Here is a 53,030-nt window from a genome sequence, read left to right as displayed (position 1 = left end):
TCGAGGCGCAGGGCATGGTGGTGGACGAGTTCACCCCGCGCCGCTGCCTGATGGGGCGCTACGACATCGTCCACCTGCACCATCCGGAGAAGTTCGTCACCCGCAGCCTGGGCGCCCGCGATCTCGCCCGCTTCGGTGCCTTCTTCTCCGTCCTGCGGGCGCAGCGGGCGAAGGGGGCGCGGATCGTCTGGACCGCCCATAACGAAGGGCCGCACGAACCCGGCCATCCCCTGCTGGAGCGTCTGTACTGGCGTCTGCTGCTGCCCCTGCTGGACGGGGTGATCTATCTTTCCGAGTCCTCCCGGGCGCAGCTTGTCCGCTCGAAGCCCCGGCTCTCCCGCATCCCCGGCTTCGTCATCCCGCACGGCGACTTCCGCACCGCCTACGCCAACGGGATCGACCGCGCCACGGCCCGGCAGCGGCTGGGCTATACCGGGACGGAGCGGGTGCTGGCCTTCGTCGGCAACATCCGCGCCTACAAGAACGTGGCCGCCCTGGCCCGCGCCTTCGCCGATCTGCCCGACCCGGACCTGCGCCTGCTGATCGCCGGCCACGTCCACACCGCCGAGCTGGCGGCGGAGATCGGCATGGTGGCGGCGCGCGATCCGCGCATCCGGCTGATCGACGCCTTCGTGGACGGCGACGACATGCAGCTCTACCTCAACGCCGCCGATCTGGTGGTGCTGCCCTTCCGGCGCATCCTGAACTCCGGCTCCGCGATTCTCGCCCTGTCCTTCGACCGGCCGGTGCTGGTGCCCGATCTGGGCAGCCTGCGGGAGCTTCAGGGGCTGGTCGGGGCGGACTGGGTGCAGCTTTTCCGGGGCGAGATCTCGCCCGACATCCTCCGTCACGCCCTGGGCCGGTTTCTGTCCCAGCCCCGGCCACCGCGGGCGCCGTTGGAATCCTTGGCCTGGGAGCGGATAGGGGAACAGACTGCCGCAGCCTACAGAGCCGTGCTCTGACAGCGGATGTCCCCGGTCGTGACCGGGAGAGCATGGAAAAGGTCACAGCATAGACCGTTTTGTGTGCCGATGATTATTACGGGAACAGGCGCGGAAACTGCTTTTGTGTGCGGTTTCCGCTTGGCCTGACCCGGATGGATTTACGTTTCATTAACCAAGACCCCGGAGTTTGCCCCGGCGGTCGGCGCCTTTCCTGCGACGCATGGCGTCGGGACAGGGTCCGACCGCGGCACTCCCGGGGTTCTCCGGCCTCTCCGGCCGGGGCGCGCCGGCTCCCCCGCGATAACGGATCAGGACCGACGCAATGGCAACGCAGGTTTCCATCACCGATTTCGGCGCCCGCGGCGACGGGCGCAGCGACAACAAGGTCGCCATCCAGAAGGCGCTCGACCACGCCAAGGCCACCGGCCAGACGGTCTACGTCCCCGAGGGGACCTTCCTGCACAAGGGCATGCTGCACGCCGACGGCGTGGATCTGGTGGGGGCCGGCGCCAGGTCCGTCCTGAAGGCGGTCGGCGCCTCCTCCAGCTTCGACGACCAGACGGTGCGCCTGTCCGGCAGCGGCGGTTCCATCCGCAACCTGACCCTGGACAGCGACGCCACTGCCCGCGGCTATACCGGCGACAGCACGAAGATCTGGGTCACCGGCGCCCGCGACTGGGTGATCGACAACGTCACCATCAACAATTCCTTCGGGGCCGGCATCCTGGTCGGCTACGGCGCCTCGGACGGGCGCATCAGCAACAACACGGTGCGCAGCACCAATGCCGACTCCATCCACATCTCCCAGGCGTCCCACGACATCGTGGTCAGCGGGAACCGGGTGTCGGGCGGCGGCGACGACGGCATCGCCGTGGTCAGCTACATGAGGAACGGCGCGCCGGTGCGCGACATCACGATCACCGGCAACACCGTCACGGACAATCTCTGGGGCCGCAACATCACCGTGGTGGGCGGCGAGAACGTGACCATCCGGGACAACCATGTCGAGGGCAACAAGGCCGGGCGGGCCGGGATCTATCTCGCCTCCGAACCCGCCTACGACACCTTCGGCGTCAGGAACGTCACGGTCGAGAAGAACCACGTCGAGAATGTCGGCGGCTGGAACACCGGCCAGGGCGCCATCACCCTGTTCAGCGGCACCGGCCGGATGCTGGAGGACATCGTCATCCGCGGCAACGGGATCGTGGACGCGGTGAAGGACGGCATCCTGCTGCGCGGCCGCGCCATCGACGATGTGCGGCTGGAGAACAACCTGATCGAAAGCCCCGGCAACAAGCCGGTCGTCATCCTGGACCGGACCGGCGACGTCGTTCAGAGCGGCAATGTCGGCAGCCGCGGCGCCTGGAAGGGCAGCGCCGGCCCCCAGGACAGCGGTCCCCTCGACAGCAGCCCGGCAACCGGCGTGCCCGCGCCCGACGTCAGGCCGGTGGTTCCGGTGCGGGACAAGGCTCCCGACCCGACGCACGGGGGGGACCCGGCGGACGGGGGCGGCGCCACGGTCAAGGTCTACGCCGCCGGCAACAGCTACAAGGGCGATGCCGAATTCCGCCTGCTGGCGGACGGGAAGCAGGTCGGTGAGGTGCAGGACGTCACCACCCAGCGCGGCACGGGCTGGCAGGTCTTCACCTTCGATCTGGCGGACGGCGATCTGGGGGATGGCGATCTGGCGGATGGCGGCCTGCCGGACCGGCTCTCCATCGAGTACGCCAACGACCTCTACGGGGGGCCGGGAAAGGACCGCAACCTGGAGATCGACCGGATCGAGATCGACGGCACCATGATCGATCCGGGCCGGGCCGGCCAGATGTTCGGCAACGGCATCCTGCATGTCGATCTGGAGGCGATCGGGCTGGTCGGGGTGGACGCCGCCGCCTAGGCGGGGCGGGCAGGGGGCGCGGGCAGGGGGCGCGGGTAGGGGGCGGGCAGGGTGGGTAGCCCCTCCGGCTCCGGGGCGGCCCTGGTGGCCGACCCCGGGAACCCGCCTTGCTGCACCCGCGTTCCGACCTCCGGTGACCGTTCCCCGCGGGCGGTGCCCGTTCCCCGCGGGTGCTGCCCGTTGCCAGCGAGCCCGAGAGATGCAGGCGCCCACATTTCCTACGGCAGGCCGCAACAGCCCGGCCGGTATCCTGCTGCCCGGCGTTGCCGGCCGGCCCGTGGCGAACGTCGGCAACCCGGCCTATGCCGTGGCCGCGTTCCTGATGCTCACCCTGCTGCCCTACCTGGTCCCCATGGAATACATGGAGATCGTCAAGATGGTGGGGCCGCTGGAGCATCTGCTGACCTGCCTCGTTCTGGCCGGCCTGCTGCTCGGCGCCTATGCGCTCTATGCCGCGCTGCTGGACCCGCGCTTCGATCCGCGGCCGGAACGGCTGGAGGCGCCTTTCCGCGACACGCTCTACCTGTTCACGCGCATCCTGATCTGGGTCGCGGTCGTCGCCAATATCGGCATCCTGGCCTGGTGCATCCCGCACTACAGCGGCTCGATCTTCTCCATGAAGGCGGCGATGGCGGATCTGGGCGGGGTGAACATCCTCAGCCAGTCCTACCTCTTCGCCATCGGCCCGTTCCTCTATCTCTCGCTGGCCCGGCAGCGGCCGTACCGGCGCGAGCTGCTCTGGCTGGCGGTGGTGCTGGCCGTGCGCGCCTTCCTGCTGGCCGAACGGCTGGCGCTGATGGAGTTCGCGGTGGTGGCGCTGGTCAGCCTGGCCGTGCTGCGGCAGATGCTGATTCCCCTGACCCGGCTGGTGCTGATCGGGGTCGCCGTGCCGGTCCTGTTCGTCACGGCGGAGATCTTCCGCAGCTTCTACGCCAAATTCGTCCGCGACACGGGCTGGGGACACCTGGATCTGGGCTTCATCCTGCAATGGAACCTGGAGCGTCTGGCGCTCTACTACACGGACGTGACGAACAAGTTCTATTTCATGCTGAAGGAGCAGTATTTCTACACGACGGAGTTCTATCTCCGCGGCCTGCGCAGCATCGGCGCGCGCTTCGGTCTCGCGGAGGAGGAGGCCCCGAGCCAGATCAACATCCTGATCGAGCAGTATGATGTCGGCAACGAGGAGATGACCAATCCCGGCGGGCTGGCCGTGCTGATGTCGGATTTCGGCTGGTGGGGGACGGGCGTGCTGGCGCTGCTGGTGACGCTGCTGTTCCTGACGCATCTGCGGGCCAGCCGCGGGCATCTGGTCTCGCTGGCGGTCTATCCGGTGCTGTTTCTGACGGTGGTGGAGCTGCCGCGCTTCGTCTACCTCTATTCCTCGCGCTGCATCACCCCGTTCGTGCTGTTCCTGCTCGCCTGGATCGGCGCGCGCCTGATCTCCCAGGGCGCCCGGTTCCAGCCCGCAGCGCCCGCCCCTGCGGCGCCCGGCAGCCTGGGCGCCTAGCGCGTCCGCCCGCCCCTCCGACGGGGGCACCCCGGGACCGCCCGCGCCGGTGCCGCGGCCCGGCAGTCCGATGCCCACACCGATGTCCACGAGGATGGCCGCATGCCGCGCTATGTCCTGATCGACGGTTTCCGGGGCTTCTTCCTGGTCTTCATGCTGATCAACCACCTGAACGGCACGATCCCGCTGCCGTTCGCGGCGGTGAACCACGCCAAGCTGGGCTTCGTGGAGGACGCGCAGGGCTTCGTGCTGCTGTCCGGCGTCGTCTCCGGCCTGTTCTATGGCGGGCTGGCCCTGAAGAAGGGCGATGCCCTGATGCGCGCGCGCATCCATGACCGGGTGCTGACGATCCTGCGCTACCATGCCTGGGTGCTGCTGGCCGTCGCCGTGCTGATCCTGGCGACGGGCAGCGCCGCCTGGGAGGCGATGGCGCCCTTGTTCTACCGCGACTTCGACGTGGCGGTGGCGTCGGCCGGGACCCTGCTCTACCAGCCGACCTTCATGGACATCCTGCCGATGTACATGATCTATCTGGCCCTGACCCCGGCCATGATCGCCCTGATGCGGTCCGGGCGGACTCCGGAGCTGCTGGCCGGCAGCGTGCTGCTCTGGATGCTGGCGCAGACCGGCCTGCCGGGGGCGCTGGCCTCCCTGGCCGAAGCGGCCGTCCGGCAGGCGGTGCCGGCCTTCGAGATCCGCTGGGGTTTCGATCCGCTGGGCTGGCAGGTGCTGTTCGTGTTCGGCGTCTGGGTCGGGTTCGGCATGAGTTCGGGCCGGATCGACCCGGCGGCCTGGGTGCGGACCCACTGCCGCGGCCTGTTCCTGCTGCTGACCGGGGGGGCGCTGTTCTTCCTGGCCGTCAAGCTGGTGTTCAAGCTGGAGCTGCTGGGACCGGGCTTCAGCGAGGCCTTCGGCGGCAGCTTCGTCCGCTTCCACTTCAGCGTCCTGCATGTGGTGAACTTCCTGGTCTATCTCGGCCTCGTGCTCTGGCTGCTGATCCTGGGGCCGGAGTCGCCCTGGGCGCCGGTGCGGGTCCTGGCCCGGCTGATGGACCGCTTCTTCCGCCTGCCCTGGCTGGTGTTCCTGGGGCAGCACTCGCTCCAGGTCTACGCCTGGCATGTGCTGGTCGTGTATCTGGCGGCCTGGCTGGTCACCTGGACGGGAGACCCCGGCCCCGTCGTCGCCAGCGGGATCGGTCTCGTGGCGCTGGCGTCGCTGACGCTGCCGGCCTGGCTGCACGCCCGCTCGCGCCCACCGAAGCGCCCGGCGCCGGCCGCCACGACCGCGCCCAAGGCGTCACCCAAGTCGGCTCCCATGGGGGCATCTCCCGGGGGGGCGTCTCCCGTGGGGGCGGCCCCGGTCTCCGCGGGCATGGTGCCGGACGGGGGGCTGGGGGAAGGGCGCTGAGGGGCGGGGGCTATTCCGCCACCGCCTCCACGCTCGACTCGCGGGAGTCGATGCGGACCGCCCCCTGGCGGACATTGCGCACCACGTTGCCGCTGCCGGTCACGCGCCGCGCCCGGCTGGAGACGTACAGCCCGTCATGGCCGGACCCGTCCAGCAGGTTGCCGGACAGCACCACCTGCTCGATGGCGTTGGACAGGGTGCCGCCCGCCTTCAGCGGCTGCGCACCCCGGCCGCCGCCGACGAACAGGCCGGCATGGCTGGCCTTGCGGGCGACGTCGCGCAGCACGTTGCCGCTGACCACCACCCAGGACGGGGCGAAGGTGTCGTAGCTGCTTTCCTGGTGCAGATAGATGCCGGCGGCGGCGCTGCCGTGGATCAGGTTGCCGGTGATGGCGACGTGCCGGGCCCCCAGGCAGGTGATGCCCCGGGCCGCCCCGTTGCGGCCGATATTGTCCGCGATCACCATATGCTCGACCGGGGCGCCGTTGCTGGCATAGCCGACCAGCGCGAACAGGTCGTCGCCGTTGTCGTAGGAACGGCAGCCCAGGATCTGGCCGTAGCGGCTGGCCGCGGTGACATGGAAGCCGTCGGCCAGGCAGCCGTGGACGGTGCTGTGGGTGATGCGGAAGCCCACCGTCTCCTGCACGAAGATGCCGGCGGCGGCGGTGCGGGTGACGCGCACCCGGTCCAGCTCCGCCTCCTCCGCCCGCAGCAGCCGGAAGCCCGCGGCATCGCCGGCGGAGGACCGCCGCGTCGCCCGGCCGTCCAGCAGCAGGTCGCGCACTGCGGGGAAGCGACCGCGCAGACGCACCGCGCTCTCGCGCGGGTCCAGCGCCAGCAGGCGGGTGCCGGCACTGCCGCGCAGGACCGTCCCGCTGCCTACCGTCAGCGCGCCGCGGTAGGGCCAGTCGCCGGGCGGCAGCACCACCTCGCCCCCGCCGGCGGCGGCGACCTCGTCCAGGGCCTTCTGGATCTGCGGGGCGCAGTCGTCCGCGATCCCCGGTTGCAGCACGCGGAGCCTGGGCATGGCGACGGCCGGCTCAGGCGGCGCGGCGGCGGCGCAGCGCCCCGGTGTGCCACTGCCAGGCCGTCTCGACGATGGCGTCCAGACTGTCGAAGCGGGGCTGCCAGCCCAGCAGTTCGCGCGCCCGCCGGCCGTCGGCCACCAGCACCGGCGGGTCGCCGGCCCGGCGCGGGGCGGTCACGGACGGCACCGGCCGGCCGGCCGCGCGGGCGACAGCACGCAGCAGTTCGGCCACCGACGTGCCGCTGCCGGTGCCGAGATTCACCTGAGTGCCCGCGCCGCCGCGCTCCAGATGCTCCAGCGCCAGCAGGTGCGCCTGCGCCAGATCCATGACATGAACATAGTCCCGCACGGCGGTGCCGTCGGGGGTGGGATAGTCGGTGCCGAAGATGCGGAACTCCCGCCGTTCGCCCAGCACCGCCTGGATCGCCAGCGGGATGGCGTGCGTCTCCGGCTCGTGATCCTCCCCGATCTCGCCCTCAGGGTCGGCGCCGGCGGCGTTGAAGTAGCGCAGCGCCACGCTGCGCAGGCGGGGGGCGGCGGCCGCCAGCAGCTCCTCCACCCGCAGCTTCGTCTCGCCGTAGGGGTTGATCGGGCGGAGCGGATGGTCCTCCGCGATCGGGGTCCGCAGCGGTGTGCCGTAGACGGCGGCCGTGCTGGAGAAGACCAGCCGGTCCACGCCGGCGGCCGTGGCGGCCTCCACCAGCGTGCGGCTGCCGCCGACATTGACGTGGTGGTAGAGCGCCGGTTTCTCCACGCTCTCCCCGACATAGGTCAGGGCCGCGAAGTGGATCACGGCGGACGGCTGCCACGCGGCGAAGGCCTCGTCCAGGCGGGCGCGGTCGGTCAGGTCGCCGACGACCAGCGGCCCCCAGCGCACCGCCGCCCGCTGCCCGCGGCTGAGATTGTCGTAGACGACGGGGCGGTAGCCCGACGCGGCCAACAGCTTGCAGGTGTGGCTGCCGACATAGCCGGCGCCACCGGTCACCAGGACGGTCCGCATCTCAGTAGGCTCCCTCCTTGGTCAGCACCACCCGGACCGTCTTCAGAAGGATCGTGATGTCGTGCCAGAGCGACCAGTTCTTGACGTACCAGGCGTCGAGCTTCACGCGTCGGCCGTAGCCGCTGTCGTTGCGGCCGGACACCTGCCACAGGCCGGTCAGGCCGGGGCGCGCCTCCAGGTAGTAACGGATGTCGTCGCCATACCGCTCCATCTCCTTCTCGATGATGGGGCGGGGGCCGACCAGGCTCATCTCGCCGCGCACCACGTTGATGAGCTGGGGCAGCTCGTCCAGCGAGGTGCGGCGCAGGAAGCGGCCCACCGGGGTGATCCGCGGATCGTTGCGCAGCTTGAAGTCGCGTTCCCATTCGGCGCGCGCCTCGGGGTCCGTCTCCAGCACCCGGCGCAGCACCTCGTCGGCGTTGACGATCATGGTGCGGAATTTCAGGCAGCCGAACCGGGTGTCGTTCATGCCCACGCGGCGGTGCGCGAACAGGGCCGGCCCGCCGTCGCGCCTGATCAGCGCCGCCACGCCCAGCATGAAGGGGGCGAGCACGACCAGCAGGGCCGAGGCCACCGTCACGTCGAACAGGCGCTTCATCACCCGCATCAGCGGTTCGGCCAGATTGTTCTGGCCGGTCAGCATCACGACGTCGTGGCTGAAGAAGCTCTCCGAGCGCAGGCCCAGGACGCTCATGCCGAAGATCGAGGGGATCACGGCGAAGTTCACCCGCCGCCGGGTCAGGTCCGCGATGACCGGCTCGGTCCGCGGGATGTCGGCGGCGTCGGGCGCGACGACGACGAAACGGGCGCCGAAGCGGCGGTAGGCGCTCCAGACGGCGGCCGTCGTGCTGCGGTCGTCGCCGGCCGCCCCGCCCAGCGCCACGCTGCCGACGACGACGTAGCCCAGGTGCCGTTCGGAGGCGAGCGCGTCCTGCGCCGCCCGCGCCGTCGGGCCGGAGCCGACCAGCAGGGTCGGGCACTGCCACGTCCCCAGGGCGGTCAGCATCGCCTTCACCCCGTGCCGCGCCATCACCAGGAACAGCGCCACCATGGCCCAGTTCGTGCCCAGCCAGACGCGGGAGAACTGCTGCTTGAAGGCGTACTGGCTGAAGCCGTCCAGGAGGCCGGCCAGGGCGACGGCCAGCACGATCTGCTTCAGCTCGGTCCAGAACGGGATGCGGCGGTTGTAATGGCCCTGCACGGCCAGCCACAGCATCAGGCCCGCGACGAAGACCGCATAGTGGATGATCCGGCGCACCACCAGGTCGCCGTCCACCATCGGCGGCGGCCCCGGTTCCAGCAGATCGGACAGCCAGTAGCCCAGGAAGCCGGACACGGCGAAGGCCGCGACGGCGGCCAGCGCGTCGCCCAGCACCAAGAGGGTGGAGTTGCGGACCATGGCTCCGGCCGACACCGGACCGGCGGTCGAGAACCCGGTTTGAATCGACATCGTGGGCCTGCGTTCAGGTTTCGCGGCCGGCGGCGGCCGGCCGGCGCGGTCGCCGCCCGGACCCCGTCCGATGCCGCACCGCAGTACCGGCACCAAACACGGGGGCGCGACCCTTTGTTCACAGGCGCATGAATCGGCTATGCTTCTGGGGGAGGGCGATACAGAAAATCATCGCGTTTGTTGCCCCGATGTCACGCAAAGACCTCGGAACTTCAAATAATAGACCCGCAAAAAAGGATAATCATCGGGCGTTCTGTATCTGTCCGGCCGTATGCAAGGTTCTCCTGTCCTCATCCGTCCGGGGAGGGGCGGGCCGTGACCTGGATGCGACAAGTAAAAGGCGCATTCTTTCCACCAAGAAAGGGGTAGAAGCGCCGGGGGGCATATCTCCCCGATCCGGGCACCGTAGCGTGCCGGGGGGCATATTTCTGCTATCAGAGGGGGCGGGGCGCCGCCGTGGGCGGGCCGGGGCGTGTGCCGGCGAACACCAGAGCCGCCGTTCTGTTCCGTCGGCGGTCCGGACCGGTCCGGCCGGCGGCCGGGCGGATGCGCCTGCGAAAAAGGGGCGGGTGTCCGGTGGACGCCCGCCCCTGGTCCGACGTGCCGCGGATCAGCCGCGCGGCGCGTGCTTGTTCAGGATGCGTTGCAGCGTGCGGCGGTGCATCTTCAGCCGGCGCGCGGTTTCCGACACGTTGCGCTCGCACTGTTCGAAGACCCGCTGGATGTGCTCCCAGCGCACGCGGTCGGCGGACATCGGGTTTTCCGGCGGCGGCGGCAGGGGGCCTTCCGCCAGCAGCGCAGCCTCCACCGCATCGGCGTCGGCCGGCTTCGGGAGGTAGTCAACCGCCCCGGCCTTCACCGCCGCCACGGCGGTGGCGATGTTGCCGTAGCCGGTCAGCATGACGATGCGCGCCTCGGGGCGGGCATCGCGCAGGGCCTTGACCACCTCCAGGCCGGACCCGTCCCCCAGGCGCAGATCGACGACCGCGAAGCGGGGCGCCGCCTCGTGCGCCATCTCGACGCCCATCGCAACGCTGTCCACCGCGACCACGTCGAAGCCCCGGCGCTCCATCGCGCGGGCCAGACGGGTGCGGAAGGGAGCATCGTCATCGACGATCAGAAGGCTACGGGAAGCGTCCCCGGTAAAGGTCAGCTTCTCCTGTTCCTGTGGCTGTGTCGGCACGTCGGTGCTCATCAAACCCTTCGCTCCGGATTGACCATTCCTCAGCAGACATCCTCGGACGGATGCATGCAGCCTTGTTTGTTATAAAACAAAATTGGGCTTCTTCCAGCGTGCGGCAACCTTTGCCCCGCCTTGTCTGCCATTCCCGTATGACACGACTGCGCCCGACTTTTCCAGAAGAGTTTGCGCGATGAAGACACCAAGCCCCATGTTCCCGCCGGTCTGGCGGGCGGTCGAGGTGCGGCCGGAGACATAGGGCTCGCCCAGCCGGCTCAGCAGGCCGGGCGGGAATCCGGGGCCGTCGTCCGCCACCGTGATCTGGACGCCCGGCGGGGTCCAGTCGATCGTCACCCGCACCGTGGTGCGGGCGAACTGCATGGCGTTCTGGAGAATGTTGCCCAGGCCGTGGATGACCTCGGGGATGTCGCGGACGCCGGGCGCCCCCTCCTCCGGTTCGTTCTCCGTCTCGATCACCAGGGCAATGCCCGGCTTGCGGTAGGGAGAGGCGATGGTCTCCACCAGCGCGGCCAGGGGCAGCGGCGCGAAGGTGTCGCCGGCGGCCTCGTCGGGGTGGCGCGCCAGCTCGGCCAGGATGTCCCGGCAGCGGGCGACCTGGCTCTGGAGCAGTTGCAGGTCCTCGGCCTGCGGGCTGTCGGCGGGGATGTCGCGCGCCAGTTCCTTCGCCACCACGGCGATGGTGCCCAGCGGGCTGCCCAGCTCGTGCGCGGCGGCGGCGGCCAGCGCGCCCACGGCGGAGATGCGCTGCGCCCGCGCCAGCGCGGCCTCGCTGGCCGTCAGCGCGTCGGACAGGCTGCGCAGCCGCTCCGCCACCTGGAACAGGTAGGTGCCGATGAAGGCGGCGGACAGCACCAGCGCCGACCAGATACCCAGGCGGTAGAGCGGCGGCAGCATCACCCCTTCGTCCCCCGGCCAGGGCAGCGGCAGGGCATGCAGCGACAGCCCGGTGAAGCAGGCGATCGTCAGCCCGGTCAGCCCGACCACCGCCGGCAGGCTCAGCGTGCTGGCCGCCACCAGCAGCGGCGCCAGCATCAGCACGGCGAAGGGATTCTCCAGCCCGCCCGTCAGGAACAGCAGCAGCGTGAGCTGCAACATGTCGTAGGCGAGATAGAGCCAGGCGTCCCGGTTGTGCAGGAAGGGCTGATGTGCCAGCCGCTGCGCGGCATAGATGTTCAGCAGGACCGAGGCCGCCACCGCGGCCAGGGCGTGCGCCATCGGCAGCTCGAACCCGAGCAGGTAGCCGAGCGTCATCAGCGTGACGAGCTGACCCGCCACGGCGACCCAGCGGATCATGATCAGGGTGCGGGCGTGGACACGCCCGCCGGGGGCGGGCGCCGCATCCTGCGGCAGGTAGGGGGAGAAGGCCAGTGTGGGCATCGTGATATTGGGTCGCGTCGGTCTAGGCAGGGGGCACCCATAGGGCCATATCCGTTCCCATGTCGCAATCGACCAGATCAATCTCCGGCGATCCGCCCGCCAGCATCCGTGTCGAGGGCCTGACCAAGCGGTTCGGGTCGGTCGTCGCCGTGGACTCGATCAGCTTCGAGGTTCCGGCCGGCCGGACGGTGGCGCTGCTGGGCGGCAACGGGGCCGGCAAGACGACGACCCTGTCGGTCCTGCTGGGGCTGCTGCTGCCGACCGCAGGCCGGGTGGAGGTGCTGGGCCGCGACATGCTGCGCGAACGCTACCGCGTGCTGCCGCGCATGAACTTCTCCAGCCCCTATGTGGACCTGCCGCACCGGCTGACGGTCGAGGAGAACCTGACCGTCTACGCCCATCTCTACGGCCTGACCGGCTACCGCCGCCGCATCCACGAACTGGCGGAGGAGCTGGACCTGAGCCGGCTGCTCAACCGCTCCTCCGGCGGGCTGTCGGCCGGGCAGAAGACGCGCGTGGCTCTGGCCAAGGCGCTGCTGAACGAGCCGGAGGTGCTGCTGCTGGACGAGCCGACGGCCAGCCTGGACCCCGACACGGCGGACTGGATCCGCACCTATCTGGAGCGGTTCCGCGCCCGCACCGGCGCCACCATCCTGCTCGCCTCGCACAACATGGCCGAGGTGGAGCGGCTCTGCGACGGGGTGCTGATGATGAAGGGCGGGCGCATCGTGGACCGCGGCGCCCCGGCCGAGCTGCTGGCCCGCTATGGCCGCGCCACGCTGGACGAGGTGTTCCTGGACATCGCCCGCGACCGCCGCGCCGCGGCCGAATAGCGGACGGGCGCCGCCGCGGCCCGGCAAGGCGCTTGCCTTCGCCGCGGCGCTTCTCTACCTGAGGCGCATGGACGCCCGTTCCGCCCCCGCCGACCTTCCCACCGATCCGGTCCCCGCCTATGTCCGGCCGCCCGTGGCCCCCTCTCCGGCCCGGCGGATCGGTGCGGTGGTGCTGCGCCACTGGTATCTGCTGCGCGGTTCCTGGCCACGGGCGCTGGAACTGGCCTACTGGCCGACGGTGCAGCTCCTGCTCTGGGGGTTTCTCTCCCGCTTCCTCGCCACCAACAGCTCCTGGGTCGCGCAGGCCGCGGGCGTGCTGATCGCCGCGGTGCTGCTCTGGGACGTGCTGGTGCGCAGCCAGATGGGCATGTCCATCTCCTTCCTGGAGGAGATGTGGAGCCGCAACCTGGGCAACCTGTTCGTCAGCCCGCTGCGGCCGGGGGAATGGGTGGTGTCCCTGATCGCCATGGCGCTGATCCGCACCCTGATCGGGCTCAGCATCCCGGTGGCGATCGCCATTCCGCTGTTCGACTTCAACCTGATCGCCAGCCTGGGGCTGCCGCTGCTGCCCTTCTTCGCCAACCTGATGCTGATGGGGGTTTCGGTCGGGCTGGTCACCAGCGGCCTGATCCTGCGCCACGGCATGGGGGCGGAAAGTCTGGCCTGGATGGCGGTGTTCATTCTGGCGCCGCTGTCGGCCGTCTATTATCCCGTCACCGCCCTGCCGGAATGGCTGCAACCGCTGTCGCTGGCGCTGCCCTCCACTCATGTGTTCGAAGGCATGCGGGCCACGCTGTTCGACCAGCCGTTCTCCTGGGGGCATCTGGGGGCGGCCGTCGGCCTCAACCTTCTCTACGGTCTGGCCGCCGCGTTCTACTTCCTCGGCGCCTTCCGCAACGCGCGGACGCGGGGGGCGCTGTTGCAGACGGGGGAGTGAGGCCGCTTCACGGTGTCCATCACCGCCAGTCCACTGTTGGCTGCCGGGGGTGTGTTTCCTACAATCGCCCGGCTGCCGTCCGCGAACTGTCCAGAGAGCGCCCGTGCCGTCCAGCCCGCACCGCAAGTTCGCCGTCCAGAAGCCGAAGGGCAAGAAGTGGGAGACGCTCGCCCTGGTGGACGGGCTGGAGCAGGGCCGTGCCGAGTTCCGGCAGGCGGTGGCGCAGCACGGTGGCGGCTATGTCCGGCTGATCCAGGTGGACTTCAAGACCGAGGACGTGCTCTCCGACTATGACTGGCACCTGATCGAGCTGCACGACCCCTTCAAGGGCAAGGGGCCGACCCGTCCCACCCTGGTCGCCGGCAAGGAACGGCGGCAGCCCGCCCCCGAGGCCGCGGCGACCGTCAGGCCGGCGCGGCCCGGTGCGGGACCGGCGGCCCGAGGCCAGGGCGCCCGCGCCCGCGGCCTGGGGTCCGCGGGGATGGGGGGCGCGGGGAACGGCGGCCTGGGGAACGGCGGTATGGGGCATGGCGGATCGGGCCTGGGCGGGCCAGCTGCGGCACAGCAGCGCCGCGCGGACGAGAAGGTGCCCGTGCCGGTGCCGACCTATCTCGCGCTGGCCGCCTTCGGCGCCGTCGCCGGCCTGCTCTGGCTGCTCTGGTTCGGCTGACCCCGGCTGATCCCGGCTGATCCCCTGCGGCCCGGCTCAGCCCGCCGCGCGCTGCCGCGGGGCGGGGGCGGCCATGGTTTCCGTCATCTCCGCCAGTGCCCCCAGCTCTCCCGGCTCGCGCCCGGCCGCGGTCAGGCTGCGGGCGATCAGGCCGCCCATCCGCCCGCGGAACAGGTCGGCATGGAAGCCGCGGGCGTGCAGTGCGATCTCCTCCGTGGAGAAGCGGCGCTCCGTCGCCTCGAACCGTTCCACCGCCCCGTTGATGGCGTCCACGGTCTGCTCGCGGAAGAACAGGCCGGTGCGCCCGTCCACCACCGTCTCCAGGGTGCCGCCGCGGCCGTAGGCCAGCACCGGCTTGCCCGACGCCATCGCCTCCACCGGGACGATGCCGAAATCCTCCTCGCCGGGGAAGACCAGGGCACGGCAGCGGGCATAGTGGCTGCGCAGGCTGTCGAAGGGCTGCGGCCCCAGCACCCGCACGTTCGGCCGCGCCATGCGGCGCAGCGTGTCGAGCTGCTCGCCCGCGCCGATCACCACCAGCGGCCGGCCGCTGCGGTTGAACGCCTCCACCGCCAGATCGGCGCGCTTGTAGCCGACAAGCTGGCCGGCCACGAGATAGAAGCCGTCATGGTCCCGCGTCGGGGTGAAGTCGTCCACCTCCACCGGCGGGAACACCACCTCGGACCCGCGGCCGTAGTAGCGGCGGATGCGGCGGGCGACATTGCCCGAATTGGCCGCGAAGGCGTCCACCCGCGCCGCCGTCACCGTGTCCCACCAGCGCAGATAGTGCGCCACCGGCACCAGCGCCGCTCCGGCCAGCCGGCCCAGCCCGCCGCGGTAGTCGTGGTACATGTTCCAGACATAGCGCATGGGCGAGTGGCAGTAGCAGACATGCACGGCGTCCGGATCGGTCACCACGCCCTTGGCCGGGCCGCTCTCGCTGCTGATGACCAGGTCGTAGCCGCGCAGGTCCAGATGCTCCAGCGCCAGCGGCATCAGCGGCAGGTACTTCTGATAGTGCCGGCGGGCGCCGGGCAGGCGGTCGATGAAGCTGGTGACGATGCGGTGGCGCTTCAGCGTCGGCGACAGCACGGCCGGATCGACGACATGGGTGAAGATGTCCGCCTGCGGGAACAGGTGGCAGAGCTGCTCCAGCACCTTTTCGCCGCCGCGCATGGCGACCAGCCAGTAATGGATGATGGCGACCTTCATGGGCCGGAGACCTCGTCGAGAATGGAGAGGAGACGGCCGGCGCTGACATCCCAGCCGAAGGCCGCGGCCCGCCGCCGGCCGCGCTCGGCCAGCGCCGCGCGCAGGGCCGGGTCGCCGGCCAGCCGGGCGACGGCGCGGGCGATGTCGGCCGGGTCGGCCGGATCGACATAGAGGGCGGCGTCGCCGCACACCTCCGGCAAGGAGGCGGCGCGGGCCGCCACCACGGGGCAGCCGGCGATCATCGCCTCCAAGGGCGGCAGCCCGAACCCCTCGTAGAAGCTGGGGAAGACAAGGCAGAGGGCACCCTGGTAGAGCGCCTTCAGCTCGGCGTCGGAGACGGGGCCCAGCTCGCGCACGCCCGCGTCCGGCAGGCCGCCGGCGTCGGCGAAGATGCGCGGGTCGCGGTGCCCGGCGGTGACCAGCAGCGGCCGCGGCTCCGGCAGCAGCGCCAGCGCCTTCGCCACCGCGGCCGTGTTCTTCGCCTTGGCCCGGCTGCCCAGGGCGAAGACGTAGCCGCCCGCCGCCAGCCCGTGCCGCGCCAGCGCGCCGGGATCGGCGTCCAGCCCGGCGAAATGGTCGGCGGCGTTGTGGACGACGGACAGCCGCCCCGGGTCCACCCCGGCATGGCGTGCCAGCTCCCCGGCGGAGAAGGCGCTGACCGTGACGACCTTCAGCGCACGCCGGCCCAGCACCGCCCAGAGCGCCCGATACCAGGCGCGGAACTGCCAGGAATAGCTCTCCGGCACGGCATAGACGCCGGCATCGTGGATCGCCACCACCTGCCGCGGATGCAGCAGCGGCCCCGTATTGCCCAGGTTCAGCAGCAGCGCACCGCGGGCGGCGCGGGGCAGGTCGATCTGCTCCCAGGCGTGGCCGCGGCGGCTGCCCGTCCGGCGCACGGCGATGTGGCGGCAGGGATCGGGCTCCTGCCCGTCGGGGGGCAGCAGGATCTCCGCCGGCCAGGGGTCGCCGGCGGCGGCGCGGGCGGCCAGCCGCGCGTCCAGCGCCCGCACCAGCTCGCGCGCGTAGCGCTGCACGCCGGTCAGGCGCTGCGCCAGGAAGCGGCCGTTGATGGCCAGCGGCGGCCGCGGGGCCGCGGCCGGCCGGGTCCGGGGCAGGGGCATCGTCATCGGCCGTATCCGGCGGCGGCGGGCCAGGGGGCCTCCTGTCCGGTTTCCGGGACGGGCGCGTCGTCGGCGGGGGCATCGTCGGGACCGGCGATCCGGCGCGCCAGCGCGTCCCAGCCGGCGATGCCGGCGCGGGAGATGCCGGCGCGGTCCACCTTGGCGGCGGCCAAAAGGGCATGGCGGATGGAGGCGCGGTCGCCCGGCCGGTAGCCGACGACATGCGGCCGGTCGGGCCGGGTGGCGAAGTCCGGCGCCACCGCCGGCAGCCGGCACCAGGTGTACTGCATCAGCTTCAGCGAGCTGTCGGCCAGGGTCTCCGCCCCCTCGCGGTAGGTGTAGGGGGCCAGCCCGATGTCGGCGTGGACGATGTAGGGGATGGTCTCGCGGAACGGCATCTCGCCGTACCAGCGGATGTTCGGCCGGTCGCCCGTGCGCGGCACCCGGCCGATGACGTGGAAGGTCCAGTGCGGGAACTGCTCCGCCGCCACGGCCACCAGCTCCGGGTCGTAGAAGGAATGCCCGACGGAGACGGCGTGCAGCCCGCCGCCGCGCAGCCCGCCGCCGGTTCCGCCCCCGCGCAGCGCGCGGTAGGGGTCGGGGCAGGGCGCGTCGAAGGCGGCGGCGTCGATCCCGTGCGGGTGCAGCCGTGCCGTGCCCAGGGCGGCGAACCGCTCGACGGAATAGCGCGAGGGCGCGGAGATCAGGTCGAACAGCGGCGCCACCCGCTCCTCCGCCGCGATCACGGCCCGGTGCTGGCCCAGGTTGCGGATGTCGTCCGACACCCGGTAGACCAGCCGCGCGCGCGGGTTCAGGCGGCGGATGCGCTCCACCAGCAGCAGCGCGCCCGTGCTCTCCACCACCACCAGGTCGGCGCGGCGCAGCGCCTGCTCCAGCCCCGGCATCGGCAGCCGCGCCCAGAGCGCCGCCAGCGGCAGGGTCAGCCGGTCCGCCAGCGGGTGGCGCAGGTGGAAGACATGGTAGGGCGTGTACCAGACATGGCTGGTCAGCCCCGGCCGCACCGGCACGGGCCGGTTCGCCTCCGCCCGCACCGGATACTCGAAGCGCGGATCGCCGCGCAGGCGGGAGATCGGGCTGATCTGGGTGGTGGCGAAGGTCACGTCCCAGCCCTGCGCGACCAGCGCGTCCGCCAGGAAATGGAAGTTCGCCCGCCGGCGCGAGGCGTAGTAGTGGCCCGACAGCAGCACGGCGCGGCGCGGCGCGGGCGTTTCCGCCTGCCCGCGCGGACCGCTGCCGGGGGGCAGGTCGGCAGGAAGCTGCCTGTCGGGCATCGGCCTGTCGGGCATCGGGTCGTCGGGACTGCGCACGTCGTCTTCTCCGGAGAACCGCGGGGGCGCCGGTCCGGGACCGGGCGCCGCCGTCGTCAACGCCCCCCGGACCGGATCGTTCACGGCGGGGTGCGGCTACTCCGAAAGCAGTGGATTGCAACGGATGGGACCCTCCCCGTGTTGCCCTTTCCCGGGGTGCGTACCCATGTGTTGGAAGCCCCCTGTGTCGAAGGCCGGTGTCCCAGGCCGTTCACAGCCCAGGCCGTTCACAGCAAGGAGAGCCTGAACGTGCGAGACCGAACCGCTTCCACCCCCCGCCCCTCCGCTCCGGGCCGGTCGCTCCGGCGCCGGCTAGCCAAGGCCATCGACCGGATCGTGGAGGGGGTGCTCGACGGCATCGCCGGGCTGGCGCAGCCCGCCCCGGTGCCGGTTCCCGTCCGCGTGCGGCCGGACCGCCGGCGCCGCTGACGTCCCGTCGGCGCCGGCAGTCCGTCCTGACCATCCGCCTTGGCCATCCGCCTTGGCCGGACGCCGACAGGCGCAAAGCCGGGGGACCGGAGTACCCCTCAGGGTCGCGGTCTTCCCTGCATGCGCCCCCGCCGACGGTGGAGCCTTCTCCCGCGGCCCGCGTTAGCGCTCTCGTGCCCGGCCCCCCTTGGACCCGGGCCGCCACCCTTGTGGACAGCGCGAGCGAGCCGAGATGGCATCCGAAGACGTCATTCCCTTCCGCGAGGCGACGCAGCGGGACCGCGAGCTTCGCTCGCAACGCCTGACGCGCCTGCTGACCGAACAGCAGGCGGTCTCCCTGCGCGACCAGTTCCTGAAGCTGAAGCGGCGCAAGTGGCTGGTGCTGGGCACCATGCTGGTCGTGACGCTGCTGACCGTGCTGCTGGTGGAGCAGATCACGCCCACCTACACCGCCACCTCGACCGTCATGATCGAGCCGCGGCAGCAGCGCACCCTGGACGTGGAGGCCGTCGTCTCCGGCCTGCCGCCGGACGTGGAGACGATCCAGGGCGAGATCGCCATCATCACGTCGCGCGGGCTGGCGCAGAAGGTGATCGACAAGCTCGACCTCGCCCGGCTGCCGGAGTTCAACCCGACGCTGGCCGCGGAGATGGGGCTGGACGGCGGGCCGCTCGACGGGTTGACGGACGGTCTGCGCGGCATCGTCGGCTGGGTTGGCGGCCTGTTCGGGGCCGAGCCGGCACGCCGGGGCCCCGACGATCCCGAGGCGGAACTACGCACCCGCGTCGTCAACCGCTTCCTGGACCGGCTCAGCGCCGCCCCGCGCGGGCGCAGCCGCGTCATCCAGATCGCCTTCACCTCCACCGACCGGCAGTTGGCTGCCAGTGTCGCCAACACGGTCGCCGACCTCTACATCCTGGAGCAGCTTGAGGCGAAGTACGAGGCGACGCAGCGGGCGACGGACTGGCTCAGCGCCCGGCTCACCGACCTGCGCGCCCGGACCGAGGCGGCGGAGCGCGCCGTGGAGGAGTACCGCGCCCGCGCCGGGCTTCTCCAGGGGGAGAACACGACGACCCTGGCGACGCAGGAGCTGTCCCGCCTGAACACCGAGCTGGTGATCCTGCGCAGCGCCACGGTGGAGGCCGAGGCGCGGTTGCGCGCGGCGGAGCGGGCGCAGGGCACGACGGATGCGTCCTCCCTGCCCATGACAGTGTTGCAGAGCCCGCTGATCCAGTCCCTCCAGTCGCAGCAGATCGAACTGAACCGCCGCTACGCCGACCTGTCCGAGACCTTCGGCGAGCGCCACCCGCAGATCATCAACATCAAGGCCGAGATGGCCGAACTGGCGACCCGGATCCGTGGCGAGGTGAACAAGATCATCGGCGGCCTGCGCAACGAGGTCGCCATCGCGCGCGAGCGCCAGTCGGTGGTGGAGAAGGAGCTGGAGCAGATGAAGACCGCCGCCGGCGAGCGCGGCACCTCGCTGGTGCAGCTCCGCTCGCTGGAGGAGGAGGCGGCCAGCAACCGGCTGCTGCTGAACACGTTGATGGAGCGGTTCAACGAGACGACGCTGCAACAGGATCTCCAGCAGGCCGATGTCCGCCTGATCTCGCCCGCCCCGGTGCCGCAGGCCCCGTCCGCCCCGAACAAGCCGCTGCTGGTGGGGCTGGCGCTGTTCTTCTCCCTGGTGCTGGGCGTCGTGCTGGCCTTCATCGCCGAACAGCTCGACCAGGGCTTCCGCTCGTCCGAGCAGCTTGCCGCCGCGACCGGCCTGCCGGCGCTGGGCATGCTGCCCGTGATCGGCCGGCGGCAGCGCGCCGGCATCGCCCCGGCCGACTTCTTCCTGCGCAAGCCCCGCTCCGCCTTCGGCGAGGCGGTGTCCAGCGCCGTCGCCAGCCTGTTCCTGGGGGGCACCGGCGACCGCCGGCCGCGCACGGTGATGGTGACATCGGCCCTGCCCAACGAGGGCAAGAGCACGACCTCCATCAATCTGGCGCGGGCGGTGGCGCAGAGCGGGCTGCGCACGCTGCTGATCGACGCCGACCTGCGGCGGCCGACCCTGCACACCCAGCTCGGCCTGACGCTCCAGCCGGGGCTGGTGGAGTATCTCCAGGACAAGGCGACCTTCGAGGAGATCATCCAGCGCGACCCGCGCAGTTCGCTGGACGTCATCCCGGCCGGCGGGCATGTCGCCAATCCGGTCCACTTCCTGGCCGCGGACCGGACACGCACCTTCCTCCAGGGCCTGACCAAGTACTACGACTTCGTCGTGGTGGACAGCTCGCCCGTCATGGTGGTGTCGGACAGCCGTATCCTGGCCCGGTATGTGGATGAGACGGTCTTCGTCGTCCGCTGGGCCCGCACCCGGCGCGAGCATGTGCTGCACGCGCTGCGCCAGTTGCTGGAGGCGGGCGGCGAACTGGGCGGCGTGCTGCTGACCATGGTCAACACCCGGCGCCACGCCGACTACAGCTTCGGCGACAGCGGCCAGTACCATCTCGGCCCGCGCTACTACGAGCGGTAGGGCCGAGGGGGCCGCGTCGGGGCCGGGATCAGCCCTCGGGGAAGTTGCGCGCCCGTACGGGGGCCAGGGCGGACAGGGCCTCGGCCCGCTCGCAGGCGGCGATCACCCGGGGCGCCACCGCCCGGATGCGGTCGCGCCCCGGCCGCCAGCGGCTGAGCGTGGCGGCGTAGAGGTCCAGCAGGGTGGGGCCTGCCCCCAGCAGCCAGGGAGACGGATCCAGCGCCTGCTCCAGGGTGCGCCAGCAGGACAGGATGCGCTCCACCGTGGCGGCGCGCAGCTCCCGCTGCGCCCGCTCACCCCCGACCCAGCGGTCGGGAAAGTCGCCCACCGTGTACATCGGGTAGACGGCTCCGGCCAGGAACAGCAGCCAGCGCAGGAAGGGCGCCCGGGCCGGGTCGCCCGGCGCCGGCGCCAGCCCGGGGTGGCGGTCCGCCAGCCAGAGCAGGATGGCCGCGCTTTCCGTCAGCACGCTGCCGTCCTCCAGCAGCAGGGCCGGCACCTGCCCCATCGGGTTCACCGCGCGCAGCCGCGCCACCTCGGCCGTGTCGCCGCCGGGGTCGGTCTGGATGTACTCATAGGCTTCCCCGGCCAGGGTGAAGGCGGCCTCGATCGCCGCCGAACCGCAGCCCGGGCATCCGTACAGGGTCAGCATCCTCCACCCCCCAAGGTCGTGGCGCCGCGGGATTCTCCGTCCGGGGTCTTCCGTCGGCGCCGGCTCCAGGGAACCGCGGAACGCCATCGGGGGCAAGCGGCCCCTCCCGCGGTCAGCCCCGGCGGCGGCCCGGACGGGGGCCGGGTTTCAGTCCCGCCGGGCCTTCTCCGTTCCCGCCTTGCCGGCTGGAACCGTGCTGCCGGGAACAGAGTCGGCGGTCGTGCCGAGGCCGGCGCCGGGTTCGGTCGTGCGGCCGCTGGCGGCGCCGCCCACGCCATAATCCAGGCCGCCGGCCCGGTTGCCGTCGATGCGGCCGTCGCGCACCTGCTTTTCCAGGCCGCCGGGGTCCGGGGTATCGCCGAGAGTCTTCGTGTTGCCGGGTCGCTTCGCGTCGCCGGGGGGCTTCTCGTCGCCGGGGCTCTCGGCCATGGTGTCGGTCTCCTGCCGGGGGGCTGGGCTGGGATGGGGTCCGGCAGCGGCAACAGGGGGGCGGGCGCCGGAGTTCCGCCGCCGGCGCCCCATCGGGGGGCTCCTGCGCGAGAGGGTGCCCTCCGTCCGCGAGAACGGTGCATGCGAAGCGTCCCGGCGGGATTAATGCCGCCGGGCGGCAGGGAACCCTTTCGCCCGTCCGCCCGTTCGCTTCCCGACGCCCGGGCCGCGACGCGCGGGTTCCCTTGCCGCCAGCCGTCCCTCGGGACGCCTCATCGGGACGCCATGCAGAACCAGACCGCCCCCCTGTCCGCCCCCCGCATCACCGCGATCGTCTGCACCCACAACCGTGCCTGGCATCTGGCCCGCGCGCTGGACAGTCTGCGTGCCCAGACCCTGGCGCCCGCGGCGTTCGAGGTCGTGGTCGTGGACAACGGCTCGACCGATGACACGCGCGCTGTCATCGCCCGCGGCATCGCCGGGGCGCCCACCATGCGCAGCGTGTTCGAGCCGGTGCTGGGCCTCTCCCGCGCCCGCAACACGGGCTGGCAGGAAGCACGGGCGCCGCTCATCGCCTATCTGGACGACGACGCCGTGGCCGGGCCGGACTGGCTGGAACGGCTGCTGGAGGCGTTCGCCGATCCCCGCACCGGCGTCGTCGGCGGCCGAGTCCTGGGCGACTGGGAGGTGCCGCGGCCGTCCTGGCTGGCGCGGCAGCTCCTGCCCAGCCTGACGGTGATCGACTGGGGCGAGCGGCCCTTCACGGTGCGGCCGCCCTGCTTCGTGGCCGGTGCCAACATCGCCTTCCGCCGGGAGCATCTGGAGCGGCTGGGCGGCTTCTCCGAGCATCTGGGGCGCAAGGGCGGCCTGCTGCTCTCGGCGGAGGAGCGGGAGATGACCCGGCGGATCGAGGCGCTGGGCTTCGAGACGCGCTACGAGCCGGCCGCCTGCGTGCGCCACTGGGTCGGGCGCGAACGTCTGACCCAGTCCTGGTTCCTGGAGCGCGCCCACTGGCAGGGCGTCTCCGAGGCGCTGGCGGAGATGGACGGCCGCCCCCTGCCGCCGGCCGAGCGCGAGGCCCGCGCCCGGCGGCGCCTGTTCGCCCGGCAGGTGCTGAAGAACCGGCTGCTGGCGCTGCTGGGCAACCGCAGCCAGCCGCGCCTGTTCGTGGCGCATGTCGATGTCGCCCGCGCCCGCGCCTATGCCGAGACGCTGCGCCGCGGCGCCGCCCCGGCGGAGACGGTGGCCCCGGAGCCCGCCCCGGCCCTGGGCCGCTGAGCCGGCGTTCCCGGCCAGGGACGGACGCCGGGGGGATGGCCGCCGGTCGGGACCGCCGGCCGGGATCGCCGTCCATCTGGCGCCGTCGCCCGCGCGCGGGTAGAAAGGCGGCCATGAGCGACCTGACCGCCCTGATCGATGCCCTGCCCGGCGCCCGCGTGCTGGTGGTGGGGGACGTCATGCTGGACCTGTTCACCCATGGCAGCGTCGAGCGCATCTCCCCCGAGGCGCCGATCCCCGTGCTGCGGGTGGAGCGGGAGACCGCCATGCTGGGCGGGGCCGGCAACGTGGCCTGCAACCTCGCCGCCCTGGGGGCGCAGGTCCGCCTGCTCTCCGTCGTGGGGGAGGATGCGGCCGGCGCGCAGGTCCGCGCCCTGGCGGCGGAGCGGCTGGGCGGGGCCGACGGGCTGCTGTCCGATCCCGGTCGCTGCACCACGCGCAAGACCCGCTTCCTGGCCGGCAGCCAGCAGCTCCTGCGCGCCGACAGCGAGACGGCGGCGCCGCTGGCGCCCGCGCTGGCGGATACGCTTGTCGCCTGCGCCGTGGCCGCGCTGGACAGCGCCGCCGTGCTCGTCCTGTCCGACTACGGCAAGGGCGTGCTGACCGCGGACGTGACGGCGCGCCTGCTGGAAGCGGCCAGGGTGGCCGGGCGGCCGGTGCTGGTCGATCCCAAGGGCAGCGACTTCGCCCGCTACCGCGGGGCCGCGGCGGTGACGCCGAACCGCAAGGAACTGGCCCAGGCCAGCGGCCTGCCGGTCGATACGGACGCGGAGGTGGAGCATGCCTGCGCCCGCCTGATCGCCGCGGCCGGGATCGGCGCCGTCGTCGCCACCCGCAGCGAGGAGGGCATGTCCGTCGTCCGCGCCGGCGCCCAAGGTCCCCAGGCGACGCACCTGAAGGCCGAGGCGCGGGAGGTGTTCGACGTCTCCGGCGCCGGCGACACGGTGGTGGCGACGCTGGCCGCGGCCCTGGCCACGGGGGCGGACCTGACGGACGCAGCCCGGCTCGCCAACCTTGCCGCCGGGATCGTCGTCGGCAAGGTCGGCACCGCCGTCGTCCGCCCGGACGAGCTGCGGGCCGCCCTGCACCGGCAGGACTGGGAGGCGGGGGAGGCCAAGTGCCTCGGCCTCGACGCCGCGCAGGAGCGGGTCGCCCGCTGGCGCCGCAAGGGCTGGACGGTGGGCTTCACGAACGGCTGCTTCGACCTGCTGCACCCCGGCCATGTCTCGCTGCTGGCGCAGGCACGGGCCGCCTGCGACCGGCTGGTGGTGGGGCTGAACAGCGACGCCTCCGTCCGCCGGCTGAAGGGGGAGACGCGGCCGGTCCAGGGGGAGACGGCGCGGGCCACGGTGCTGGCTTCGCTGGCCGACGTGGACCTGGTGGTGATCTTCGAGGAGGACACGCCCCTGCGCCTGATCGAGGCGCTGCGGCCCGACGTGCTGGTCAAGGGCGCCGACTACACGGTGGAGACGGTGGTCGGCGCCGGGCTGGTGCAGTCCTACGGCGGCCGCGTCCTGCTGGCCGATCTGGTGGAAGGCCAGAGCACCACCCGCATGGTCGGCCGCATGCGCTGCTGACGCCGGCGGCCCGGACCGGGAGTTCCCGTCCGCTACAGGACCCGGCCCGGGTCCTCCAGCCGGTGCAGCCGGGCGGCGGCGGCCTGGGCCGCGCGCAGGGTGACGGCCTTGCGCCGGGCGGCGGCCAGCTTCAGCACCGGCGCCTCGCGCAGCACCTCCGCCCCGAAGGCGTCCGCCACCATCAGGCCGCAGCCGTCGGGGATCAGCTCCTGCGGGAAGTCTGCGGCGACGGCGAAATAGAAACAGTCGCAGAACTCCCGGTAGTCCGGCCATTTGTGGTCGGCGCGGAAATCGGCGACGCAGCTCTTGACCTCCACGATCAGCACGCCGCCATCCTCGGCCAGCCCGAACACGTCGGCACGGCGGCCGTTCGCCAGCGGGAACTCCACCAGCGTGGCGATGCCGCGGTCCGCCAGCGCCCGGCGCACCCCGCGGGTGATCGCCGCGGCGGCCTCGGACGGGGGACGCGGCAGGGCGGGCAGCGCGCCCGTCATGATGCATGGTCCGTCATGGTACGGATCATGAACGAAGCCGCCGCGCCTGCCAAGGGCGGCGGACGGGAGGGGCGGCGCCTTGCCGGAAAAGCAAAGGCCCCACCGTGGGGGTGGGGCCTGTAAATCGACGCCGTGCCGGACTTGCAATCGCCCAGGCACGGCCGCCCCTGGAGGGGTCTTAGATGCGGATGGCCCATGGAAGCCGTGGCTTGAAGCCGATGGCCCGTGGGCTCAGAGCCGCTGACCACCTGAATCTGTGCTAGCGCAGGTGCCTTGTCAATCCACCCAACCCGAGGGCGCTGAGCACACAGCCTCTCACCTTGCGCATGTCGTCCTCGGGGATCGGCGCGGTCCTGTAGAGGCGTCGCCCTCTCTCGTCCTTCCCGATCCGTGGAAAATCCAGCCGGTGGAAGCCAACGGCATAGATCATATCTCCCTTTACCCAACGAAGCTGGTCTCCCCAGGGTTCCGGCAGGGGCGGATCAAGCCTGATCTGGCAATGGTAGGGCATCCTCGGGCGGGGATCTTCCATGCTCAGCGCCACGACAGTGCAAAGGCCCGCACGGACACTGATCTTTGGGCTGACGACGATCACGGGCCGGCGCTTCACCATTTCGGGTTCCTTGAACCCCTGGTCGAAGTCGCAGAGGAGAACAGTGCCGACAGGAGGGTGATCTTGAATAGGCACCGCAGCTCTGAGATGTTTCTGGGCGGACCGAGACCCGAAGAGAATAGGTCAGGAGCAATGATTCGCGCCAGGGGCATTTTTCTCTGTACTGTAACAGCTTATGGTATTGTGGGCGGCATGGCAGGCTGGCCTGGAAGGCTGATACTCCCTGAACAAGGGGACGTGCTGTCCGGGCGTCCTGACGGGGGCGGTCGATGCTCACCGTGATCGACGCGTTGGAGGCGCCGCATCCCCTGGCCGGCAACGGGGCCGTCTGGCGGGTGGTGACGGACGGGGTGATGGGCGGCATCTCCCGCGCCGTGCTGGCGCGCGAGACGGTGGCCGGCCGTCCCGCCCTGCGCCTGCGCGGCGAGGTGCGGCTGGAGAATGACGGCGGCTTCGTGCAGATGGCGCTGGACCTCGCCCCGGACGGCGGGCCGGTGGATGCAGGACGCTTCGCCGGGCTGGAGCTGGACGTGCTGGGCAACGGCGAAGGCTACGGCCTGCACCTGCGCACGACGGATCTCCTGCGGCCCTGGCAGTCCTACCGCCAGGGCTTCGCCGCGCCGCCGGCCTGGACCACCGTCCGCCTGCCCTTCGCCGGGTTCACGCCGCACCGGACGGACGTGCCGCTCGACCTGCGCCGGCTCCGCCGGGTCGGGCTGGTCGCCATCGGCCGGGCCTTCGCCGCCGATCTGTCGCTGGGGCGGCTGGCCTTCTACGGCCCGGCCTGACGCCCTGCGCGCCGACCGGCGGCGGCAGGCTCAGAGCGGCGGGACGCCGGCGCTGCGCTGCCAGCTTTCCGCCAGTTCCATCAGGCGGTGGGTCTGCGCCCGCTGGCGGCGCTGCGACAGCCAGAAGGCGCCCCACATCACGGCCAGCAGGACGAGCCAGAACAGGCCGAGCTGGCGCCAGTTGCCGCCGGCGATGGTCAGCACCAGCAGGAACAGCGTCACCGCGACCGAGATGACGATGTAGGCGATCCGGGTCCGCATGAAGGCCGCCTCGTCGCTGGAGGCGAAATCCTCCGCCAGGGTCTGAAGCTCACGGCCGGCCTGCTGCCGCGCCAGGGTAACCGGGTCCATGCTCGCTCCCTCTCAAATCCGGGTGAGCCCAGCCTGCCCCAGCCAGCGCGCGGAATCGAGCCCCCATGCTGTCCTGCCCCCGTGGCGTCCCTCTTACGGCGTCTTTCCTGCGTCCGTCAGGCCGAGCCGGCCGGCGGCATGGAGGCGAAATCGTCGTCCCGGTCGCCCAGCAGGCGGCCGAGCGCCGCCACGGTCATGGCCAGCGCCGCCTCGTCGTCGTGGCCCATCCGCTTCAGGTTCTCATAGACGCCCTGGGCCAGGAGCTGGGCCAGCCGTTCGCGGTCGTCCTGGCTCAGCGAGGCGAACAGCGCCTCGCTGCCCGCCCGGGCGCGGCCCGGCCGGCTCCGGCGCTCCGCCAGCACCCGGTCGATCGCCTGCTCCAGGTCCGCGATGCGGTACCAGAGGTTCTTCTGCATGCTCTCCTCGCGGCGCTGCACGCCAGGAGAGCTAGACCGCACGCGCCCTGCGTCAAATGCCGCCGCCCGTCGCGCGGGGAAACGCCGCTGCACCGCACCGCGCGACGGACCATGCGCGCCCTTCGCATTTGCCCGGTCAGGTCCTATGATGCCCCGGGGCCGCTCCGGCCCGGCCGCACACCGACCAGCGATGCTTTCCGTCGAAATCTCGATCGTCGTCCTGCTGATTCTCCTGAACGGCTTCTTCGCCATGTCCGAACTGGCCGTCGTCTCCGCCCGACGGGGCCGCCTGCAACAGATGGCCGAGGATGGCAGCCACGCCGCCCGCACCGCGCTGGCCTTGCAGGAGGACCCGTCCCGGTTCCTCTCCGCGGTGCAGATCGGCATCACCCTGATCGGCATCCTGAACGGCGCCGTCGGCAGCGCCACCCTGGGCGACCGGCTGGGCCGGGTGCTGGAGACGGTGCCCGCCGTGGCCGGCTACGGCGCGCTGCTGGGCACGGCCATCGTCGTCGTCATCATCACCTATCTGTCGCTGATCGCGGGCGAGCTGGTGCCCAAGCGGATCGCGCTGAACAATGCCGAGCGCATCGCCGCCTTCGCCGCCCCGGTGATGTCGGGCCTGTCGCGCGCCACGGCGCCGTTCGTCTGGCTGCTGGGCGCCTCGACCGAGGCGATGCTGAAGCTGCTGCGCATCCCGGACAGGCCGGACTCCACGGTGACGGAGGAGGAGGTCAAGAGCCTGATCGCCGAGGGCACCGCCAGCGGCGTGTTCGAGCCGGAGGAGAAGCGGATGATCGAGGGCGTGCTGCGCCTTTCGGACCGCACCGTCCGCTCGATCATGACGCCGCGGCTGGACGTGGACTGGCTGGACGTGGACGCCGATCCCGACAGCCTGCGCCGCGACATCCAGGAGGCGGGCCATTCCCGCTACGTCGTCTGCCGCGGCGACCTGGACGACGTGGTGGGCGTCGTCCATATCCGCGACCTGCTGGAGGCGCAGTTCGCCGGCCGGCCGCTCGACCTGCGTGCCGCCACCCGCGACGCCCTGGTGGTGCATGACGGCACCGAGGTCATGCGCCTGCTGGAGCTGTTCAAGAAGACCGGGCAGCAGATCGCCGTGGCGGTGGACGAGTACGGCTCCGTCGAGGGCGTCGCCACCCTGACCGACGTGATGGAGGCCATCGCCGGCGACCTGCCCGAGGCGGGCGAGGAGGGCGAGGAGGCCGACGTCGTCCGCCGCGCCGACGGCTCCTACCTGATCGACGGCATGCTGGCCGTGGAGGAGGTGGAGAGCCTGCTCTCCCTGCGCAGCCTGCGCGACGAGGACGGCGAGTACCACACCATCGCCGGCTTCGTGCTGTTCAAGCTGGGCCACATCCCCAAGGCCGGCGAAGGGTTCAGCCATGACGGCTGGCGCTTCGAGGTGGTGGACATGGATGCCCGCCGCATCGACAAGGTCATGGTCTCCCGCCTGACGCAGCAGGAGCCGTAGGGCGCGGCCCCGGCCCGCTACTCCAGCAGGATCGTTCCCGCCGGCGGCGGGTCGGCGTACAGCGCCCCGACCAGGGCGGCGCGGCGCTCCTGCGTGGCGCGCTGGTTGATGTAGCCCTTGTCCGTGATCTCGCCCGCGTCCATCGACGGCGGCTCGGTCAGCAGCAGCAGCGCCCGGACCCGCGTGCTCAGCCCCGGATTGCGGGCGTTCCAGTCGCGCAGCCCCTGGCGCAGCCGGCCCTGCACCGCGGGGTGGGCCAGCAGCATGGCCGGCGGCAGGCTGCCGCCGGGATCGTCCGCCAGCTTCTGGCAGCCCATCAGGTTCGGCCAGGCCAGCAGCCGCACGTCGTCGCGCGACAGGCCGCAGACGACGGCATCCAGCAGCACCGGGGCGCAGGCGTCCAGCACGCCGATGCGCAGGGGGCCGACATGCACCCAGGTGCCGGAGGTCAGCTTGAAGTCCTCCACCAGCCGGCCGTCCATGATCAGCCCCTGGGCCGGGTCGCGCGGGTCGATCAGGCGCCCGGCGTCGCCGGTGCGGTAGAAGCCCTCCTCGTCGAAGGCGGCGCGGGTCCGCTCGGGGTCCTTGTAGTAGCCGGGCGTCACGATGGGGCCACGGATGCGCAGCTCGAACTTGGTGCCCACCGGGGCCAGCTTCAGCTCCACCCCCGGCAGCGGCAGGCCGATGGTGCCGGCGGCCTCCGGCAACGCCGCCCAATGGACGCTGGTGGCGGTCGGCGCCGTCTCCGTCATGCCGTAGCCGGTCAGGAAGGGGATGCGGCTGCCGGTCGCGCGCACGGCATGGTCCTGCATCTTCTGCCAGACCTCCAGCGGCAGCACCGCCCCGCCATAGGCCATCGCCTCCAGCCGAGAGAAGAACGTGCGGCGCAGCGCCTCGTCCTGGTCCAGGGCGGCGGCCAGCATGGCATAGGCGACGGGCACGTTGCCGTAGGTGGTGGGCGCGATCTCCCGCAGGTTCCGCACCGTCTCCGCGAACTGGCCGGGCAGCGGCTTGCCGGCGTCGATGTAGAGCGTGCCGCCGGTGCGCAGGTTGGCGTTGAAGTTCTGGTTGCCGCCGAAGGTGTGGTTCCAGGGCAGCCAGTCCAGATGCACCCCCGGCGCCGGAAAGCGCGTGGTGGCGGCCGACATGGCCTGGTTCGCCGTCATCATGCCCTGGGTGTTGATCACCGCCTTGGGCATGCCGGTGGAGCCGGAGGTGAACAGGTACTTCGCCACCGTCTGCGGCCCCGTGGCGGCATGGGCGGCCTCCACCCGCGCGCGCTCCTCCGCGTCCAGCGGGCCGCCGACCAGCGCGTCGAAGCGCAGGCCGCCCCCCTCCGGAACGGTCCCGTCCGGCGCGGCGACCGGCACGTCCGGCCCCAGCTCCTCCCGCGCCACGGCGATGGCGCGGGCGTAGCGCCCGCCATGGTCGGCGAACACCAGTCCGGGCCGCAGCAGGGCCGCGATGTGGCGGATGCGGGCACAGTCCTGGCTCAACAGGCTGTAGGCCGGGCTGGCCGGGGCCACCGGCACGCCCACCGTCAGCGCCCCCAGCATCAGCAGCGCGTGCTCGATGCCGTTGCCGGACAGGATCATCACCGGCCGCTCCGGCCCCAGCCCCAGGGCCAGCAGGGAGCGGCCGATCCGGTCCGCCCGCTCGCGCGCCTCGGCATAGGTCAGGCCGCGCCAGTCGCCCCAGCGCCCGTCGGGCAGCGCCTCCCGCTGCACCAGCATCGGCCGGTCCGGCGCCTCCGCCGCCCAGCGGCGCAGCCAGTCGATCACGCTGCGCGCCGGCGGCTCCATGGACAGGCCGGAACGCAGCAGGATGCAACCGTCGGGCCGGTGCTCCACCGCGACCTGGGGCGGGATCAGGCCGGTGTCCCGCCACGGGATGCCGGTTTCCGGACCGCGGGCGGAGTCCGGGTGCGGGGCTGGAATGCTGTCCATGGGCGACCTCCCTCGTGGTCGTGCGTCCCACTCTCAGCCGTGCCCGGGATTACGTCCCGGGATCGTGCCCGGCGGTCCGCTTCTGGTTCTGTTTTTGTTTCTGTTTTTGTTTCTGTGTTTCTGCTTCTGCTTCATGGCCGACGGGACACCGCCCGCCGCCGCCCGGTTCGCTGCCGGGTTCTCCTTGAGTGTAGGCAGCCCCGCCCGCCCCCGCAATTCCACACCCGGACACCGCCCGCCCCGTCCGCAGGGCGGTGGGGCGGTTCAGGCGGGATGCGGGTTCGTCTGCTTCTGACGGACATCTAATCGTGTAGTCTTGTAATTCCAAGTTTCCGTTCGATCTCTTTTCGGAGATTCGTCAGACCTCTGGTGTCGCTGGGTGTTTTTGGAACTGTAATGGAGGCGAGCCCCTCAAATTGATCGGCCGCCTCCATTCTTATATGCTTGTTCTCGTTTTTCTTTCTATAGCCATGACGACTAAGCAGTGACGTCAATTCATCAGATACCCTCTTGGGATTTTTTGTTGCGCGATCAAGATCCTGCCTAAGTTCATCAAGCGCCGGAGAGGTGGAAATTCTTTCTAGTAGTATTTTGAATATTATCTTTGATCGATCGTCAATATCTATAGATGAATTAGAATTTTGCGTGACCCTTGCGAGAAATCTTAGTCTGTCCATTATCTCGCCATTGTATATTTCCGGCCCTAATATGCGTACAATATTGTCCGATGTAATAGGGTTTTGGTCGGCGCTTGAAATCTCGGGGATTTGGCAAGCTTCTATTTGCTGCCTCAGTTCTAAAATTTCATCCTTCAAGTTTTCTATTTCTTCCTCGTATAAACGTTCACTTTCCTCGGCGGTAAGGCGATGTCGATCGCGGTCGCGCTGCAAGCGAAGAGTTTGCTCTTGCAGCTCTGTCCAATCCCAACCAATCGCAGGCATGCGCCCACGTAGATCTATTACTGTCCTTTTGATAGAATTTGATAGTTCACCGGAATTCTGAAACTGCCACCCGCCAAGGAGGCGTCGAATTGTTCCCTTACCAGGTATAATAATACCAACTGCTCCGCCGTAGTAATTTTGCCCTTCGCATTTGTCTCGCAGGAGAAATGAAAACATGCGACTTGGTTCAACCAAAACATGAGCCACTCCGCCTAGATCAAATGCTAATCTTTCAATCTCTTTTTCATTGAGAAGCCATCCCCCGTCATTTTTTGCTGATATATAAACAACAGGCAAAAATTCAGTTGCGGCACCTAGCGTTGCTGCGCGAGCTGTTTCAATGCATTCCTCTGATTCATCAAGCCAGATTGGAGAATCGGTAATTTTTAAATTTAGATCCATTCCGCCAAAATTGTTTTTTATCAAGGTTTTTATGAAGTATGGCTTTCGTGGGATTTCTAGATGGGCATCCGGTGTCCTGGCAATACACTGGGTTCTAATGCGGACGAGATGCTGACTATCTATTGATGCGCGTCGTTTTAGAACAGCCTCAGTTCTCCACACTCTGCCCAGGTTATCTGGGTTGTCGTGACGAAAACCGATAGCCTCCCAAGAGTTTTCAATTTTTAACTCACGAAGCCGAAACTCTTCTCCAGAATTGGAGCGGATAGTGGCGTTTTCTATATCAAAATCTTGTTCGGAATTAGAGCTCAGTACAGTGCTTCCTTTTATTCCTTGGAGCCACGTAATTGCCTCGTTCACGAAGATTTCACGGTTAATTTTGTTCGAAATTGGAAATTCGGTTGCAAAAGGTAACATGGCACTCCCCCTTGCTCCTTGGGTTTCTGGCAAAAGCGGTAACCTATTTTGGGCGAATCTTAGTATGTCGACAAGTTAATTGAGCGTAAATTTCAGGAAAATATACCGATAATGCGAAGAGCGCCAAACCTCCTCGTCGTGCTCTGCGCGGCTGGTTCCTATCTGATGAACCCGGTCCGGGTCTGCTATCTCGTCCCCCCGAAAACAGAAAAGCGGACGGCTGCCGGGAGTGCCCGGCGCCGTCCGCTTCTGCTGTTCCACGCCTGCGCTATGCTTCCGACGGCCGCTCCCCTCAGGGGCGGCCGCCGCGCGGGCGGTCCTTACTGCGCCGGGCCCGATTGCAGGGTGCCGGTGACGCTGCCGCCGTCGGCGATGCTGATGCGGCCGTAGCGGACGGTGCCGTCCACCAGACCCGTCTCCCCGATGGAGAGGGTGCCCGACACCTCGATGGTGCCGCTGGCCCGGCCCTGCACCCGCATGCTCTCGACCTTCGCGGTGCCCTGGCCGCCCGTTCGTTTCACGCCCTGTTCGCCTCAGCGCGACCCGGTGTATGGGCTCTCATCCCGAGCGACGTTCCTTTCCCGCTCCCGCCGGAACGCAGCAGGGGCCGGCGGCGTTTCCCGCGTGGGCCGCGGGGCTGTGCCGCGGCATGGGAGGAGAGCGAGAGATGAACGCGCAGGCCAACGCCGTGCAGACCCCCGCGCCGGAGGACCGGCCGGCCATCGAAGGCGGGGTGGTTCCCTATCTCCAGGTGGACGGCGCCATCGAGGCGGCCGCCTTCTACGGCCGCGCCCTGGGGGCGGAACAGCGGGCCATCCGGGCCGCCGATCAGAAGGGCCGGACCATGCATGTCCACATGCTGATCAACGGCGGCTCGGTCATGCTGAGCGATCCCTATCCGGAGCAGGGCTACCCGCAGCAGCCGGCCCAGGGCTTCACCCTGCTGCTCGCCGTGGACGATGTGCAGGTCTGGTGGGACCGCGCCGTGGGGGCGGGGATGACGGAGGTGATGCCGCTTCAGGACATGGTCTGGGGCGACCGTTACGGACAGCTCCGCGACCCGTTCGGGGTGACCTGGGCGCTGGCCTCGCCGATCCGCTGAAGCCCAGAACCGCTGAAGTCCCGGGTCCGGGTCTGACGGGGGGAGTCCATGCGGGGCGCCCGCGCAGCGCGCCCACGCCGGGGGCGGGTGTCAGTGCCGCGCCCGCCAGCCGGGGCTTTCGGCGTCCAGGATGCGTTCAAGCTGCCCGACCCGCTCTTCCAGGCCGCTGGCGCGGGCGGCAAGCTCGGCTGCCGCCCCTTCGGACAGGCCCTGGGCCTTCGCCTTCCGCCAGCCGGTCATGTGGTTCATGACGATGGCGACGATGGGGATCGCCAGGGCGAACAGTGCAACGAGTTGACCACCGCTCAACATGTCGGACTCCGTCAGGCATCAGGTCGGGGGTGTGGGGAATGAGGATCGGGGGCGCCCGGCCCGGGGGGCCACTTCAGGGAGGCCGGCTCAGGGGCGCCCGGCCAGACGGCCGATCTCGCGGTCGAGCTGGTACTCCTTGCTGGTGACGTGGCGTTCGATGTCGGCCACGCGGCGCTCCAGCTCGTCGAACACCCGGAAGCGGCGGCGCAGCTCGACCTCGCGCTGTGCCGCCTTGATCTCCAGTTTCTGCCAGCGCCGCATGTGCGACGTGACGATGCTCACGATGGGGATCAGCAGGGCGACGATCGCGATCAGATGTCCGGTGGTCATGGCCCCTCCATCCGCGGGCGGAACCCGCGTCACTTCTTCTTTTCGAGGTCCCTGAACTGGCGGTGCAGATCGTACTCGCGGGAGGCCACATAGGTCTCCATGCTGCCGATCTGCCGGTCCAGCTCGCGGAACTTGGTCTTCAGCCCCGCCAGGGTCTGGTCGGGCCGGGTCGTGACCGAGCGCCAGAACCGCTCCTCCTCCTGGCTTTCATAGAGGTGGGACGGCCGCTCCTTCAGCACGACCCAGAGCACGACATAGCCGGCCACGATCGGGAAGAAGAAGAAGGGCAGGCCCAGCAGCAGTCCCAGCCGGACGATCCAGGCATCGACATTGATGTAGTCGGAAATCCCGGCGCAGACGCCGGCCAGCTTGCCGTCCTTGGTGTTGCGGTAGAGCCGGTGCGGGTTGGGCGACCGGAACATCGGGTCCATCTGTGGCATGGAAGCCCCCTCCCTGGCCGGGTGGCGGGCCGCGTCGCGGGGATCGACACCGGGGTCGGGGCCCGTTCCCGCCCCCCGGTTGCCTGTCCACTGATCCGTCCACGGGTCCTTGCCCCCCCGGGACGCCCCGACGCCGCCCAGACCGAGATACTCGCTCCAGCTCTGCCCGGGGTCCTTGCCCAGGAGATCGCGCTCCCAGTCGAACCCCGGGCGGCCGCCACGGCCGCGCATGCTGCTGTAGCGGTGCTTGCGGAAGGGCGGCGGGCCGCCACCCCTGTCATAAGGATCGCTCATGGTGCCTTGGCCCTCCAGCCCGGTGCCTCGGCATCGAGGATCTTCTCCAGCGACCGGATCCGGTCCTCCATCTGCGCCGCGCTGTGCCAGAGATCGGCCAGCATCTTCTCGTCGTCGGCCGAGAGCGTCTTGGCGATGCGCCACTTGGTGACGTAGTGGAAGATGATCCAGATCGGGGCGACGATGGTCAGGAACGCCACCGCCACGACAAATGCGCCTTCAGGCATCTTGAGCCCCCTCTTGGGTCGAACCCGCCACGCCAATTACTCCGGTTGGGTCTTCGCCGCCAGCCTCGCCTTCAGCGCTTGCAGCTCCGACTCGACCTTGGAGTCGGCTTCGAGTTCCGCGATCTCGTCGGCCAGGCTCTTCTTCTGGCCCATCGCCATCACTTCGGCCTTGCCCTCCAGCACGTCGAGATTGCGCTCGACCTGCTCGAAGCGGGTGAAGGCGTCGGTGATGCGGTTGTCATAGAGCTGGGTGCGGACCTTGAGCTGGTTCGTCGCCGTCTTGTGGCGGGCGACCAGGGCCTTCTCGCGGGCCTTGGCGTCGGCCAGCTTCTGCTGAAGCTGCCCGATGTCCTCGTTGGTCTTGGACAGGGCCTCGTCCAGCCGGGCCAGCTCCGTCGCCATGGACTCGGCGGCCTCGGCCAGCTTGGCCTTGGCGACCAGGGCCCCCTTGGCCAGGTCGTCGCGGTCCTTGCTCAGGGCGAACTCGGCCTTGCGCTGCCAGTCCTCCGACTCGCGCCGCAGGTCGGCCAGCTTGCGCTCCAGCTCCTTCTTCTCCGCGACGGTCTTCACGGCGGAGGAACGCACCTCGACGAGGGTGTCCTCCATCTCCTGGATGATCAGGCGGATCAGCTTCTCCGGATCTTCGGCGCGATCCAGGATGGAGTTGATGTTGGAATTCACGATGTCGCCGAGACGGGAAAAGATGCCCATGTCACGGGTCTCCTTCAGGCAAGGGCGATGAAAAGGTTGCTCATCACGGTGGCGACCGCAAGGATGATCCAGGCCTCCACCGGCACGGCGCGGAAATCCTCGTAGAGGGTCCGCAGCACACCGTCGGTCGGCCGGGCGAAGAAGCCCGTGGCCGGGGCGCGCTCGCACCGGATTTCCCGACCGAACGTCTCCGTCCGTGGGAGGTGTCCGGTCTGGAAGGTCTGGTCTGTCATCGTCACTGTCCCCCTTCGTGAGAGAACGTCTGCTTCCGGTCGGGGACATATCAGCAAGCGCCATGCCAACTCCCCCCGGCCGCCGGAAATCCTTGGGAATCAAGGCGGATACCGCGATCGGTCTTGACCGTCCCGGCGGCCGGGTTTAGCATCCGGACCATTCCTTGGCGGTTCTCGCCACTCGGTCGCCGATCACGCCAATTCCGCTTCTCCGCCTCCGGGGAAGCGGTGGGCGACCGCCCGGAACGGCCCCGGGGTCTTCCATCCGGGGCCAGTGCTCAAAGGGGGACGCATGCCCGCCGCCGCCAGCCCGCCGTCCCTGATCGGCCAGGCCCCCGCCTTCACGGCACTGATGGAGCATGTCTCCCAGGCCGCGGCCCTGAACCGTCCGACCCTGGTGATCGGGGAGCGCGGCACCGGCAAGGAGCTGGTGGCGGCGCGCCTGCACTACCTGTCGCCCCGCTGGGACCGGCCCTTCATCAAGCTGAACTGCGCGGCGCTGTCGGAGACGCTGCTGGAGACGGAGCTGTTCGGCCACGAGGCCGGCGCCTTCACCGGCGCGCAGAAGCGCCATGTCGGCCGCTTCGAGCTGGCCGACGGCGGCACCCTGTTCCTGGACGAGATCGCCACCGCCAGCCTGCGGGTGCAGGAGAAGATCCTGCGCATCATCGAGTACGGGGAGTTCGAGCGGGTCGGTGGCACCCAGACCCTGTCGGTGGACGTGCGGGTGGTTGGGGCGACGAATGCCGACCTGCCCAGGCTGGCGGACGAGGGGAAGTTCCGCGCCGACCTGCTGGACCGGCTCTGCTTCGATGTGCTGACTATCCCGCCGCTGCGCGCCCGGCCGGAGGACATCCCGATCCTGGCCGAGCATTTCGCCGTCGCCATGGTGAAGGAGCTGGGCAAGCCCTTCTTCCCCGGCTTCGCGCCGCATGCGCAGCAGCGCCTGCTGGCCTATCCCTGGCCGGGCAACGTGCGCGAGCTGAAGAACGTGGTGGAGCGCGCCGTCTACCGGGCGCCGGAGAGCGACCGGGCGATCGAGGAGATCGTCTTCGATCCCTTCAAGTCGCCCTGGCGGCCGACGCAGATGGCGATCTACGACACGGCGCCGGCGACGCCCCCGGGCGCGACTCCCGTCACCGTCGCCCAGCCCCCCGCTCCCGGCGACGGGGTGGAGCGGCTCTGGCCTGCGGATGGCGGGGCCTGCGACTTCCTGGGCAAGGTGGCGGATTTCGAGAAGGCGCTGCTGCGCACGGCGCTGGAGCGCAACCAGTTCCACCAGAAGCGCGCCGCCGCCGACCTGGGGTTGAACTACCACCAGTTCCGCGGCTATCTGCGCAAATACGAGCTGCTGGAGCGCCGCTCCGGCCCCCGCGCGGTCGGGGAGGACGAGGAGGCCGAGCGGGAGGAGGCGTGACCCGCCGCCGCCGGCGCGGCAATCCGCCCGCTTCAAGCCCGACCCCCGCCCTGGGTTAACTGGTCCTCCAGAAAGACGGCAAGGCGTCGGGGGAGGCCATGCTGCCCACGGTGAGGTTGACGGTGCGCGAGGCGGCCTTCGTCTCCGGCGTCAGCCATGAGCACATCGCCAAGGCGTTCGACGAGCATGCGGTGGAAAGCGTGGCCAGTGCGCCGCGCCGGCGCGAGCTGGACATCGTCCGCACCGTCATCATCGCCGTGCGCGAGGCGCTCAAATCCTATCCCGCCCACCTGAAGGAGGCGGCGCAGCAGGCCGTGCAGCGGACCCTGCGCGAGGCGCGCAGTCTGGCCGACATTGCGGATGTGGAGGTCGCGGACGATTTCGTCGTCACCCGGGTCCGGCTGCGCGAGCTGGCCCGCACGGTGCAGGACCGGATCGACCGGCTGCGCCGGCTGCGCGAGCTGATCGTCGTGGCGCGGGCCGATGGCCGCACCGGGGCGCCGGTCTTCCGCGGGACCCGTGTGCCCGTGCGTCAGGTGGCCGTCCTGGTGCGCGACGGCGCCGACCGCCGGGCCGTGCTTGCCGCCTTCCCCGGTCTGACGGAGGAGATGGTGGAGATGGCCCTGCTCTATGACGAACTCCACCCCCGCCGGGGCCGGCCCAGCCGCGGCGGCCCGGCGGAGTAGGTCCTGTTCTCAACCCCGCAGCATGAGCCGAATGGAGGCGATCTCGGCCATGGCGAGGTAGTTGGCTGCGAGCTTTCCGTAACGGGTGGTGATACGGCGGAAATGCTTGAGGCGGCCGACGAGGCGCTCAATGAGTTTCGGAGGCGACAGGCCCCCCGGTCCATCAGCGCGGCGGGACGCTGACTGCTCGGCTGCGGGATCACCGCGCCGATGCCGCGGCGGCGTAGGGAGAGCCGGATCGGCCGCGCCGAATAGGCAGGGTCGGCAACGATGCGGTCCGGTCTCGAGCGAGGCCCCTGTCCGGGGCCGCTCCGGCGGCAGCAACACCGGCGGCCGCTCGAACTGCTTGTTGCTCAGTTCAGGTCACGTCATCTCCCATCAACAGGCCAACCCAGAAACCGTCTCCCCTTTTTGGACAGGACCTAGGCGTCAATGATCTGCATGGCCTCCGGCAGGCAAAGGACGCGCCCATCAGGGTAATCTTCCATTTTTTCGTCGCTCATGAAGCGATGAACATGACTGCACAACTCATCCTTTTCGGCGGGGGTCAGTTTGAAGGATCCAAGCCCTGGAAGTGAGATATTTGGGGAGCGGAAAGCTATGTGCAGTGGGGAATTATTTTCCTGGCTAATTTTGATAAGTCTGCTCCCAATTTCCGCGCAACCAAAAACTATTGGCTTGTCTGGATTGCGCGCGTCAATATCAATTATCCAATCTTCTTTTTTAAATTTACCGTCAAATCCTTGGTAGCCCCAGGCGTTTTTAATGTTCAGTTTATCTTTTTTATTGGATTTCTTGTTCTGTGTATCCTCCTTAAAGGCTTTTAGGGTTTGTTGGGACTGGGTATCCAGTCCTTGGCGGTAAACCACTAGCTTGACCTTCTTCCAGCGCGGGTCGCTGGGAACTTCCCGATAAGCTGCCAGCAAGCTCCGGCGTGATACCGGCTGGAGGGGAGGGCGCAACTTGGTGCGCTCGTCCCATTGCGCTTGCGCAATCGCGAGGTCGTCTGGACTTATCTCTTTGGCTTCCTTCCACATGGCTTCGAGATGCGCCTTGATGTTGCGGAGAACGTCGCCATCGTCGGTGAGCAGGTTTCCTTCGAGCCATCCCTTGAGGCCAGAATCCTCTACGACCAACCCATTGGTCGAGGCATTGGAAGACCCCACAACGACAGCGCTGGGTGTCCAATAGATCTTCGCGTGAAGCTGCGGGTGCATCCTTACTTCTGCGCACATCATGAGCGCCCTTACCTCGTCTGGATTGCACGCGCCACTTTTCAGGTTGCAGATAATTTTCAGGTGCCCTTTCATCCCGGCCTTGATGCCAAGCGCTTTCTTCGCGCCCTTGCCCCAGAAAGCGACAGCAAAGCATGCCTCGTTATTGTTGGTGAGCAGCTCTTCGACAACGTCAGGAACCTGTTTCTCGGTCAAAAAGCGGATCATTATTTCTTCTCGCTCATGAAAGTGTTGAACTTGTTCAGGTCGAGCCCGTGGGATGCGCATCCCGCGCGCGAAGGCGTTTCAGTGCGGCCTGCGGAGGCCAGGGCTGCTTGATGGCGGCCTCGGGGAACAGGGCGGCAAGTATCCCATCTGACAAGTATCCCATCTGAGTCGAAGCCGTCGTCGTGGTGCCACGGGCAGTCGGCGGGCGCCCCGGCGAAATGTCGGAAGCGACGCAGCCCCGGGAGATGGTGCCGGGATGAAGGCCGGGTGTCCGCAGGACGCGCGAGCCCATTCCGAGCCGCCCGAGTTCCGCGCCGCGCTGGCAAGCCGCCGGGCGCGGACGAACTCGTCATCGGCATGGTGTCCAGCCAGCCGTCGTCGGTGTGTCTGCGTTCGCCGGTCGGGACGTGGACCATCTTCCGGATCAGGCGGACGGGATGATGTTGGGCCATGGTTTTACCTGGGTCCCCGGACGGGGGGCGTCAGACCCCGTCCATCTCCCGCAGCCGCTCCTCCATCCGGTCGATCAGCCGGGTCAGGGCGGCGCGGTCGTCGGGCGGCAGTGCGTCCAGGAGCTGCTGCTGCCAGGCCAGCGCCAGGGGCGCGATCCGCTCATAGAGCGCCCGGCCCGCCGCCGTGAAGCGGAGCTGCAACAGGCGCTGGTCGTCGGGGTGCACGGCACGGGACAGGAAGCCGCGGTCCACCAGCGCCGCCACGGCGCGGCTGACCTTCGCCTTGTCCATCTGGCTGCGCTCGACAAGGTCGTTGGAGCTGAGCGGCTGCTCACGCCCCAGGATCGCCAGCACCCGCCATTCCGGGACGCTGATCCCGAACTGTTCCTGGTAGCGGGTGGCGAGCGCCTTGCTGATCCGCTTCGCCAGGACGTTGATGCGGTAGGGGATGAAACTGTCGAGCTGAAGCATGGGACCGCCATTCTGCGTTGTCGGACGGTGGCGCGGCCCCGGCATCGTTGCAAGCGCAACATTGTCGCCCTAATATCGTTCCAGATGAAACGACCATCCGGCGGACGGCCGGGTGCGGCCCGCCCCGCCCCCTCGACCGCCCCCGGGCAGAAGACGCCAGCACGAAACGCCCAAACGAAACGCCCAAACGAAACGCCAGCAGGCACCACCCGCAGGAAACGCCATGCGCCGCTACATCCCGTTCCCCCGGACCGAAGGCACGGCGTCGCGTCAGGCGCACGCCGACCTGCCGCCGGGCACCTATGAGCGCGAGATCGGCAAGGAGGGGTTCTTCGGCCCCGCCACCCACATGTACCACCGCCACCCGCCCACCGGCTGGCTGGGCTGGGAGGGGCCGCTGCGCCCGCGCGCCTTCGACCTGGTGCGGGACCTGCCCGCCGCGGCCGGTCCCTGGCAGGCGCGGCCCGTGCTGTCGAACGCCCACACGGCCCTGCGCATCTGGCAGTGCGACACCGCCATGGACCATCTGGTCCGCAACGGCGACGGGGACGAACTGGTCTTCGTCCACCAGGGGGCGGGCGACCTGTTCTGCGACTACGGGCATCTGGCGGTGGAGGCGGGTGACTATGTCGTGCTGCCGCGGGGGACGATGTGGCGGCTGGTGCCGCACCGGCCGGTGACGGCGCTGCTGATCGAGGCGACGGGATCGACCTACCAGCTTCCCGACCGCGGCATGGTCGGGCCGCATGCCGTGTTCGACCCGGCCGTGCTGGACACCCCCGCCATCGACGATGCCTTCCTGGCCCAGCAGGACCATGCCGGTCCGGACGGCGTCTGGCGGGTGGCGGTGAAGCGGGGCGGCCGGCTGTCCACCGTCAGCTATCCCTTCAACCCGCTGGACGCGGTGGGCTGGAAGGGCGATCTGGCGCCGGTGCGGCTGAACGTGCGGGACATCCGGCCGCTGATGAGCCACCGCTACCACCTGCCGCCCAGCGCCCACACCACCTTCGTGGCCGACCGCTTCGTCGTCTGCACCTTCACCCCGCGGCCGTTCGAGACGGACGAGGGTGCGCTCAAGGTGCCGTTCTTCCACAACAACGACGATTATGACGAGGTGCTGTTCTACCATGCGGGCGACTTCTTCAGCCGCGACAACATCAAGGCCGGGATGCTGACCTTCCACCCCTGCGGCTTTACCCACGGGCCGCACCCGAAGGCGCTGGCCCGGGCGTTCCGGCAGAGCAAGGAAGCGACGGACGAATATGCCGTCATGCTGGACACCCGCGACGCGCTGGAGGTCGCCCCCGGCCTGGAAGCGGTGGAACTGGCCGCCTATGCCGAAAGCTGGCGCACGCCCTGAGGACCGGACCCCATGAAACTCGCATCGCTCAAGGCCGGCGGCCGCGACGGCACCCTGGTGGTGGTCAGCCGCGACCTTTCCCGCTGCGCCCCCGTGCCCGCCGTCGCCCGCACCATGCAGGAGGCCCTGGACCGCTGGGCCGAGGTGCGGCCGCGGCTGGAGGACATCGCCGCCGGGCTGGAGGAGGGCGGCCCCGTCGAGGGCGTCATGCCCTTCGATCCGGCGGCCTGCCACAGCCCGCTGCCGCGCGCCTTCCAGTGGGCGGACGGCTCGGCCTACGTCAACCATGTGGCGCTGGTGCGCAAGGCGCGCGGGGCGGACCTGCCGGACAGCTTCTGGACCGACCCGCTGATGTACCAGGGCGGCAGCGACAGCTTCCTCGGCCCGCGCGACCCGATCCTGGCGGCGGACGAGGGCTGGGGCATCGACCTGGAGGCGGAGGTGGCGGTCGTCACCACCGACGTGCCCATGGGGATCGACCCGGCGGCGGCGCTGGACCGGATCGCCCTGGTCATGCTGGTCAACGACGTCTCCCTGCGCGGCCTGATCCCGGGGGAACTGGCCAAGGGCTTCGGCTTCTTCCAGTCCAAGCCGTCCAGCGCCTTCAGCCCCCTCGCCGTGACGCCGGACGCGCTGGGCGCGGACTGGCGCGAGGGGAAGCTGCACCGGCCGCTGCTGTCCTGGATCAACGGCCAGCCCTTCGGCCGGCCGGACGCCGGCACGGACATGACCTTCGATTTCGGCCGGCTGGTCGCGCACGCGGCGAAGACCCGGCCGCTCTGCGCCGGCAGCATCATCGGGTCCGGCACCGTCTCCAACCGCGACCCCGATGGCGGCCCCGGCCGCCCGATCGCGGAGGGGGGCTGCGGCTATTCCTGCCTTGCCGAAATCCGCACGGTGGAGATGCTGCGGGAAGGCCGGTCGCGGACGCCCTTCCTGCGCTTCGGCGACCGCGTGCGGATCGAGATGCTGGACGCGGACGGCCGCAGCATCTTCGGCGCCATCGACCAGACGGTGGCGCCCTGTGACGGCGGGACAGCGGGCGGGCGATGAAGCTCTACACCTATTTCCGGTCCTCCGCCGCCTACCGGGTGCGGATCGCCCTGAACCTCAAGGGCATCGCCTGGGAGGCGGCCTGCATCCATCTGGTCAAGGACGGCGGCCAGCACCGCAGCCCGGACTATCTGGCGCTCAACCCGCAGGGGCTGCTGCCGGCGCTGGAGGACGGGGGCCAGCTCCTGACCCAGTCGCTCGCCATCCTGGAATATCTGGAGGAGACGCACCCCGAGCCGCCGCTGCTGCCGGCCGCGGCGCTGGACCGGGCCCGGGTGCGGGCGGTCGCGCTCGCCATCGCCTGCGACATCCACCCGATCAACAATCTGCGGGTCCTGACCTATCTCCGCCGCACCCTGGGCCAGCCGGACGACAAGGTGAACGCCTGGATCCGGCACTGGATCGAAAGCGCGCTGGCGGCGCTGGAGACGATGGTGGCGCCCATGGCCGGCCGCTGCTGCTTCGGCGACGCGCCGACCCTGGCGGATGTCTGCCTGGTGCCGCAGCTCTTCAACGCCCGCCGCTTCGACTGCGACCTGGACGCCTGCCCGACCCTGCTGCGCATCGACGCGCACTGCCGGGATCTGCCGGCCTTCCGGGATGCGGCGCCGGAGAACCAGCCGGACGCGGTGTAAGGCACGGGCGGGGTCCCGGCAGCCGCGCAGGGGCGGCACGCGGAGCCTTGGCGGCACGCGCAGCCTTGGCGGCACGCGGGGCCTTGGCGGCACGCGGGGCAGGGGCGTGCCGCCGGGGGTGGACCGAGGGGGGCGGGTTGCGGCACCATCCGGGCTGCTGCCGATCGCCGCAGCCTCCCCCCATTCCTCCGATCCCTTCTCCCGACCGTCTTCTCCAGACCGTCTGCCGCCCGAGCGCCCGCCCATGCCCTTCGACCTGACCCCGCTCGACCTCCTGGCGCTCGGCTGCTTCGCCGGCACCTGGGCCCTGCACGGGCTGCTGGTGGACCGCCACCTGTCCGGCCTGAAGAGCCTGAACCGGCGCATGCATCAGGTCCGCCGGGCCTGGATGCGGAACATGCTGCTGCGCGAGAACCGGATGATGGACAGCATGCTGCTGGGCCATCTGATCGGCTCGGCCAGCTTCTTCGCCTCCACCTCCGTGCTGCTGCTGGCCGGGCTGCTGGGCGTGCTGGCCGCGGCGGACGACGCGCACCGGGTGGTGACGGAGCTGGGCTTCACCGTGGCGACCAGCCGGCACCTGTTCGAGCTGAAGGTGCTGTTGCAGATCGCCGTCTTCATCCTGGCCTTCTTCAACTTCACCTGGTCGCTGCGGCAGTTCAACTACACGGTGGCGCTGCTGGGCGCGTCCCCGGTCGGCATCGGGCGGGCCGCGGCGGATGCGGACATGGTGGGCACGGTGCGGGTGGACGCGGCCACGGCGGAGCAACTGGCGGACGAGGCGGCGACCGTGCTGTCGCTGTCGGTGCGCAGCTTCAACGGCGGGCTGCGCTGCTACTACTACGCGCTCGCCTCGCTCGGCTGGCTGGCCGGGCCGGTGCCCTTCATGGCCTTCACCCTGGGCGTCTTCGCGCTGCTGCTCTGGCGCCAGTTCGTCTCCGGCACCGCCCGCACGGTGGCGGTCTTCTCCGGCATCGTGGCGCCGCGCGGCGGCGGGCCGACCCTGCCGGCGTGACGGCAGGGATCCTGCGTCCGCGGCGGTGCCCTACCCCCGGTAGGGGTGCCGGCCGCCGCGGGGATCGGTGACGGTCCAGCCGCCCGTCCCGTCCGGTTCGGCGTGGGTCGGCGTCAGCGGCACCTTGCCGTGGCCGCCGGGGATGTCCAGCACGTAGGTCGGCTGGCACAGGCCGGAGACGTCGCCGCGCAGGGCCCGCATCAGGGCCTGCCCCTCGGCGACGGTGGTGCGGAAATGCGCCGTGCCCTTGGCCAGATCGCCCTGGTGCAGGTAGTGCGGCTTGACCCGGGCCGCGACCAGGGCGCGGAAGGTGCGGGCCAGCGTCTCCACATCGTCGTTGACGCCCTTCAGCAGCACCGACTGGGACAGCATCGGGATGCCGGCATCGACCAGCCGGGCGATGGCGGCGCGGGCTTCCTCCGTCAGCTCCTTCCAGTGGTTGGCGTGCAGCATCACCCAGGTGGTGACGCGCCGGCCGCGCAGGGCGGCCACCAGCTCCGCCGTCACCCGCTCGGGATCGACGACGGGCACACGGCTGTGCAGACGCACGATGCCGACATGGGGGATGGCGTCCAGCCGCGCCACGATCTCCGCCAGCCGGCGGGGCGACAGGATCAGCGGGTCGCCGCCCGTCAGGATCACCTCCCAGATCTCCGGCCGGGCGGCGATGTAGTCCAGGGCGGCGTCCAGCTCGGCCCCGTCCAGAGTCTCGGCACCGGGGCCGACCATCTCCCGCCGGAAGCAGAAGCGGCAGTAGACGGGGCAGGTGTGGACCGGCTTCAGCAGCACGCGGTCGCGGTAGCGGTGGACGATCCCCTTCACCGGGGAGAAGGGGGCGTCCCCGATCGGGTCGGCCAGTTCCTCCGGGCGGGTCTCCAGCTCCGCCGGGTCGGGCAGGAACTGGCGGGCCACCGGGTCGGCGGGGTCGGCCGGGTCCACCAGCTCGGCCACGGCCGGGGTGACGGCCACGGCGAAGCGGCGGGCCACCTCCTCCAGTGCGGGCAGGCGGCCGTCGTCCGGCACGAGGCCGGCATCGGCCAGGGCGCCGGGGCTGCGGAGGGTGCGGGCGGGTCTGATCCGGTCACGCGGCATGATGCCGCCGATAGGCCCCCGCCGCCCCGCCGCTGTCAAGCCGGGAGGGGCGGGCGGGCAGGGGGTATGCAGGCAGCGGGCATGCCGGCAGGGGCCATGCCGGCAGGGGCCATGCCGGCGGGGCCGGTCGGGCGGGAAGCGTCAGCCGCCGGCCGACGGGGCGACGGCGAAGGTCGCCTCGGTCTTGCTGCGGATTTCCTCCAGCGTGCAGCCGGGCGCCGTCTCCACCAGGGTCATGCCGCCGTCGCCCTTCTTGTCGATGGTGAAGACGCCCAGGTCGGTGATGACCATGTCCACCACCCGCGCCCCCGTCAGCGGCAGGGTGCAGCGGTGCAGCAGCTTGGGCTCGTCCTTGCCGGTGGCCTTGTCGCGGGCGCTGTGCTCCATCACCACGACGACCTTCTTGACCCCGGCCACCAGGTCCATGGCGCCGCCCATGCCCTTGACCATCTTGCCAGGGATCATCCAGTTGGCGAGGTCGCCGTTCTCCGCCACCTGCATGGCGCCCAGCACTGACAGGTCGATATGGCCGCCGCGGATCATGGCGAAGCTGTCGGCCGAGCTGAAATAGCTGGAATAGGGCAGTTCGGTGATCGTCTGCTTGCCGGCGTTGATCAGGTCGGGGTCCTCCTCCCCCTCGAAGGGGAAGGGGCCCATGCCCAGCATGCCGTTCTCGCTCTGCAAGGTCACCTTCATGCCCTCGGGGATGAAGTTGACCACCAGGGTCGGGATGCCGATGCCCAGGTTGACGTAGAAGCCGTCGCGCAGCTCGCGGGCGGCGCGGGCGGCCATCTCCTCACGGGTCCAAGCCATTCGGTCCTCCCTCAGGCGCGCTTGCGGACGGTGCGCTGTTCGATGCGCTTCTCGTAGGCGGCCCCCTGGACGATGCGCTGCACGTAGATGCCGGGGGTGTGGATATGGTCGGGGTCGATCTCCCCGGGCTGCACCAGCCTCTCCACCTCGGCCACGGTGACCTTGCCGGCGGTGGCCATCATCGGATTGAAGTTCCGCGCCGTCTTCCGGTAGACGAGGTTGCCCTCGGTATCCCCGATCCAGGCCTTGACGATGGCAAGGTCGGCGACCAGCCCGCGCTCCATGACGTAGCGCTCGCCGTCGAACTCCCGGATCTCCTTGCCCTCGGCCACGATCGTGCCGACGCCGGTCTTCGTGTAGAAGGCCGGGATGCCCGCCCCGCCGGCGCGGATGCGCTCGGCCAGGGTGCCCTGGGGATTGAACTCCAGCTCCAGCTCGCCGGACAGGTACTGCTGGGCGAACAGCTTGTTCTCCCCGACATAGCTGCTGACCATCTTGCGGATCTGCCGGGTCTCCAGCAGCACGCCCAGGCCGAAGCCGTCCACGCCCGCATTGTTGGAGATGACGGTCAGCCCCGTCACGCCGGACTGGCGGATCGCGTCGATCAGCGTCTCCGGGATGCCGCAGAGGCCGAAGCCGCCGGCCATGATGGTCATGTCGTCGCGCAGCAGGCCGGCCAGGGCGGCGACGGCGTCGGGATGGACCTTCTTGATCATGGCAGTCCTTCGGCCTCCGTTCCCGGGGTGTCAGGTGTCGCATCTGCTCTTAGAGCGGGGCCGGAAGACTGTCAACCGACGGGGGCGAAAATCGAATCGGTTTTCAGGTCGGTCCGCCAGCCGGTCAGACCTGACCGGCCGGGCCGGAACCCCATGTCCGCATCCCGGCCATGATGCACCGGCCATGGACCCGGCGCGCGCGATGCGTTAGGTCATCCTCCGATTTCCCGCGACCCGATTCCGACCGCGCCAGGACCTTCCGTCCCGTGCGCCCGGCCCGTGCGACCATGACCGATCTGATCCTCGCCACCGCTGTCGCCTTCCTCGTCACCATCGACCCGATCGGCCTGGGTCCCGTCTTCGCCGGACTGACCGCGGGCATGGAGCATTCCGTGCGCCGGCGGATGGCGGTGAAGGGCGTGCTGATCGGTGCCGGCCTGCTGTTCGTCTTCGCCCTGGTGGGGGAGGGGCTGCTGAAGGCGCTGGGCATCGGCGTCGGCGCCTTCCGCATCGCCGGCGGCATCCTGCTGCTGCTGCTGGCCATCGAGATGGTGTTCGCGCGGGAGAGCGGCATCCGCGCCACCCCCGACGAACGGGCGGAGGCGCAGGACAAGGTGATGCACGATGCCGACATCTCCGTCTTCCCGCTGGGCATCCCGCTGATCGCCGGACCCGGCGCCATGACCTCGGTCGTGCTGCTGATGGGCCGCGCCTCGGGCGACCTCGCCTCGCAGGCGGTGGTGCTGGGCGTGCTGGCGGCGGTGCTGGCGCTGACTCTGGTCGTGCTGCTGTTCGCGGCCGAGGTCAGCCGCTTCATGGGCGTGACCGGCATCAACGTGGTCAACCGCGTGCTCGGCATCCTGCTGGCGGCGCTGGCCTGCCAGTTCGTCATCGACGGGCTGATCGAAAGCGGCGTGCTGCACCGCTGAGGTCCGTCCGCCGTCGGCGGCGGATCTTCTCCTCACATCCTCGGGCCCATCGGGCCGGCGCGGGCGGAACAACCGCCGCGCCCGGGCATTCAGTACCCGGGAACCCGACAGGCTCCGGCACGCCGGCCCCGTCCGCCACGCCTCCGGCGGAGCGGCGCGCGGTCTGACCGGGCGAGGAGAAGACGCCGTGACAGCCATCGTCGACCGACGGCCGGTGCGGGCGATCCAGCCCCTGCATGCGGCCCTGCTCGCCGCCACCGTGCCCCTGTTCCTGGGCGGCCTGCTCAGCGACATCGCCTATGCCAGCACCTTCCAGATTCAGTGGAGCAACTTCGCCTCCTGGCTGATCGCCGGAGCCATGGTCTTCACGGGGCTGGCGCTCCTCTGGGCGCTGGTCGATCTGGTCCGGGCGGGCCGGCACCGCCAGCGGGCGCTGGTCTATTTCCTGCTGCTTCTCGCCACCTTCGCGCTCGGCTTCGCCAACGCGCTCATCCATGCGCGGGATGCCTGGGGGACCATGCCGGAAGGGCTGGTGCTCTCGGCGATCGTCACCCTGCTCGCCGTGCTGGCGACCGGGACCGGCTTCTCCAGCCTGCGCGCGGCCGGCCTGCATTCGGCCGGCCTGCATACGGGAGGACTGGAATGACCCGCTTCGCCCTGCCGACCGCCGTCGCCCTCCTCGCCCTGCTGACCGCCTGTGACGGCGATCCGCCGCCCCCGGCCTATGGCACCGATCCGCAGTTGCCAGAGCCGCAGCGCGGCCTGCTGCCAAGCATGAACATCGCCGAACCCGCCGCCTGGGGCAGCCAGCGGCCGACCGTGCCGGACGGCTACACCATCACCCCGATCGCCACCGGGCTGGGCATCCCGCGCCAGACCCTGGTGCTCCCCAATGGCGACATCCTGGTCGCGGAAGGGCGGGGCGGCAACGCACCGGCCCTGCGGCCCAAGGACATCATCGCCGGCGTCATCAAGGCGAAGGGAACGACCTCCGTCGACAGCGGCAACCGCCTGACCCTGCTGCGGGACGGCGACGGCGACGGCGAGTACGAGATGCAGACCGTCTTCGCCGACGGCCTGAACGCCCCCTACGGGCTGGCCCTGGTGGAGGACCGGCTCTATGTCGCCAACCAGGACGCCCTGGTGCGCTTCCCCTACCGCGAGGGGCAGACGCGGGCGGAGGGGCCGCCGGAGACGGTCACCGCCCTGCCGTCGGAGATCAACCACCACTGGACCAAGGCGCTGGCCGCCGGACCGGACGGCCGCTTCCTCTATGTCGGCATCGGCTCCAACAGCAACATCACCGAGCGCGGGATGGTGGCCGAGGTGGACCGCGCCATGATCTGGGAGGTGGATGCGGAGACGGGGGCGCACCGGCCCTATGCCACCGGCCTGCGCAACCCCACCGCCCTCTCCATCCAGCCGGACACCGGCGCCCTGTGGGCGGTGGTGAACGAGCGCGACGAGCTTGGCCCGAACCTCGTCCCCGACTACCTCACCTCGGTCCGCGAGGGCGGCTTCTATGGCTGGCCCTACAGCTACTGGGGCCAGACGGTGGACACGCGGGTGCGGCCGCAGGACCCGGAGAAGGTCGCCGCGGCGATCCGGCCGGACTATTCGCTCGGCTCGCATGTGGCGCCGCTGGGGCTGGCCTTCTCCACGCCCGCCCTGGGTGCCCCGTTCGCCGAAGGCGCGTTCGTGGGCGAGCACGGCAGTTGGAACCGTGACGAGCCCTCCGGCTACAAGGTGGTGTTCGTGCCGTTCCGGGACGGGCGGCCCGCCGGCCCGCCGGTCGATGCCGTGACGGGATTCCGCAGCGAGGACGGCATGACGCGCGGCCGGCCGGTCGGCGTCACCGTCGATCCGCGCGGGGCGCTGATCGTGGCCGACGATCTGTCGAACACCATCTGGCGCATGGCGCCGGCGGGCAGCTCGCCCGTCGCCGCGGGGCCGGCCGGCCAGGCGTCCGTCGGGGAGACGTCTGCCGGGGAAACGTCTGCCGGGGAAACGCCCGCTGGCGGGAGCGCCACCCCGTACTGACGGGGCCTGCCTGACAGGACCTGCAAGAAGGAGGCGAGGGGAGCGGCCGGCCGCCGCTCCCGTCCCTATCGCCCCCGCGGGTCGCGGCGGAGGCCGGCGCGCTCCAGGGCGGCGAGATAGGCGGACCACAGCGCGTCCTGCCGGGTGCCCAGCTCGTGCAGATAGCTCCAGGTGAACAGGCCGGTATCGTGCCCGTCGTCGAAGACGATTCGGACGGCATAATTGCCGACCGGCTCCAGCGACGCGATGCCGACCCCGGCCTTGCCGGCCACCAGCGTCTTCTGGCCGGGGCCGTGCCCCTGCACCTCGGCCGAGGGGCTCTCCACCCGCAGCAGCTCCGCCGGCAGGGCGAAGCGGCTGCCGTCGTCGAAGGCGACCAGCAGGGTCCGCTCCGCCGCCTTCAGGCGGATCTCCGTCGGCCAGGGGCGGCTGCCGCCCTCCGCCATGGCGGGGCTCAGCCGGCGCGGGCCGGGGCGCCGTCCAGCGGGCGTGCCTCGTCCACCAGCATGATCGGGATGCCGTCGCGGATCGGATAGGCCAGCTTGGCCTGGTCGCTGACCAGTTCCTGGCGGTCGGCGTCGTAGCGCAGCGGACCCTTGGTCAGCGGGCAGACCAGGATCTCCAGCAGCTTGGGGTCAACCTTGGCGGCGTCGGCCATGGCGGGAACTCCTTGTCGATGCTGAGGGACGGTGCGGAAGAACGGTACGGCGACGGCCAGGCGGCCGGCCTCAGTGCCGGGCCGCCTCGCCGTCGCGCCTGTCGTGCACCGCCATCTCGATCAATGCAAGCAGCATGTCGGCGCGCTGGGGCAGGTCCGCCACCTCCAGCAGGGCCTGCTTCTCCCGCGGTCCGAACGGGCAGATCATGGACAGGGTGGTGACCAGCCGCTCGTCGGGCGTGCTCTCGATGGCGTCCCAGTTGGCCTGCATGCCGTTCTGCTGGAAGAAGGTCCGCAGCGCCGAGGTCAGCCGCGGCCGGTCGATGCACTGGCAGGCATCCTCCGTCAGGTCCAGCGCGAAGGGCGTCCAGTCCGGCACCACGCGGCGGTAGCCGCGGGTGGTCGGCACCTCCTCCTTCACCAGGAACCGGCAGACGCCGGTCAGGCTGAGCAGGAAGCGGCCGTCGTCGGTCTCCGAGAAGGAGGTGATGCGGCCGGCGCAGCCCACATCCAGCAGGCCGGGGTTGCGGCAGCGGTCCGCCGGGTCGGCCGGCTGGATCATCCCGATCATCCGGTCGGCGGCCAGCGCGTCCTGCGTCATGGCAAGATAGCGCGGCTCGAAGATGTTCAGGGGCAGCTTGCCGCGGGGGAGCAGAAGCACCCCCGTCAAGGGGAAGACGGGGATGCTCTGCGGCAGCGACTCGAAGGTCGGATCGAAGGGGTTCAGGGTCATGAAAATAAGATAGAGGACAATTTCCGCCGGGCCATGACCGTCAGCTTGTCCGTGGGGCCGAAAGCCTCAAAAAATTTGAGGAGCTGCTTCCGGGCGGCCTGATCGTTCCATTCGCGGTCGCGCTTCACGATCTCCAGCAGCGCCTCCACCGCCGCCTCGGACTTGCCCGCGGCATGGAGCGCCAGGGCCAGATCGTAGCGGGTCTGGTGGTCGTCGGGGTCGCGCGCCAGACGGTTCATCAGCTCGGGGATCGGGCCGGCCTGCCGGGCCTGCTCGGCCAGGTCGAGCTGGCTCTTCAGCCCGGCCAGTTCCGGCGACCTGGCGATGGCGGCGGGGGCGCCCTCGATCAGCTTGCGCGCATCGTCGGTCTGCCCCACCGCCAGCAGGCAGCGGACCAGCCCGGCATAGGCGACGGCGTTCTCCGGCTCGGCCTGGAGCACCTCGTTGTAGACGGCGGCGGCCCCCTCCGCGTCGCCCTGGTCCAGGATCTGCTTCGCCTCCTCCAGGACGGTGGCGATGTCGTCGGCCGCCGGGGCGGCGGCGCCGGTCGCCTGCACCAGCCGGTCCACGAACTGCTTGAGCTGCGATTCGGGCAGGGCGCCGACGAATCCGTCCACCGGCCGGCCCTGGTAGAAGGCGTAGACGGCGGGAATCGACTGGATGCGGAGCTGGCCCGCCACCATCGGGTTCTTGTCGGTGTCGATCTTGACCAGCCGGACGGCGCCCTTGGCCGCCGTCACCACCTTCTCCAGCGCGGGCCCGAGCTGCTTGCAGGGGCCGCACCACGTCGCCCAGAAATCGACCAGGACCGGCACCGTGCGCGACGCCTCGATGACGTCGGCCATGAAGGTGGCGTCGCTGCCGTCCTTGATGATGTCGCCGGGGACGGTCGGCTTCGGCGCGGGGGTGGCGGGGAAGCTGGGCTGCATGGTCCTCGTCCTTGGTTGCGTGGCCTGTCGTTTCGGCCTGGTTGGTCGGCCCGGTCGGCTGGCCCGTCTGGTTGGTCCGGTCGGGGGGACGCTCGGGTGGACGGTTCGGTCTTGGGCTCGGGCGCCCGCCCCCGTGGGAGGCGCGCGCTGTCGCCGGGCCCGGCGTCAACCGCCGGTCCGCGCGCTTATATAGTCCGCTCCGCCCCCCCTCGCCAACGGCCCCGATTTTTTCTGCAACAAACCGCTTGCATGCCGTCGGCGGATGAGTATA

The 53,030-nt window shown here is 70.2% G+C and carries 55 protein-coding genes (1 of these 55 only partly in view); 23 read left to right on the top strand and 32 right to left on the bottom strand.

What is annotated here, in order from left to right; genetic code table 11:
• The 4 genes from ACFQPS_RS12670 to ACFQPS_RS12655 form a co-directional block, all read left to right on the top strand.
• Positions 1-962 carry the 3' portion of a glycosyltransferase gene (locus ACFQPS_RS12670; RefSeq protein WP_377359481.1) on the top strand. The gene continues 133 nt to the left of window position 1, outside the view, so only the last 962 of its 1,095 coding nucleotides appear in the window; the start codon falls outside the window, past its left edge; the stop codon is at positions 960-962.
• A gap of 304 nt (positions 963-1,266) precedes the next feature.
• On the top strand, positions 1,267-2,841 hold the full coding sequence (locus ACFQPS_RS12665) for a glycosyl hydrolase family 28-related protein (RefSeq protein WP_377359479.1): 1,575 nt from the start codon (positions 1,267-1,269) through the stop codon (positions 2,839-2,841).
• A gap of 199 nt (positions 2,842-3,040) precedes the next feature.
• On the top strand, positions 3,041-4,351 hold the full coding sequence (locus tag ACFQPS_RS12660; protein ID WP_377359478.1) for a hypothetical protein: 1,311 nt from the start codon (positions 3,041-3,043) through the stop codon (positions 4,349-4,351).
• A gap of 102 nt (positions 4,352-4,453) precedes the next feature.
• Positions 4,454-5,758, top strand: a complete 1,305-nt coding sequence (locus ACFQPS_RS12655) for an OpgC family protein (protein WP_377359477.1) — start codon at positions 4,454-4,456, stop codon at positions 5,756-5,758.
• A gap of 10 nt (positions 5,759-5,768) precedes the next feature.
• Here the strand turns inward: ACFQPS_RS12655 and ACFQPS_RS12650 are convergent, their stop codons facing one another.
• The 5 genes from ACFQPS_RS12650 to ACFQPS_RS12630 form a co-directional block, all read right to left on the bottom strand.
• Entirely contained in the window at positions 5,769-6,785 is a 1,017-nt protein-coding gene (locus tag ACFQPS_RS12650) for a right-handed parallel beta-helix repeat-containing protein (RefSeq protein WP_377359476.1), read from the bottom strand.
• 13 nt (positions 6,786-6,798) lie between these two features.
• Positions 6,799-7,785 (bottom strand): UDP-glucose 4-epimerase GalE, encoded by a 987-nt coding sequence (galE, locus tag ACFQPS_RS12645; protein ID WP_377359475.1) that lies wholly within the window; start codon positions 7,783-7,785, stop codon positions 6,799-6,801.
• A gap of 1 nt (position 7,786) precedes the next feature.
• Positions 7,787-9,235: an undecaprenyl-phosphate galactose phosphotransferase WbaP gene (gene wbaP / locus ACFQPS_RS12640; protein WP_377359473.1), complete on the bottom strand. Its 1,449-nt coding sequence runs from the start codon at positions 9,233-9,235 to the stop codon at positions 7,787-7,789.
• 610 nt (positions 9,236-9,845) lie between these two features.
• On the bottom strand, positions 9,846-10,430 hold the full coding sequence (locus tag ACFQPS_RS12635) for an ActR/PrrA/RegA family redox response regulator transcription factor (protein WP_012567705.1): 585 nt from the start codon (positions 10,428-10,430) through the stop codon (positions 9,846-9,848).
• A gap of 69 nt (positions 10,431-10,499) precedes the next feature.
• On the bottom strand, positions 10,500-11,813 hold the full coding sequence (locus tag ACFQPS_RS12630) for an ActS/PrrB/RegB family redox-sensitive histidine kinase (RefSeq protein ID WP_377359472.1): 1,314 nt from the start codon (positions 11,811-11,813) through the stop codon (positions 10,500-10,502).
• 59 nt (positions 11,814-11,872) lie between these two features.
• On the opposite strand from ACFQPS_RS12630, the gene ACFQPS_RS12625 reads away from it, so the two are divergent.
• From ACFQPS_RS12625 to ACFQPS_RS12615, 3 genes are all read left to right on the top strand, one after another.
• Entirely contained in the window at positions 11,873-12,646 is a 774-nt protein-coding gene (locus ACFQPS_RS12625) for an ABC transporter ATP-binding protein (protein ID WP_377359470.1), read from the top strand.
• Between the two features lie 67 nt (positions 12,647-12,713).
• Positions 12,714-13,583, top strand: a complete 870-nt coding sequence (locus tag ACFQPS_RS12620; RefSeq protein ID WP_377359468.1) for an ABC transporter permease — start codon at positions 12,714-12,716, stop codon at positions 13,581-13,583.
• 103 nt (positions 13,584-13,686) lie between these two features.
• Positions 13,687-14,253: a hypothetical protein gene (locus ACFQPS_RS12615; RefSeq protein WP_377359467.1), complete on the top strand. Its 567-nt coding sequence runs from the start codon at positions 13,687-13,689 to the stop codon at positions 14,251-14,253.
• Between the two features lie 36 nt (positions 14,254-14,289).
• On the opposite strand, the gene ACFQPS_RS12610 is transcribed toward ACFQPS_RS12615, so the two are convergent.
• Genes ACFQPS_RS12610 through ACFQPS_RS12600 form a run of 3 tightly spaced genes read right to left on the bottom strand, consistent with a single transcriptional unit; the run spans position 14,290 to position 17,917 of the window.
• Positions 14,290-15,465, bottom strand: a complete 1,176-nt coding sequence (locus ACFQPS_RS12610) for a glycosyltransferase (RefSeq protein WP_377359466.1) — start codon at positions 15,463-15,465, stop codon at positions 14,290-14,292.
• A complete protein-coding gene (locus ACFQPS_RS12605) occupies positions 15,462-16,595 on the bottom strand; it encodes a glycosyltransferase family 4 protein (protein ID WP_377359464.1) in 1,134 nt (377 codons plus the stop codon). Before ACFQPS_RS12605 ends, ACFQPS_RS12610 begins: the two co-directional genes overlap by 4 nt.
• Entirely contained in the window at positions 16,592-17,917 is a 1,326-nt protein-coding gene (locus ACFQPS_RS12600) for a GumK N-terminal domain-containing glycosyltransferase (RefSeq protein WP_377359462.1), read from the bottom strand. Before ACFQPS_RS12600 ends, ACFQPS_RS12605 begins: the two co-directional genes overlap by 4 nt.
• Before the next feature lie 249 nt (positions 17,918-18,166).
• Between ACFQPS_RS12600 and ACFQPS_RS12595 the strand changes: the two genes are divergently transcribed.
• Positions 18,167-18,346, top strand: coding sequence for a hypothetical protein (locus ACFQPS_RS12595; protein WP_377359459.1), 180 nt, complete (start codon positions 18,167-18,169; stop codon positions 18,344-18,346).
• A gap of 232 nt (positions 18,347-18,578) precedes the next feature.
• Entirely contained in the window at positions 18,579-20,870 is a 2,292-nt protein-coding gene (locus tag ACFQPS_RS12590) for a GumC family protein (protein WP_377359458.1), read from the top strand.
• A 28-nt stretch (positions 20,871-20,898) separates the two neighbouring features.
• Here ACFQPS_RS12590 and ACFQPS_RS12585 read toward each other — a convergent pair whose 3' ends face one another.
• Positions 20,899-21,522, bottom strand: a complete 624-nt coding sequence (locus tag ACFQPS_RS12585) for a glutathione S-transferase family protein (RefSeq protein WP_377359456.1) — start codon at positions 21,520-21,522, stop codon at positions 20,899-20,901.
• A gap of 147 nt (positions 21,523-21,669) precedes the next feature.
• Entirely contained in the window at positions 21,670-21,951 is a 282-nt protein-coding gene (locus ACFQPS_RS12580; RefSeq protein WP_377359454.1) for a hypothetical protein, read from the bottom strand.
• Between the two features lie 285 nt (positions 21,952-22,236).
• On the opposite strand from ACFQPS_RS12580, the gene ACFQPS_RS12575 reads away from it, so the two are divergent.
• Both ACFQPS_RS12575 and rfaE1 read left to right on the top strand, forming a co-directional pair.
• Positions 22,237-23,229, top strand: coding sequence for a glycosyltransferase family 2 protein (locus tag ACFQPS_RS12575; protein ID WP_377359453.1), 993 nt, complete (start codon positions 22,237-22,239; stop codon positions 23,227-23,229).
• Positions 23,230-23,342: 113 nt separating this feature from the next.
• Entirely contained in the window at positions 23,343-24,806 is a 1,464-nt protein-coding gene (gene rfaE1, locus ACFQPS_RS12570; protein WP_377359452.1) for a D-glycero-beta-D-manno-heptose-7-phosphate kinase, read from the top strand.
• Positions 24,807-24,838: 32 nt separating this feature from the next.
• Here rfaE1 and ACFQPS_RS12565 read toward each other — a convergent pair whose 3' ends face one another.
• Together ACFQPS_RS12565 and ACFQPS_RS12560 are read right to left on the bottom strand one after the other, a co-directional pair.
• Positions 24,839-25,300, bottom strand: a complete 462-nt coding sequence (locus tag ACFQPS_RS12565; protein ID WP_012567690.1) for an MmcB family DNA repair protein — start codon at positions 25,298-25,300, stop codon at positions 24,839-24,841.
• Between the two features lie 259 nt (positions 25,301-25,559).
• The gene (locus ACFQPS_RS12560) at positions 25,560-25,988 is read right to left on the bottom strand and encodes a type II toxin-antitoxin system PemK/MazF family toxin (RefSeq protein WP_377359450.1); all 429 of its coding nucleotides are present in this window, start codon (positions 25,986-25,988) and stop codon (positions 25,560-25,562) included.
• Positions 25,989-26,182: 194 nt separating this feature from the next.
• On the opposite strand from ACFQPS_RS12560, the gene ACFQPS_RS12555 reads away from it, so the two are divergent.
• Positions 26,183-26,701: a CIA30 family protein gene (locus tag ACFQPS_RS12555; protein ID WP_377359448.1), complete on the top strand. Its 519-nt coding sequence runs from the start codon at positions 26,183-26,185 to the stop codon at positions 26,699-26,701.
• Between the two features lie 30 nt (positions 26,702-26,731).
• Here the strand turns inward: ACFQPS_RS12555 and ACFQPS_RS12550 are convergent, their stop codons facing one another.
• Together ACFQPS_RS12550 and ACFQPS_RS12545 are read right to left on the bottom strand one after the other, a co-directional pair.
• Positions 26,732-27,052, bottom strand: a complete 321-nt coding sequence (locus tag ACFQPS_RS12550; RefSeq protein ID WP_377359446.1) for a hypothetical protein — start codon at positions 27,050-27,052, stop codon at positions 26,732-26,734.
• Positions 27,053-27,168: 116 nt separating this feature from the next.
• The gene (locus tag ACFQPS_RS12545; RefSeq protein ID WP_377359444.1) at positions 27,169-27,468 is read right to left on the bottom strand and encodes a hypothetical protein; all 300 of its coding nucleotides are present in this window, start codon (positions 27,466-27,468) and stop codon (positions 27,169-27,171) included.
• A gap of 190 nt (positions 27,469-27,658) precedes the next feature.
• Here ACFQPS_RS12545 and ACFQPS_RS12540 point away from each other — a divergent pair, with 190 nt between their 5' ends.
• On the top strand, positions 27,659-28,963 hold the full coding sequence (locus ACFQPS_RS12540; RefSeq protein ID WP_377359443.1) for a hemolysin family protein: 1,305 nt from the start codon (positions 27,659-27,661) through the stop codon (positions 28,961-28,963).
• A gap of 17 nt (positions 28,964-28,980) precedes the next feature.
• On the opposite strand, the gene ACFQPS_RS12535 is transcribed toward ACFQPS_RS12540, so the two are convergent.
• The 3 genes from ACFQPS_RS12535 to ACFQPS_RS12525 all read right to left on the bottom strand — a co-directional run bounded on the left by ACFQPS_RS12535 (position 28,981) and on the right by ACFQPS_RS12525 (position 33,190).
• Positions 28,981-30,909 (bottom strand): AMP-binding protein, encoded by a 1,929-nt coding sequence (locus ACFQPS_RS12535; protein WP_377359440.1) that lies wholly within the window; start codon positions 30,907-30,909, stop codon positions 28,981-28,983.
• 302 nt (positions 30,910-31,211) lie between these two features.
• A complete protein-coding gene (locus tag ACFQPS_RS12530) occupies positions 31,212-32,669 on the bottom strand; it encodes a hypothetical protein (protein WP_377359439.1) in 1,458 nt (485 codons plus the stop codon).
• A 320-nt stretch (positions 32,670-32,989) separates the two neighbouring features.
• A complete protein-coding gene (locus tag ACFQPS_RS12525; protein WP_377359437.1) occupies positions 32,990-33,190 on the bottom strand; it encodes a polymer-forming cytoskeletal protein in 201 nt (66 codons plus the stop codon).
• 146 nt (positions 33,191-33,336) lie between these two features.
• Here ACFQPS_RS12525 and ACFQPS_RS12520 point away from each other — a divergent pair, with 146 nt between their 5' ends.
• Complete coding sequence (locus tag ACFQPS_RS12520; protein ID WP_377359435.1) at positions 33,337-33,771, top strand: VOC family protein; 435 nt, start codon at positions 33,337-33,339, stop codon at positions 33,769-33,771.
• A 90-nt stretch (positions 33,772-33,861) separates the two neighbouring features.
• On the opposite strand, the gene ACFQPS_RS12515 is transcribed toward ACFQPS_RS12520, so the two are convergent.
• From ACFQPS_RS12515 to ACFQPS_RS12490, 6 genes are all read right to left on the bottom strand, one after another.
• On the bottom strand, positions 33,862-34,083 hold the full coding sequence (locus ACFQPS_RS12515) for an envelope stress response membrane protein PspB (RefSeq protein ID WP_377359433.1): 222 nt from the start codon (positions 34,081-34,083) through the stop codon (positions 33,862-33,864).
• An 87-nt stretch (positions 34,084-34,170) separates the two neighbouring features.
• Entirely contained in the window at positions 34,171-34,413 is a 243-nt protein-coding gene (locus ACFQPS_RS12510) for a hypothetical protein (protein WP_377359431.1), read from the bottom strand.
• A gap of 29 nt (positions 34,414-34,442) precedes the next feature.
• Entirely contained in the window at positions 34,443-35,147 is a 705-nt protein-coding gene (pspC, locus tag ACFQPS_RS12505) for an envelope stress response membrane protein PspC (RefSeq protein ID WP_377359429.1), read from the bottom strand.
• Positions 35,144-35,374 (bottom strand): envelope stress response membrane protein PspB, encoded by a 231-nt coding sequence (pspB, locus tag ACFQPS_RS12500; protein WP_012567679.1) that lies wholly within the window; start codon positions 35,372-35,374, stop codon positions 35,144-35,146. The genes pspC and pspB overlap by 4 nt, the downstream gene beginning before the upstream one ends.
• A gap of 36 nt (positions 35,375-35,410) precedes the next feature.
• The gene (gene pspA / locus ACFQPS_RS12495) at positions 35,411-36,085 is read right to left on the bottom strand and encodes a phage shock protein PspA (RefSeq protein ID WP_377359427.1); all 675 of its coding nucleotides are present in this window, start codon (positions 36,083-36,085) and stop codon (positions 35,411-35,413) included.
• A gap of 14 nt (positions 36,086-36,099) precedes the next feature.
• Positions 36,100-36,318, bottom strand: a complete 219-nt coding sequence (locus ACFQPS_RS12490; protein WP_377359425.1) for a hypothetical protein — start codon at positions 36,316-36,318, stop codon at positions 36,100-36,102.
• Positions 36,319-36,610: 292 nt separating this feature from the next.
• Here ACFQPS_RS12490 and pspF point away from each other — a divergent pair, with 292 nt between their 5' ends.
• Positions 36,611-37,735: a phage shock protein operon transcriptional activator gene (gene pspF / locus ACFQPS_RS12485; protein WP_377359423.1), complete on the top strand. Its 1,125-nt coding sequence runs from the start codon at positions 36,611-36,613 to the stop codon at positions 37,733-37,735.
• A gap of 98 nt (positions 37,736-37,833) precedes the next feature.
• The gene (locus tag ACFQPS_RS12480; protein WP_377359421.1) at positions 37,834-38,421 is read left to right on the top strand and encodes a DUF433 domain-containing protein; all 588 of its coding nucleotides are present in this window, start codon (positions 37,834-37,836) and stop codon (positions 38,419-38,421) included.
• Between the two features lie 422 nt (positions 38,422-38,843).
• Here the strand turns inward: ACFQPS_RS12480 and ACFQPS_RS12475 are convergent, their stop codons facing one another.
• Together ACFQPS_RS12475 and ACFQPS_RS12470 are read right to left on the bottom strand one after the other, a co-directional pair.
• Positions 38,844-39,863, bottom strand: a complete 1,020-nt coding sequence (locus tag ACFQPS_RS12475; protein ID WP_377359419.1) for a hypothetical protein — start codon at positions 39,861-39,863, stop codon at positions 38,844-38,846.
• 482 nt (positions 39,864-40,345) lie between these two features.
• Positions 40,346-40,786, bottom strand: coding sequence for a MarR family winged helix-turn-helix transcriptional regulator (locus ACFQPS_RS12470; protein WP_148213442.1), 441 nt, complete (start codon positions 40,784-40,786; stop codon positions 40,346-40,348).
• 223 nt (positions 40,787-41,009) lie between these two features.
• On the opposite strand from ACFQPS_RS12470, the gene ACFQPS_RS12465 reads away from it, so the two are divergent.
• The 4 genes from ACFQPS_RS12465 to ACFQPS_RS12450 all read left to right on the top strand — a co-directional run bounded on the left by ACFQPS_RS12465 (position 41,010) and on the right by ACFQPS_RS12450 (position 44,849).
• Entirely contained in the window at positions 41,010-42,146 is a 1,137-nt protein-coding gene (locus ACFQPS_RS12465) for a homogentisate 1,2-dioxygenase (RefSeq protein ID WP_377359416.1), read from the top strand.
• 12 nt (positions 42,147-42,158) lie between these two features.
• The gene (locus ACFQPS_RS12460; RefSeq protein WP_377359414.1) at positions 42,159-43,199 is read left to right on the top strand and encodes a fumarylacetoacetate hydrolase family protein; all 1,041 of its coding nucleotides are present in this window, start codon (positions 42,159-42,161) and stop codon (positions 43,197-43,199) included.
• Entirely contained in the window at positions 43,196-43,834 is a 639-nt protein-coding gene (maiA, locus tag ACFQPS_RS12455; RefSeq protein WP_377359412.1) for a maleylacetoacetate isomerase, read from the top strand. Before ACFQPS_RS12460 ends, maiA begins: the two co-directional genes overlap by 4 nt.
• 244 nt (positions 43,835-44,078) lie before the next feature.
• On the top strand, positions 44,079-44,849 hold the full coding sequence (locus tag ACFQPS_RS12450; RefSeq protein ID WP_377359410.1) for a DUF599 domain-containing protein: 771 nt from the start codon (positions 44,079-44,081) through the stop codon (positions 44,847-44,849).
• Positions 44,850-44,879: 30 nt separating this feature from the next.
• Here ACFQPS_RS12450 and ACFQPS_RS12445 read toward each other — a convergent pair whose 3' ends face one another.
• From ACFQPS_RS12445 to ACFQPS_RS12435, 3 genes are all read right to left on the bottom strand, one after another.
• Positions 44,880-45,941, bottom strand: a complete 1,062-nt coding sequence (locus tag ACFQPS_RS12445) for a lysine-2,3-aminomutase-like protein (RefSeq protein WP_377359409.1) — start codon at positions 45,939-45,941, stop codon at positions 44,880-44,882.
• A 141-nt stretch (positions 45,942-46,082) separates the two neighbouring features.
• Positions 46,083-46,754 (bottom strand): CoA transferase subunit B, encoded by a 672-nt coding sequence (locus ACFQPS_RS12440; RefSeq protein ID WP_377359407.1) that lies wholly within the window; start codon positions 46,752-46,754, stop codon positions 46,083-46,085.
• A gap of 11 nt (positions 46,755-46,765) precedes the next feature.
• Positions 46,766-47,470: a CoA transferase subunit A gene (locus ACFQPS_RS12435; protein ID WP_377359405.1), complete on the bottom strand. Its 705-nt coding sequence runs from the start codon at positions 47,468-47,470 to the stop codon at positions 46,766-46,768.
• A 287-nt stretch (positions 47,471-47,757) separates the two neighbouring features.
• Here ACFQPS_RS12435 and ACFQPS_RS12430 point away from each other — a divergent pair, with 287 nt between their 5' ends.
• The 3 genes from ACFQPS_RS12430 to ACFQPS_RS12420 all read left to right on the top strand — a co-directional run bounded on the left by ACFQPS_RS12430 (position 47,758) and on the right by ACFQPS_RS12420 (position 50,439).
• Complete coding sequence (locus ACFQPS_RS12430; RefSeq protein WP_012567666.1) at positions 47,758-48,399, top strand: MarC family protein; 642 nt, start codon at positions 47,758-47,760, stop codon at positions 48,397-48,399.
• 187 nt (positions 48,400-48,586) lie between these two features.
• The gene (locus ACFQPS_RS12425) at positions 48,587-49,045 is read left to right on the top strand and encodes a DUF2231 domain-containing protein (RefSeq protein ID WP_377359403.1); all 459 of its coding nucleotides are present in this window, start codon (positions 48,587-48,589) and stop codon (positions 49,043-49,045) included.
• Positions 49,042-50,439 carry a PQQ-dependent sugar dehydrogenase gene (locus ACFQPS_RS12420; RefSeq protein WP_377359400.1) on the top strand — a complete coding sequence of 466 codons (1,398 nt, stop codon included), beginning with the start codon at positions 49,042-49,044 and terminating at the stop codon, positions 50,437-50,439. Before ACFQPS_RS12425 ends, ACFQPS_RS12420 begins: the two co-directional genes overlap by 4 nt.
• A 65-nt stretch (positions 50,440-50,504) precedes the next feature.
• On the opposite strand, the gene ACFQPS_RS12415 is transcribed toward ACFQPS_RS12420, so the two are convergent.
• From ACFQPS_RS12415 to ACFQPS_RS12400, 4 genes are all read right to left on the bottom strand, one after another.
• Positions 50,505-50,885 carry a gamma-butyrobetaine hydroxylase family protein gene (locus ACFQPS_RS12415; RefSeq protein WP_377359398.1) on the bottom strand — a complete coding sequence of 127 codons (381 nt, stop codon included), beginning with the start codon at positions 50,883-50,885 and terminating at the stop codon, positions 50,505-50,507.
• A gap of 8 nt (positions 50,886-50,893) precedes the next feature.
• The gene (locus tag ACFQPS_RS12410) at positions 50,894-51,097 is read right to left on the bottom strand and encodes a Trm112 family protein (RefSeq protein ID WP_012567663.1); all 204 of its coding nucleotides are present in this window, start codon (positions 51,095-51,097) and stop codon (positions 50,894-50,896) included.
• A gap of 70 nt (positions 51,098-51,167) precedes the next feature.
• Entirely contained in the window at positions 51,168-51,830 is a 663-nt protein-coding gene (locus ACFQPS_RS12405; protein ID WP_377359395.1) for an LON peptidase substrate-binding domain-containing protein, read from the bottom strand.
• Positions 51,827-52,759 carry a tetratricopeptide repeat protein gene (locus ACFQPS_RS12400; RefSeq protein WP_377359392.1) on the bottom strand — a complete coding sequence of 311 codons (933 nt, stop codon included), beginning with the start codon at positions 52,757-52,759 and terminating at the stop codon, positions 51,827-51,829. The genes ACFQPS_RS12405 and ACFQPS_RS12400 overlap by 4 nt, the downstream gene beginning before the upstream one ends.
• Positions 52,760-53,030: the final 271 nt, after the last annotated feature.

The organism is Rhodocista pekingensis, assembly GCF_042665545.1.
Lineage (GTDB): Bacteria > Pseudomonadota > Alphaproteobacteria > Azospirillales > Azospirillaceae > Rhodocista > Rhodocista pekingensis.
This window is presented reverse-complemented; position numbering and strand designations above follow the sequence as displayed.

Coding starts and splice junctions, on each gene's coding strand:
- ACFQPS_RS12665 (WP_377359479.1), top strand. CDS start 1,267: ATGGCAACGCAGGTTTCCATCACCGATTTCGGCGCCCGCGGCGACGGG.
- ACFQPS_RS12660 (WP_377359478.1), top strand. CDS start 3,041: ATGCAGGCGCCCACATTTCCTACGGCAGGCCGCAACAGCCCGGCCGGT.
- ACFQPS_RS12655 (WP_377359477.1), top strand. CDS start 4,454: ATGCCGCGCTATGTCCTGATCGACGGTTTCCGGGGCTTCTTCCTGGTC.
- ACFQPS_RS12650 (WP_377359476.1), bottom strand. CDS start 6,785: ATGCCCAGGCTCCGCGTGCTGCAACCGGGGATCGCGGACGACTGCGCC.
- galE (WP_377359475.1), bottom strand. CDS start 7,785: ATGCGGACCGTCCTGGTGACCGGTGGCGCCGGCTATGTCGGCAGCCAC.
- wbaP (WP_377359473.1), bottom strand. CDS start 9,235: ATGTCGATTCAAACCGGGTTCTCGACCGCCGGTCCGGTGTCGGCCGGA.
- ACFQPS_RS12635 (WP_012567705.1), bottom strand. CDS start 10,430: ATGAGCACCGACGTGCCGACACAGCCACAGGAACAGGAGAAGCTGACC.
- ACFQPS_RS12630 (WP_377359472.1), bottom strand. CDS start 11,813: ATGCCCACACTGGCCTTCTCCCCCTACCTGCCGCAGGATGCGGCGCCC.
- ACFQPS_RS12625 (WP_377359470.1), top strand. CDS start 11,873: ATGTCGCAATCGACCAGATCAATCTCCGGCGATCCGCCCGCCAGCATC.
- ACFQPS_RS12620 (WP_377359468.1), top strand. CDS start 12,714: ATGGACGCCCGTTCCGCCCCCGCCGACCTTCCCACCGATCCGGTCCCC.
- ACFQPS_RS12610 (WP_377359466.1), bottom strand. CDS start 15,465: ATGAAGGTCGCCATCATCCATTACTGGCTGGTCGCCATGCGCGGCGGC.
- ACFQPS_RS12605 (WP_377359464.1), bottom strand. CDS start 16,595: ATGACGATGCCCCTGCCCCGGACCCGGCCGGCCGCGGCCCCGCGGCCG.
- ACFQPS_RS12590 (WP_377359458.1), top strand. CDS start 18,579: ATGGCATCCGAAGACGTCATTCCCTTCCGCGAGGCGACGCAGCGGGAC.
- ACFQPS_RS12585 (WP_377359456.1), bottom strand. CDS start 21,522: ATGCTGACCCTGTACGGATGCCCGGGCTGCGGTTCGGCGGCGATCGAG.
- ACFQPS_RS12580 (WP_377359454.1), bottom strand. CDS start 21,951: ATGGCCGAGAGCCCCGGCGACGAGAAGCCCCCCGGCGACGCGAAGCGA.
- ACFQPS_RS12575 (WP_377359453.1), top strand. CDS start 22,237: ATGCAGAACCAGACCGCCCCCCTGTCCGCCCCCCGCATCACCGCGATC.
- rfaE1 (WP_377359452.1), top strand. CDS start 23,343: ATGAGCGACCTGACCGCCCTGATCGATGCCCTGCCCGGCGCCCGCGTG.
- ACFQPS_RS12565 (WP_012567690.1), bottom strand. CDS start 25,300: ATGACGGGCGCGCTGCCCGCCCTGCCGCGTCCCCCGTCCGAGGCCGCC.
- ACFQPS_RS12555 (WP_377359448.1), top strand. CDS start 26,183: ATGCTCACCGTGATCGACGCGTTGGAGGCGCCGCATCCCCTGGCCGGC.
- ACFQPS_RS12550 (WP_377359446.1), bottom strand. CDS start 27,052: ATGGACCCGGTTACCCTGGCGCGGCAGCAGGCCGGCCGTGAGCTTCAG.
- ACFQPS_RS12545 (WP_377359444.1), bottom strand. CDS start 27,468: ATGCAGAAGAACCTCTGGTACCGCATCGCGGACCTGGAGCAGGCGATC.
- ACFQPS_RS12540 (WP_377359443.1), top strand. CDS start 27,659: ATGCTTTCCGTCGAAATCTCGATCGTCGTCCTGCTGATTCTCCTGAAC.
- ACFQPS_RS12535 (WP_377359440.1), bottom strand. CDS start 30,909: ATGGACAGCATTCCAGCCCCGCACCCGGACTCCGCCCGCGGTCCGGAA.
- ACFQPS_RS12530 (WP_377359439.1), bottom strand. CDS start 32,669: ATGTTACCTTTTGCAACCGAATTTCCAATTTCGAACAAAATTAACCGT.
- ACFQPS_RS12520 (WP_377359435.1), top strand. CDS start 33,337: ATGAACGCGCAGGCCAACGCCGTGCAGACCCCCGCGCCGGAGGACCGG.
- ACFQPS_RS12515 (WP_377359433.1), bottom strand. CDS start 34,083: ATGTTGAGCGGTGGTCAACTCGTTGCACTGTTCGCCCTGGCGATCCCC.
- ACFQPS_RS12510 (WP_377359431.1), bottom strand. CDS start 34,413: ATGACCACCGGACATCTGATCGCGATCGTCGCCCTGCTGATCCCCATC.
- pspC (WP_377359429.1), bottom strand. CDS start 35,147: ATGAGCGATCCTTATGACAGGGGTGGCGGCCCGCCGCCCTTCCGCAAG.
- pspB (WP_012567679.1), bottom strand. CDS start 35,374: ATGCCTGAAGGCGCATTTGTCGTGGCGGTGGCGTTCCTGACCATCGTC.
- pspA (WP_377359427.1), bottom strand. CDS start 36,085: ATGGGCATCTTTTCCCGTCTCGGCGACATCGTGAATTCCAACATCAAC.
- ACFQPS_RS12490 (WP_377359425.1), bottom strand. CDS start 36,318: ATGACAGACCAGACCTTCCAGACCGGACACCTCCCACGGACGGAGACG.
- pspF (WP_377359423.1), top strand. CDS start 36,611: ATGCCCGCCGCCGCCAGCCCGCCGTCCCTGATCGGCCAGGCCCCCGCC.
- ACFQPS_RS12480 (WP_377359421.1), top strand. CDS start 37,834: ATGCTGCCCACGGTGAGGTTGACGGTGCGCGAGGCGGCCTTCGTCTCC.
- ACFQPS_RS12475 (WP_377359419.1), bottom strand. CDS start 39,863: ATGATCCGCTTTTTGACCGAGAAACAGGTTCCTGACGTTGTCGAAGAG.
- ACFQPS_RS12470 (WP_148213442.1), bottom strand. CDS start 40,786: ATGCTTCAGCTCGACAGTTTCATCCCCTACCGCATCAACGTCCTGGCG.
- ACFQPS_RS12465 (WP_377359416.1), top strand. CDS start 41,010: ATGCGCCGCTACATCCCGTTCCCCCGGACCGAAGGCACGGCGTCGCGT.
- ACFQPS_RS12460 (WP_377359414.1), top strand. CDS start 42,159: ATGAAACTCGCATCGCTCAAGGCCGGCGGCCGCGACGGCACCCTGGTG.
- maiA (WP_377359412.1), top strand. CDS start 43,196: ATGAAGCTCTACACCTATTTCCGGTCCTCCGCCGCCTACCGGGTGCGG.
- ACFQPS_RS12450 (WP_377359410.1), top strand. CDS start 44,079: ATGCCCTTCGACCTGACCCCGCTCGACCTCCTGGCGCTCGGCTGCTTC.
- ACFQPS_RS12445 (WP_377359409.1), bottom strand. CDS start 45,941: ATGCCGCGTGACCGGATCAGACCCGCCCGCACCCTCCGCAGCCCCGGC.
- ACFQPS_RS12440 (WP_377359407.1), bottom strand. CDS start 46,754: ATGGCTTGGACCCGTGAGGAGATGGCCGCCCGCGCCGCCCGCGAGCTG.
- ACFQPS_RS12435 (WP_377359405.1), bottom strand. CDS start 47,470: ATGATCAAGAAGGTCCATCCCGACGCCGTCGCCGCCCTGGCCGGCCTG.
- ACFQPS_RS12430 (WP_012567666.1), top strand. CDS start 47,758: ATGACCGATCTGATCCTCGCCACCGCTGTCGCCTTCCTCGTCACCATC.
- ACFQPS_RS12420 (WP_377359400.1), top strand. CDS start 49,042: ATGACCCGCTTCGCCCTGCCGACCGCCGTCGCCCTCCTCGCCCTGCTG.
- ACFQPS_RS12415 (WP_377359398.1), bottom strand. CDS start 50,885: ATGGCGGAGGGCGGCAGCCGCCCCTGGCCGACGGAGATCCGCCTGAAG.
- ACFQPS_RS12410 (WP_012567663.1), bottom strand. CDS start 51,097: ATGGCCGACGCCGCCAAGGTTGACCCCAAGCTGCTGGAGATCCTGGTC.
- ACFQPS_RS12405 (WP_377359395.1), bottom strand. CDS start 51,830: ATGACCCTGAACCCCTTCGATCCGACCTTCGAGTCGCTGCCGCAGAGC.
- ACFQPS_RS12400 (WP_377359392.1), bottom strand. CDS start 52,759: ATGCAGCCCAGCTTCCCCGCCACCCCCGCGCCGAAGCCGACCGTCCCC.